The sequence below is a fragment of the Mycolicibacterium hodleri genome, assembly GCF_025822245.1.
GTDB classification, from domain to species: domain Bacteria; phylum Actinomycetota; class Actinomycetes; order Mycobacteriales; family Mycobacteriaceae; genus Mycobacterium; species Mycobacterium hodleri.
Map to the genome: position 1 here is coordinate 1 of NZ_JACKTL010000028.1, position 54,678 is coordinate 54,678.

Annotated in this window: 63 protein-coding genes and 1 pseudogene (1 of these 64 only partly in view); 35 read left to right on the forward strand and 29 right to left on the reverse strand. The window is 67.6% G+C overall.

Annotated features, from left to right (window positions below; all coding sequences use genetic code 11):
- Nucleotides 1-110 precede the first annotated feature (110 nt).
- Nucleotides 111-329 (forward strand): annotated as a pseudogene (locus tag H7J06_RS32615) (serine protease); the annotation flags it as partial.
- A gap of 91 nt (nt 330-420) precedes the next feature.
- The gene (locus tag H7J06_RS11335; RefSeq protein WP_264038943.1) at nt 421-759 is read left to right on the forward strand and encodes a hypothetical protein; all 339 of its coding nucleotides are present in this window, start codon (nt 421-423) and stop codon (nt 757-759) included.
- On the opposite strand, the gene sthA is transcribed toward H7J06_RS11335, so the two are convergent.
- Entirely contained in the window at nt 760-2,166 is a 1,407-nt protein-coding gene (gene sthA, locus H7J06_RS11340; RefSeq protein WP_264039012.1) for a Si-specific NAD(P)(+) transhydrogenase, read from the reverse strand.
- 170 nt (nt 2,167-2,336) lie between these two features.
- On the opposite strand from sthA, the gene H7J06_RS11345 reads away from it, so the two are divergent.
- Nucleotides 2,337-3,383 carry a DUF4192 domain-containing protein gene (locus H7J06_RS11345; protein WP_264038944.1) on the forward strand — a complete coding sequence of 349 codons (1,047 nt, stop codon included), beginning with the start codon at nt 2,337-2,339 and terminating at the stop codon, nt 3,381-3,383.
- Here the strand turns inward: H7J06_RS11345 and H7J06_RS11350 are convergent.
- The 3 genes from H7J06_RS11350 to H7J06_RS11360 form a co-directional block, all read right to left on the reverse strand.
- Nucleotides 3,380-4,069, reverse strand: a complete 690-nt coding sequence (locus tag H7J06_RS11350) for an iron-dependent transcriptional repressor DtxR (protein WP_264038945.1) — start codon at nt 4,067-4,069, stop codon at nt 3,380-3,382. The genes H7J06_RS11345 and H7J06_RS11350 overlap by 4 nt on opposite strands.
- A 139-nt stretch (nt 4,070-4,208) precedes the next feature.
- Nucleotides 4,209-5,198, reverse strand: a complete 990-nt coding sequence (locus H7J06_RS11355) for a sigma-70 family RNA polymerase sigma factor (RefSeq protein WP_264038946.1) — start codon at nt 5,196-5,198, stop codon at nt 4,209-4,211.
- 109 nt (nt 5,199-5,307) lie between these two features.
- Nucleotides 5,308-5,706 (reverse strand): DUF3099 domain-containing protein, encoded by a 399-nt coding sequence (locus tag H7J06_RS11360; protein WP_264038947.1) that lies wholly within the window; start codon nt 5,704-5,706, stop codon nt 5,308-5,310.
- 77 nt (nt 5,707-5,783) lie between these two features.
- On the opposite strand from H7J06_RS11360, the gene H7J06_RS11365 reads away from it, so the two are divergent.
- Nucleotides 5,784-6,020, forward strand: a complete 237-nt coding sequence (locus tag H7J06_RS11365; protein WP_056548608.1) for a DUF3039 domain-containing protein — start codon at nt 5,784-5,786, stop codon at nt 6,018-6,020.
- Here the strand turns inward: H7J06_RS11365 and H7J06_RS11370 are convergent.
- Both H7J06_RS11370 and H7J06_RS11375 read right to left on the reverse strand, forming a co-directional pair.
- On the reverse strand, nt 6,010-6,960 hold the full coding sequence (locus H7J06_RS11370) for a YihY/virulence factor BrkB family protein (RefSeq protein ID WP_264038948.1): 951 nt from the start codon (nt 6,958-6,960) through the stop codon (nt 6,010-6,012). The genes H7J06_RS11365 and H7J06_RS11370 overlap by 11 nt on opposite strands.
- Nucleotides 6,961-7,020: 60 nt before the next feature.
- Entirely contained in the window at nt 7,021-7,212 is a 192-nt protein-coding gene (locus H7J06_RS11375; protein ID WP_056548606.1) for a DUF7455 domain-containing protein, read from the reverse strand.
- A gap of 133 nt (nt 7,213-7,345) precedes the next feature.
- Between H7J06_RS11375 and H7J06_RS11380 the strand changes: the two genes are divergently transcribed.
- Nucleotides 7,346-7,714 carry a DUF952 domain-containing protein gene (locus H7J06_RS11380; RefSeq protein WP_264038950.1) on the forward strand — a complete coding sequence of 123 codons (369 nt, stop codon included), beginning with the start codon at nt 7,346-7,348 and terminating at the stop codon, nt 7,712-7,714.
- Here the strand turns inward: H7J06_RS11380 and H7J06_RS11385 are convergent.
- Together H7J06_RS11385 and H7J06_RS11390 are read right to left on the reverse strand one after the other, a co-directional pair.
- A complete protein-coding gene (locus H7J06_RS11385; RefSeq protein ID WP_264038951.1) occupies nt 7,699-8,070 on the reverse strand; it encodes a RidA family protein in 372 nt (123 codons plus the stop codon). The genes H7J06_RS11380 and H7J06_RS11385 overlap by 16 nt on opposite strands.
- 22 nt (nt 8,071-8,092) lie before the next feature.
- Complete coding sequence (locus tag H7J06_RS11390; protein ID WP_264038952.1) at nt 8,093-9,490, reverse strand: RNA polymerase sigma factor; 1,398 nt, start codon at nt 9,488-9,490, stop codon at nt 8,093-8,095.
- A 416-nt stretch (nt 9,491-9,906) separates the two neighbouring features.
- Here H7J06_RS11390 and H7J06_RS11395 point away from each other — a divergent pair, with 416 nt between their 5' ends.
- Nucleotides 9,907-12,654: an AAA family ATPase gene (locus tag H7J06_RS11395; RefSeq protein ID WP_264038953.1), complete on the forward strand. Its 2,748-nt coding sequence runs from the start codon at nt 9,907-9,909 to the stop codon at nt 12,652-12,654.
- A gap of 3 nt (nt 12,655-12,657) precedes the next feature.
- Here the strand turns inward: H7J06_RS11395 and ppgK are convergent, their stop codons facing one another.
- Nucleotides 12,658-13,446, reverse strand: coding sequence for a polyphosphate--glucose phosphotransferase (gene ppgK / locus H7J06_RS11400; protein WP_264038954.1), 789 nt, complete (start codon nt 13,444-13,446; stop codon nt 12,658-12,660).
- Between the two features lie 66 nt (nt 13,447-13,512).
- On the opposite strand from ppgK, the gene H7J06_RS11405 reads away from it, so the two are divergent.
- Nucleotides 13,513-14,379 carry an inositol monophosphatase family protein gene (locus H7J06_RS11405; protein ID WP_264038955.1) on the forward strand — a complete coding sequence of 289 codons (867 nt, stop codon included), beginning with the start codon at nt 13,513-13,515 and terminating at the stop codon, nt 14,377-14,379.
- A gap of 1 nt (nt 14,380) precedes the next feature.
- Here the strand turns inward: H7J06_RS11405 and cei are convergent, their stop codons facing one another.
- Complete coding sequence (gene cei / locus H7J06_RS11410) at nt 14,381-15,031, reverse strand: envelope integrity protein Cei (RefSeq protein WP_264038956.1); 651 nt, start codon at nt 15,029-15,031, stop codon at nt 14,381-14,383.
- Between the two features lie 170 nt (nt 15,032-15,201).
- Here cei and H7J06_RS11415 point away from each other — a divergent pair, with 170 nt between their 5' ends.
- Nucleotides 15,202-15,504, forward strand: coding sequence for a DUF4193 domain-containing protein (locus H7J06_RS11415; RefSeq protein ID WP_056548588.1), 303 nt, complete (start codon nt 15,202-15,204; stop codon nt 15,502-15,504).
- A 4-nt stretch (nt 15,505-15,508) separates the two neighbouring features.
- On the opposite strand, the gene H7J06_RS11420 is transcribed toward H7J06_RS11415, so the two are convergent.
- On the reverse strand, nt 15,509-15,997 hold the full coding sequence (locus tag H7J06_RS11420; RefSeq protein ID WP_264038957.1) for a DUF3093 domain-containing protein: 489 nt from the start codon (nt 15,995-15,997) through the stop codon (nt 15,509-15,511).
- Between the two features lie 25 nt (nt 15,998-16,022).
- On the opposite strand from H7J06_RS11420, the gene dut reads away from it, so the two are divergent.
- Together dut and H7J06_RS11430 are read left to right on the forward strand one after the other, a co-directional pair.
- Nucleotides 16,023-16,487: a dUTP diphosphatase gene (gene dut, locus H7J06_RS11425; protein WP_149478918.1), complete on the forward strand. Its 465-nt coding sequence runs from the start codon at nt 16,023-16,025 to the stop codon at nt 16,485-16,487.
- Nucleotides 16,487-17,257 (forward strand): DUF3710 domain-containing protein, encoded by a 771-nt coding sequence (locus H7J06_RS11430; RefSeq protein ID WP_264038958.1) that lies wholly within the window; start codon nt 16,487-16,489, stop codon nt 17,255-17,257. Before dut ends, H7J06_RS11430 begins: the two co-directional genes overlap by 1 nt.
- Nucleotides 17,258-17,260: 3 nt before the next feature.
- On the opposite strand, the gene H7J06_RS11435 is transcribed toward H7J06_RS11430, so the two are convergent.
- Nucleotides 17,261-17,959, reverse strand: coding sequence for an alpha/beta fold hydrolase (locus H7J06_RS11435; protein WP_264038959.1), 699 nt, complete (start codon nt 17,957-17,959; stop codon nt 17,261-17,263).
- 175 nt (nt 17,960-18,134) lie between these two features.
- Between H7J06_RS11435 and H7J06_RS11440 the strand changes: the two genes are divergently transcribed.
- From H7J06_RS11440 to H7J06_RS11450, 3 genes are read left to right on the forward strand one after another with little or no spacing between them, the layout of a single operon-like run.
- Nucleotides 18,135-18,506: an OB-fold nucleic acid binding domain-containing protein gene (locus H7J06_RS11440; protein ID WP_264038960.1), complete on the forward strand. Its 372-nt coding sequence runs from the start codon at nt 18,135-18,137 to the stop codon at nt 18,504-18,506.
- A gap of 29 nt (nt 18,507-18,535) precedes the next feature.
- Nucleotides 18,536-19,210, forward strand: a complete 675-nt coding sequence (locus tag H7J06_RS11445) for a DUF3159 domain-containing protein (RefSeq protein WP_264039013.1) — start codon at nt 18,536-18,538, stop codon at nt 19,208-19,210.
- Between the two features lie 35 nt (nt 19,211-19,245).
- Nucleotides 19,246-20,682: an MFS transporter gene (locus H7J06_RS11450; protein ID WP_264038961.1), complete on the forward strand. Its 1,437-nt coding sequence runs from the start codon at nt 19,246-19,248 to the stop codon at nt 20,680-20,682.
- A 2-nt stretch (nt 20,683-20,684) separates the two neighbouring features.
- Here H7J06_RS11450 and H7J06_RS11455 read toward each other — a convergent pair whose 3' ends face one another.
- The gene (locus H7J06_RS11455; protein ID WP_264038962.1) at nt 20,685-21,344 is read right to left on the reverse strand and encodes a potassium channel family protein; all 660 of its coding nucleotides are present in this window, start codon (nt 21,342-21,344) and stop codon (nt 20,685-20,687) included.
- Nucleotides 21,345-21,362: 18 nt separating this feature from the next.
- Nucleotides 21,363-22,037: a potassium channel family protein gene (locus tag H7J06_RS11460; RefSeq protein ID WP_264038963.1), complete on the reverse strand. Its 675-nt coding sequence runs from the start codon at nt 22,035-22,037 to the stop codon at nt 21,363-21,365.
- Nucleotides 22,038-22,135: 98 nt separating this feature from the next.
- Here H7J06_RS11460 and H7J06_RS11465 point away from each other — a divergent pair, with 98 nt between their 5' ends.
- From H7J06_RS11465 to H7J06_RS11490, 6 genes are read left to right on the forward strand one after another with little or no spacing between them, the layout of a single operon-like run.
- Nucleotides 22,136-24,127 carry an APC family permease gene (locus H7J06_RS11465; protein ID WP_264038964.1) on the forward strand — a complete coding sequence of 664 codons (1,992 nt, stop codon included), beginning with the start codon at nt 22,136-22,138 and terminating at the stop codon, nt 24,125-24,127.
- Nucleotides 24,124-25,323: a class I SAM-dependent RNA methyltransferase gene (locus H7J06_RS11470; RefSeq protein ID WP_264038965.1), complete on the forward strand. Its 1,200-nt coding sequence runs from the start codon at nt 24,124-24,126 to the stop codon at nt 25,321-25,323. Before H7J06_RS11465 ends, H7J06_RS11470 begins: the two co-directional genes overlap by 4 nt.
- The gene (locus tag H7J06_RS11475; RefSeq protein WP_264038966.1) at nt 25,320-25,784 is read left to right on the forward strand and encodes an ATP-binding protein; all 465 of its coding nucleotides are present in this window, start codon (nt 25,320-25,322) and stop codon (nt 25,782-25,784) included. Before H7J06_RS11470 ends, H7J06_RS11475 begins: the two co-directional genes overlap by 4 nt.
- Entirely contained in the window at nt 25,781-27,055 is a 1,275-nt protein-coding gene (gene nhaA, locus H7J06_RS11480) for a Na+/H+ antiporter NhaA (RefSeq protein ID WP_264038967.1), read from the forward strand. The genes H7J06_RS11475 and nhaA overlap by 4 nt, the downstream gene beginning before the upstream one ends.
- 36 nt (nt 27,056-27,091) lie before the next feature.
- Nucleotides 27,092-29,005 (forward strand): 1-deoxy-D-xylulose-5-phosphate synthase, encoded by a 1,914-nt coding sequence (gene dxs, locus H7J06_RS11485; RefSeq protein ID WP_264038968.1) that lies wholly within the window; start codon nt 27,092-27,094, stop codon nt 29,003-29,005.
- A gap of 30 nt (nt 29,006-29,035) precedes the next feature.
- Nucleotides 29,036-29,938: an alpha/beta fold hydrolase gene (locus H7J06_RS11490; protein WP_264038970.1), complete on the forward strand. Its 903-nt coding sequence runs from the start codon at nt 29,036-29,038 to the stop codon at nt 29,936-29,938.
- Here H7J06_RS11490 and H7J06_RS11495 read toward each other — a convergent pair.
- The gene (locus tag H7J06_RS11495; protein WP_264038971.1) at nt 29,935-31,239 is read right to left on the reverse strand and encodes an HRDC domain-containing protein; all 1,305 of its coding nucleotides are present in this window, start codon (nt 31,237-31,239) and stop codon (nt 29,935-29,937) included. The two genes, H7J06_RS11490 and H7J06_RS11495, sit on opposite strands and share 4 nt — an antisense overlap.
- 1 nt (nt 31,240) lies before the next feature.
- On the reverse strand, nt 31,241-31,822 hold the full coding sequence (locus H7J06_RS11500; protein WP_264038972.1) for a DUF3000 domain-containing protein: 582 nt from the start codon (nt 31,820-31,822) through the stop codon (nt 31,241-31,243).
- A gap of 78 nt (nt 31,823-31,900) precedes the next feature.
- Here H7J06_RS11500 and hemE point away from each other — a divergent pair, with 78 nt between their 5' ends.
- From hemE to H7J06_RS11520, 4 genes are all read left to right on the forward strand, one after another.
- Nucleotides 31,901-32,962 carry a uroporphyrinogen decarboxylase gene (gene hemE / locus H7J06_RS11505; protein ID WP_264038973.1) on the forward strand — a complete coding sequence of 354 codons (1,062 nt, stop codon included), beginning with the start codon at nt 31,901-31,903 and terminating at the stop codon, nt 32,960-32,962.
- Complete coding sequence (locus H7J06_RS11510; RefSeq protein ID WP_264038974.1) at nt 32,959-34,314, forward strand: protoporphyrinogen oxidase; 1,356 nt, start codon at nt 32,959-32,961, stop codon at nt 34,312-34,314. The genes hemE and H7J06_RS11510 overlap by 4 nt, the downstream gene beginning before the upstream one ends.
- A 5-nt stretch (nt 34,315-34,319) precedes the next feature.
- Nucleotides 34,320-35,012: a hydrogen peroxide-dependent heme synthase gene (gene hemQ / locus H7J06_RS11515; protein WP_149478950.1), complete on the forward strand. Its 693-nt coding sequence runs from the start codon at nt 34,320-34,322 to the stop codon at nt 35,010-35,012.
- Nucleotides 35,013-35,130: 118 nt separating this feature from the next.
- Nucleotides 35,131-37,449, forward strand: a complete 2,319-nt coding sequence (locus H7J06_RS11520) for a putative bifunctional diguanylate cyclase/phosphodiesterase (protein WP_264038975.1) — start codon at nt 35,131-35,133, stop codon at nt 37,447-37,449.
- On the opposite strand, the gene msrB is transcribed toward H7J06_RS11520, so the two are convergent.
- The 4 genes from msrB to H7J06_RS11540 are packed head-to-tail and all read right to left on the reverse strand — an operon-like array spanning nt 37,412 to nt 41,520.
- Nucleotides 37,412-37,819: a peptide-methionine (R)-S-oxide reductase MsrB gene (gene msrB / locus H7J06_RS11525; RefSeq protein WP_264038976.1), complete on the reverse strand. Its 408-nt coding sequence runs from the start codon at nt 37,817-37,819 to the stop codon at nt 37,412-37,414. The genes H7J06_RS11520 and msrB overlap by 38 nt on opposite strands.
- The gene (gene aftC, locus H7J06_RS11530; protein WP_264038978.1) at nt 37,816-39,102 is read right to left on the reverse strand and encodes an arabinofuranan 3-O-arabinosyltransferase; all 1,287 of its coding nucleotides are present in this window, start codon (nt 39,100-39,102) and stop codon (nt 37,816-37,818) included. The genes msrB and aftC overlap by 4 nt, the downstream gene beginning before the upstream one ends.
- A 20-nt stretch (nt 39,103-39,122) precedes the next feature.
- Nucleotides 39,123-40,691: an alpha/beta hydrolase gene (locus tag H7J06_RS11535; protein ID WP_264038979.1), complete on the reverse strand. Its 1,569-nt coding sequence runs from the start codon at nt 40,689-40,691 to the stop codon at nt 39,123-39,125.
- A 25-nt stretch (nt 40,692-40,716) separates the two neighbouring features.
- Nucleotides 40,717-41,520 carry a pyrimidine reductase family protein gene (locus H7J06_RS11540; RefSeq protein ID WP_264038980.1) on the reverse strand — a complete coding sequence of 268 codons (804 nt, stop codon included), beginning with the start codon at nt 41,518-41,520 and terminating at the stop codon, nt 40,717-40,719.
- Nucleotides 41,521-41,545: 25 nt separating this feature from the next.
- Between H7J06_RS11540 and zapE the strand changes: the two genes are divergently transcribed.
- A complete protein-coding gene (gene zapE / locus H7J06_RS11545; protein ID WP_264038981.1) occupies nt 41,546-42,580 on the forward strand; it encodes a cell division protein ZapE in 1,035 nt (344 codons plus the stop codon).
- On the opposite strand, the gene H7J06_RS11550 is transcribed toward zapE, so the two are convergent.
- From H7J06_RS11550 to H7J06_RS11570, 5 genes are all read right to left on the reverse strand, one after another.
- Nucleotides 42,577-43,113: a GNAT family N-acetyltransferase gene (locus tag H7J06_RS11550; RefSeq protein WP_264038982.1), complete on the reverse strand. Its 537-nt coding sequence runs from the start codon at nt 43,111-43,113 to the stop codon at nt 42,577-42,579. The genes zapE and H7J06_RS11550 overlap by 4 nt on opposite strands.
- A 7-nt stretch (nt 43,114-43,120) precedes the next feature.
- Nucleotides 43,121-43,621, reverse strand: coding sequence for a hypothetical protein (locus H7J06_RS11555; RefSeq protein WP_264038983.1), 501 nt, complete (start codon nt 43,619-43,621; stop codon nt 43,121-43,123).
- 48 nt (nt 43,622-43,669) lie between these two features.
- Nucleotides 43,670-44,092 (reverse strand): PPOX class F420-dependent oxidoreductase, encoded by a 423-nt coding sequence (locus H7J06_RS11560; RefSeq protein ID WP_264038984.1) that lies wholly within the window; start codon nt 44,090-44,092, stop codon nt 43,670-43,672.
- Between the two features lie 91 nt (nt 44,093-44,183).
- The gene (locus tag H7J06_RS11565) at nt 44,184-44,660 is read right to left on the reverse strand and encodes an SRPBCC family protein (RefSeq protein ID WP_264038985.1); all 477 of its coding nucleotides are present in this window, start codon (nt 44,658-44,660) and stop codon (nt 44,184-44,186) included.
- A gap of 30 nt (nt 44,661-44,690) precedes the next feature.
- The gene (locus tag H7J06_RS11570) at nt 44,691-45,218 is read right to left on the reverse strand and encodes an Rv1352/Rv1906c domain-containing protein (protein ID WP_308205763.1); all 528 of its coding nucleotides are present in this window, start codon (nt 45,216-45,218) and stop codon (nt 44,691-44,693) included.
- 47 nt (nt 45,219-45,265) lie between these two features.
- Between H7J06_RS11570 and H7J06_RS11575 the strand changes: the two genes are divergently transcribed.
- Complete coding sequence (locus tag H7J06_RS11575) at nt 45,266-45,466, forward strand: hypothetical protein (RefSeq protein ID WP_264038986.1); 201 nt, start codon at nt 45,266-45,268, stop codon at nt 45,464-45,466.
- 161 nt (nt 45,467-45,627) lie between these two features.
- Here the strand turns inward: H7J06_RS11575 and H7J06_RS11580 are convergent, their stop codons facing one another.
- The 3 genes from H7J06_RS11580 to H7J06_RS11590 all read right to left on the reverse strand — a co-directional run bounded on the left by H7J06_RS11580 (nt 45,628) and on the right by H7J06_RS11590 (nt 47,204).
- A complete protein-coding gene (locus tag H7J06_RS11580) occupies nt 45,628-45,798 on the reverse strand; it encodes a CsbD family protein (protein WP_264038987.1) in 171 nt (56 codons plus the stop codon).
- A gap of 876 nt (nt 45,799-46,674) precedes the next feature.
- Complete coding sequence (locus H7J06_RS11585; protein WP_264038988.1) at nt 46,675-46,872, reverse strand: hypothetical protein; 198 nt, start codon at nt 46,870-46,872, stop codon at nt 46,675-46,677.
- On the reverse strand, nt 46,869-47,204 hold the full coding sequence (locus tag H7J06_RS11590) for a hypothetical protein (RefSeq protein WP_264038989.1): 336 nt from the start codon (nt 47,202-47,204) through the stop codon (nt 46,869-46,871). Before H7J06_RS11590 ends, H7J06_RS11585 begins: the two co-directional genes overlap by 4 nt.
- Before the next feature lie 612 nt (nt 47,205-47,816).
- Here H7J06_RS11590 and H7J06_RS11595 point away from each other — a divergent pair.
- The 6 genes from H7J06_RS11595 to H7J06_RS11620 all read left to right on the forward strand — a co-directional run bounded on the left by H7J06_RS11595 (nt 47,817) and on the right by H7J06_RS11620 (nt 51,700).
- Nucleotides 47,817-48,932, forward strand: coding sequence for a tyrosine-type recombinase/integrase (locus tag H7J06_RS11595; RefSeq protein WP_264039016.1), 1,116 nt, complete (start codon nt 47,817-47,819; stop codon nt 48,930-48,932).
- A gap of 199 nt (nt 48,933-49,131) precedes the next feature.
- Nucleotides 49,132-49,329, forward strand: coding sequence for a helix-turn-helix domain-containing protein (locus H7J06_RS11600; protein ID WP_264038990.1), 198 nt, complete (start codon nt 49,132-49,134; stop codon nt 49,327-49,329).
- A 59-nt stretch (nt 49,330-49,388) separates the two neighbouring features.
- Complete coding sequence (locus H7J06_RS11605) at nt 49,389-49,556, forward strand: hypothetical protein (protein WP_264038991.1); 168 nt, start codon at nt 49,389-49,391, stop codon at nt 49,554-49,556.
- Between the two features lie 118 nt (nt 49,557-49,674).
- Entirely contained in the window at nt 49,675-50,502 is an 828-nt protein-coding gene (locus H7J06_RS11610) for a DUF2786 domain-containing protein (RefSeq protein ID WP_264038993.1), read from the forward strand.
- A gap of 165 nt (nt 50,503-50,667) precedes the next feature.
- Nucleotides 50,668-50,973 (forward strand): hypothetical protein, encoded by a 306-nt coding sequence (locus H7J06_RS11615; RefSeq protein WP_264038994.1) that lies wholly within the window; start codon nt 50,668-50,670, stop codon nt 50,971-50,973.
- A gap of 145 nt (nt 50,974-51,118) precedes the next feature.
- The gene (locus tag H7J06_RS11620) at nt 51,119-51,700 is read left to right on the forward strand and encodes a hypothetical protein (protein ID WP_264038995.1); all 582 of its coding nucleotides are present in this window, start codon (nt 51,119-51,121) and stop codon (nt 51,698-51,700) included.
- Between the two features lie 113 nt (nt 51,701-51,813).
- On the opposite strand, the gene H7J06_RS11625 is transcribed toward H7J06_RS11620, so the two are convergent.
- The gene (locus H7J06_RS11625) at nt 51,814-52,032 is read right to left on the reverse strand and encodes a hypothetical protein (RefSeq protein ID WP_264038996.1); all 219 of its coding nucleotides are present in this window, start codon (nt 52,030-52,032) and stop codon (nt 51,814-51,816) included.
- Between the two features lie 283 nt (nt 52,033-52,315).
- Here H7J06_RS11625 and H7J06_RS11630 point away from each other — a divergent pair, with 283 nt between their 5' ends.
- From H7J06_RS11630 to H7J06_RS11645, 4 genes are all read left to right on the forward strand, one after another.
- Entirely contained in the window at nt 52,316-52,771 is a 456-nt protein-coding gene (locus H7J06_RS11630; protein WP_264038997.1) for a hypothetical protein, read from the forward strand.
- 219 nt (nt 52,772-52,990) lie between these two features.
- The gene (locus H7J06_RS11635) at nt 52,991-53,305 is read left to right on the forward strand and encodes a type VII secretion target (protein WP_264038998.1); all 315 of its coding nucleotides are present in this window, start codon (nt 52,991-52,993) and stop codon (nt 53,303-53,305) included.
- A 4-nt stretch (nt 53,306-53,309) separates the two neighbouring features.
- Nucleotides 53,310-54,392, forward strand: a complete 1,083-nt coding sequence (locus tag H7J06_RS32360; RefSeq protein ID WP_264038999.1) for a glycoside hydrolase family 19 protein — start codon at nt 53,310-53,312, stop codon at nt 54,390-54,392.
- A gap of 2 nt (nt 54,393-54,394) precedes the next feature.
- Nucleotides 54,395-54,678: the 5' portion of a hypothetical protein gene (locus tag H7J06_RS11645; RefSeq protein ID WP_264039000.1), read on the forward strand. Its footprint extends 244 nt past the window's final position; 284 of the gene's 528 nt are visible here — the first part of the coding sequence; it begins with the start codon at nt 54,395-54,397; the stop codon falls past the right edge of the window.

Here is a 54,678-nt window from a genome sequence, read left to right on the forward strand (position 1 = left end):
CTGGACCCTCGTTGGGTGGCGACGCAGGATCCGCTCGCCGACTTCGCCGTGGCACGGGTGAGTCGTCAGGGCGACGGGTCGGTGGAGAGCGTCGTCGGCCAGGTCGACGCATGCCCTCGGTGCCCAACCCGCGTGTCGGCGCGATCTTCCTGGGTGGGCAGTCGCTGCACACGTGCTCGGCGTCGGTGGTGCATTCCACGACGGCCGACCTCATCTTGACCGCGGCGCATTGCCTGGCCGCCGGCGTCGAGGGATGGTTCGTCCCTGCGTTCGCCGAAAGTGCCACACCGCAAGAGTTTTGGCACGTCGACGAGGTGTATCTGGACCCTCGTTGGGTGGCGACGCAGGATCCGCTCGCCGACTTCGCCGTGGCACGGGTGAGTCGTCAGGGCGACGGGTCGGTGGAGAGCGTCGTCGGGTTTGACGATCGGGTCCGGGCCCCAGCCGGGAACCGACGTCGCGGTGACGGGCTACGGGTTGGGCGTCGGGGGAGCACCGGTCGGGTGCACGGCCCGCGTCACCATGGACCGCGGCTACCCCGAGATTCGTTGTGCCGGGCTGGTCGACGGCACCAGCGGATCGCCGTGGCTGGCGGGCACCACGGTGGTCGGCGTCACCGGGGGTCTCGACGGAGGCGGATGCGACGAGACCGTCTCCTACACGCCCCCCTTCGGCGCCGCGGTCGTCGAGCTGCTCGCGAGGGCCGAGGCCGGTGGACCGGCCGACGACGCCCCGTCAGCCTTCGAAGACGACTGCTGATCAGGCCCTGAACTGGCTCAGCGCGCGCAGCTTGTTCATCACGTCGAGTGCCGCCACCTTGTAGGCCTCGGAGAACGTCGGGTAGTTGAACACCGCGTCGACCAGGTATTCGACCGTGCCGCCGCAGCCCATCACCGCTTGGCCGATGTGCACCATCTCGGTGGCGTTGGTGCCGAAGATGTGGACGCCGAGAAGCTTCAAGTCCTCGGTGGACACGAGCAGTTTGAGCATGCCGTAGGAGTCACCGGCGATTTGGCCGCGGGCCAGCTCACGGTAGCGGGACACGCCGACCTCGTAGGGGATCGAGTCCTTGGTCAGGTCGACCTCGCTGGCGCCGACGTAGGACACTTCCGGGATGGAGTAGATGCCGATCGGCTGAAGCTCCGTCATGCCCTTGCAGGGCTCGCCGAACGCGTGGTACGCCGCCAGCCTGCCCTGGTCCATCGACGTCGCGGCCAGCGCGGGGAACCCGATGACGTCACCGACGGCGTAGATGTGGTCGACCTTGGTCTGGTAGTCGTCGTCGACGAAGATCCGGCCGCGGGCGTCGGCCTCCAGCCCGGCGGCCTGCAGGTCGAGGTTCTCGGTCTGGCCCTGCCGGCCGGCGGAGTACATGACGGTCTCCGCCGGGATCTGCTTGCCGCTGGCGAGGGTGGTGACGGTGCCCGTCGAGCCGACGTCCACCCCGGTGACCTCCTCGCCGAAGCGGAAGGTGACGGCGAGGTCGCGCAGGTGAAAGCGTAGGGCCTCGACGATTTCGGGGTCGCAGAAGTCCAGCATGGTGGGCCGTTTCTCCACGACGGTGACCTTGGTGCCGAGCGCTGCGAACATCGACGCGTACTCGATGCCGATCACCCCGGCGCCGACGACCACCATCGACGTCGGGATGGTCTTGAGATCCAGGATTCCGTCGGAGTCCAGCACGCGGGAGTCGTCGAACTCGACCCCCGACGGCCGCAGCGGCTTGGTACCGGTGGCGATCACGATGTTGTGGCCCGACACGGAGATGCTCTCGGCCCGGCCGGGATCTTCGACCTGGACGGTGTGGGCGTCGACGAAGCGGGCGTGCCCGACGTAGAGCTCCACCCGGTTGCGCATCAACTGCGAGCGGACGACGTCGATCTCCCGGCCGATGACGTGCTGGGTGCGGGCCAGCAGGTCGGCGGGGGTGATCTTCTCCTTGACCCGGTAGCTCGCCCCGTAGAGCTCGCGCTGGCTCATGCCGGTGAGATACACGACCGCCTCACGGAGTGTCTTGGACGGGATGGTGCCGGTGTTGACGCACACGCCGCCGAGCATCAGACCGCGTTCGATCACGGCGACGCTCTTGCCCAGCTTGGCCGCGGCGATGGCCGCCTTCTGCCCGCCGGGGCCAGAGCCGATGACGACGAGGTCGTATTCCTGCATGGAACCCATGGGCAACAGGTGTACGCCGCCCGGCGTCATCTTTCATGGCGAGGACGTCAACAGCGGGTGAACACTGCCGGTCATCCCCAGATGGCAGTTCATCCACAACGCGCCCGCACCACCACGTCGCGGCGGCCGGCGGCGTGGGTGGGTGCTGCGACGTTGTGCCCATGACGACTTTCAGAGCTTCCGACTTCCATCCGACCCGACCCGGCGCGTTGCTTGCCGCGATCCCGGCCCTTCTCGGCTTCGTGCCGGAACTGTCCCTGGTGCTGGTGACCTTCGAGGACGACGAGTTGGGTTGCGTGATGCGCGTCGACCTGTCGGCCGAGTTCGACGACGTGGTCGCGCACGTGGCCGACGTCGCCGCCACCAACGGACCCGGTGCTGCCGTGGCCGTGATCGTCGACGACGACGGTGCCGCCTGCCGGATGTGTCTCGACGAACATCGTCTGCTGTCCGACGTGCTCGACGAGGAGCTGGGGGATCGGGGAGTCGAACTGCTCGCCACCTACGTCGTGGATCGGCTGGAGGCAGACGGGCGGTGGCACCGCGCCGACGGCGCGCCCGGTTCCGGACTGGTCGACGACCCGATGTGCTCGCCGACGGCTGCGGCCGCGGTGCTGGACGGGCGTCGCCTCTACACCCGGCGCACCGAGTTGCAGGCGGTCGTGGCGGTCGACCCCGTGCGCGCCGAGGGTCTGCGGATGGCGATGCTGCGCGCGGAGCACGACGGTGAGTTGCGGCCCGACGTCGACGCCCGCCGCGACGTCGAACATGCGCTGGCCGTGGCGCGCGGGCTCTCCGAGGGGCTGGTCCCCGAGGACGACGACCTCGCGGCGGTGGGGTGTGCCATCGCCGACACCCGCGTCCGCGACACGCTGTACGCGCTTGCCGTGGGACGGGAGGCCGATCGGGCCGAGGCGTTGTGGGCGATGTTGGCACGGATGCTGCCCGACCCGTGGCGGGTGGAAGCGCTCGTGCTGCTTGCCTTTTCGGCATACGCGCGGGGTGACGGCCCGCTGGCGGGCGTCTCGCTGGAAGCGGCCCTGCGCTGCGACGGCGGCCACCGCATGGCGGTCATGCTGGATCAGGCGTTGCAGTCCGGCATGCGACCCGAACAGATCCGGGAACTCGCGCAGACGGGCTACCGCTTGGCCAAACGGCTGGGGGTGCGCTTGCCCCCGCGCCAAGGCGTGGGCAAGCGGGCGGGTTAGACCTTCTCCACCCGGACCGCGTGAGCCATGTGGTGGGGCAATTCGACCTGCTCGTGGCCGGGAATCACGATCAGGACGCTGCCCTGATCGCTGACCTGCACGGTGACCCTGGCGTCGGGCACCACGCCGGCGTCCTTGAGCCGGGCGATCAACTCGACGTCACCCTGGACGTGTTCGGTGAGCTGCCGGACGCGGACCGCGACGGGGAACCCCGTCGGCAGTTCGGTGAGCCGCACCAGGCTGACGTCGTCGGCATCGGTCATCGTGACCCCGAGCTCGGAGAGTCCTGGAATCGGATTGCCGAACGGAGACGTGGTGGGGTTGTCCAACACCTGGACGAGGCGGCGTTCGACGTCCTCGCTCATGACGTGCTCCCAGCGGCACGCCTCGGCGTGCACTTCTTCCCACGGCAGGCCGATCACGTCGACCAGCAAGCGCTCCGCCAGGCGATGCTTGCGCATCACCGAAACGGCCAGCGCGCGGCCCTTGTCGGTGAGTTCCAGGTGCCGGTCGCCCGCCACGTGGAGCAGGCCGTCGCGCTCCATGCGCGAGACCGTCTGGCTCACGGTGGGACCGCTCTGCTCAAGGCGTTCGGCGATGCGGGCACGCAGCGGCACCACGCCCTCTTCCTCGAGGTCGTAGATGGTCCGCAGGTACATCTCGGTGGTATCGATCAGATCGTTCATTCGCAGCCCTCCGTTGCAAGACGAGTCTACCGGTGATGGCGCCTGAACTGGGATGCAGCATGGCCGGGAACCCGAGTGAAACGACACGATGCCCGCCGCGGGTGCGGCGGGCATCGCGTCGAGGTCGACGAGACGGGGTCTAGCTGGCGTAGGAGCGCAAGCGCTCGGCGCGCTCGCCGTGGCGCAGCTTGGCCATGACCTCACGCTCGATCTGGCGGACCCGCTCGCGGGAGAGCCCGAACAACTTGCCGATCTGGTCGAGGGTGCGCGGCTGCCCGTCGTCCAAGCCGAACCGCAGCCGAATCACTTGCTGCTCCCGCTCGTCGAGCGTGGCCAGCACGTGCCTGATGTCGGTGTGCAGCAGCTCGGAGATGACGGCGTTCTCCGCAGACATCGCCTCCGCGTCCTCGATGAAGTCACCCAGCGGTGCCTCCTCGTCGCTGCCGACCGGCATGTCCAGGCTCACCGGATCCCGGCTGTGCGACAGCAGATCGGCGATCTTCTCCGCCGGAATGCCCGACTCCTCGGCGAGTTCCTCGTCGCTGGCGTCGCGGCCGAGGTTCTGGTGCATCTCGCGCTTGATCCTGGCGAGCTTGTTGACCTGCTCGACGAGGTGCACGGGGAGCCGGATGGTCCGGCTCTGGTCAGCCATGCCACGCGTGATGGCCTGGCGGATCCACCACGTCGCGTAGGTCGAGAACTTGAATCCCTTGGCGTAGTCGAACTTCTCCATTGCGCGGATGAGTCCGAGGTTGCCCTCTTGGATGAGATCGAGCAACGGCATGCCACGGCCGGTGTAGCGCTTCGCGAGCGACACCACCAGTCGCAGGTTGGCCTCGAGGAGGTGGCGACGCGCCGCCTCGCCGTCACGCACCACTGCCGCAAGTTCGCGTTTGCGGTTCTCACCGAGGCGCTTCTTGGTCTCGAGCAGATGACGCGCGTAGAGACCAGCTTCGATGCGCTTGGCGAGTTCGACCTCGTCTGCCGCGTTGAGCAAGGCAGTTTTGCCGATGCCGTTCAAATACACCCGCACCAGGTCCGCGGCTGGGCTCTGGGAGTCCAGATCGGAATCGATGCGGCTTGCGGTGGCGTTTGCCATTACGGCCTCCTGCTCTGCTGGAACTGTCATGAGCTACAACGCTCGTATCGCTCCAAGAGTTCCCGAGAGGCTCCGGTTTCACACCTTCTGACCTGCAGTTATTGGCCGACGACCTGAGATTCTCCTGAGAAATCTCACATCAGGGAACGTCGTGCTGCCATTCCGCTGCGTCGGGTTGCGACGTGGGTCTGGTGCGAGCCTGCAGCGCCGGGCGCTCCGCGGTGGGGAACAGCGGAATGCGCCCCTTGTCCTGGTAGCGCCGGGGTTCTTCGGCCTTGCGGGGAGGCCGGTCGTTGGCGATCAGCACAGCGATCCACGGCAGCGGTATCGACGCCACCAGGATGGCCAGCGAGATCAAACCGTTGTGCCACATTCCGTATGCGAGCGCGGCGCCAAGGAGTGCCGGCACTCGCCACGACATGATCTTGAGGTACTTGCGTACCCTCTCGCGGTGCTGCTCTTCATAGGGCTGCGCCGCGCGCGTGATGAGAACCGGTCGACCATCGTCGTCGAAACTCAGCTCTGGGCCTTGTTTCATGTCTCCACTGTTCCACACTTCGGGCGTCATCAATCGGTCCGGTTTCTTACAGATCGCTTCGCGGGCACAATGTATGCATGGACACCCAGACCATCGAGCGCCCCGACACCGACGAACGCGTCGACGACGGCACGGATGACGACACTCCCAAGGTCTTTCACTACGTCAAGAAGGACAAGATCGTCCAGAGTGCCGTCGAGGGAACCCATGTCGTCGCCCTGTGCGGCGAGGTGTTTCCGGTGACCAAGTCGGCCAAGCCCGGTTCACCGGTCTGTGCGGACTGCAAGCGGATCTACGAGCAGCTCAAGAAGTAGTTCCCGAGCGCTCCCCGTTGCGCTCGTCGGCCTTCTCCTCCAGCCACCCCATGAGTCGCTGGGCGTGGGTGTCGGGGGCGGGCCACTCCTCCTGGATCGCCGCGTTGAGTTCGGCGCCCATCATGATGGCGAAGCCAAGGAAGAACGCGAACAGCAGGAAGGCGATCGGCGTCGCCAGGGCGCCGTAGGTGTAGCCCGTGGCAGTGATCCAGGTCAGGTAGATCCGCAATCCCAGTGTGGCCACCAGGAACACGATGGCCGCAAGCATCGCGCCGTAGACCAGTCGGTGTGAGGGCAGAGGTCGGGGCAGGGCCACCCGGTAGAGGATGGTGATCGCGATCACCAGGGCGACGAAGAGCACGGGGTAGTACCCGTAGCTCAGGAAGTACTGCCAGTTCTCCGGAATGTGCTCGGCGATCTTCATGGGCCCGATCGCCAGTAGCGGCGCCGTGGCGATGATGAACACCAACCCGATCACGTACAGGCCGAGGGCGTAGAAGCGCTGACGCACGGGGTGGCGCAGCTCGGTTTGATCGTGCGCCTCGACGACGGCGTCGACGAAGGCCGACACCGCCGAGGACCCGGCCCACAACGAGATCACGAAGCCGAGCGACACCACCTCGCCGCGTGCCCCCGCCACGATGTCGGACACCGTCGGCGCGATGATCTCGTTGACCACGTTGCTGGAGAACAGGTTTCCCGCGGTGCTGACGAGCCGGTCTTCGATGGTCTGCAGAGTGCTCGGACCGAACAGCGGCGCGATGTACGCCAAGCTGCCCAGCATCCCGAGGAGCAGTGGGGGCAGCGACAGCGCGCTCCAGAACGCCGCCGCTGCCGACTCCGAGAAGATCGAGTCGTCCCAACTCTTGCCGAGGGTGCGCTTCAATACGGGCCAGGCATGGCGTCGGGACGGCTTGGCCGGCGTGTGCTCGTCGTTCATGACCACACCAGCATTCACGACTGCGACGCTTCGTGCGCGCAGTGGCGGCTTAATGAATGATTACGAATCGACCTTGCTGGTCTCCAGCACGGCGGCGAGCTCGACCAATTTGGCCTCGTGCTCGTTGGCGTGATGCTGGCAAAACAACAGGACGGCACCCGACGGCAGTTTCGCGACGACTCGGGCGGCGGCGCCGCATCGGTCGCAGCGATCAGCCCGAGTCAGCTCAGGGCTGGTCAGAGTTGCGTTCATGGCGCCTCCTCCATATCTGCTACGTGCTTTCTTCCACTCTGTCAGACGTTTTCACTTCCGGCCTTGTTCCCCGGTCGTTAACCGGTGTGTCGTGTCTCACGCGTCGAACGTTTCCGACGGGCACACTGGCTGCATGATCCCGTCGCCGCGCGAACTGCTCCACTTGTGTACCGCCGAGGAGTGGGATGCCGCGACGGCAAAAGGCGAGCGACGGCCCCCGTCACTGGACGACCAAGGCTTCGTGCATCTTTCGGCGCCCGAACAGGTGCATCTCCCTGCCAACCGGCTGTATGCAGGCCGGCGCGACATGGTCGTGCTGCGCGTCGACCCACGGCTCCTTGGCGACCCGGTGCGGTGGGAACCCGGCGTGGCAACCGATCCCGACTCGATGACCTTTCCGCATTTGTACGGGCCGCTGCCGACCGCAGCTGTGACGAGTGTCACTGCGTACGTGCCGGATGCCGACGGCCGATTCGCCGAGTGGGCTCACTCCGACACGTAGGCGTCGACCTCGATCTCGACGAGCAGATCGGCGGCGATGAGCGCCGACACCTCGACCATCGTCGCCACGGGCGCCACGTTGCCGAAGACCTCCGCGTGAACCGCGCCGACGTCGCGCCACGCCGCGATGTCGGTGACGAACATGCGGGTACGGATCACGTCGCCCAGGGACGCGCCAACCTTGCCGAGGGCAATCTCGATGCGCCGAAGGATCTCTCGGGCCTGAGAGGAGGCGTCAGGCCCCGGCGCGGTGGTTCCCGCGACGACGACGAGTGGACCAACCCTGACGGCGCGCGAGTACCCCACTTCGGTCTCGAAGGCAGAACCCGACGACACGTTGACGCGGTCGGGCGTCACGACGGCACCGGCCCGGCTGCGACTAGTCGAGGTAGTCGCGCAGCACCTGAGAACGGCTCGGGTGGCGCAGCTTCGACATGGTCTTGCTCTCGATCTGGCGGATCCGCTCGCGCGTGACGCCGTAGACCTGGCCGATCTCGTCGAGCGTGCGGGGCTGACCGTCGGTGAGGCCGAACCGCAGCCGGACCACGCCCGCCTCGCGCTCGGAGAGCGTCTCCAGCACCGACTGCAGCTGATCCTGCAGGAGGGTGAAGGACACCGCGTCCACGGCCACCACGGCCTCGGAGTCCTCGATGAAGTCGCCGAGCTGGCTGTCGCCCTCGTCGCCGATGGTCTGGTCCAGGGAGATCGGCTCACGCGCGTACTGCTGGATCTCCAGCACCTTCTCCGGCGTGATGTCCATTTCCTTGGCGAGCTCTTCGGGCGTGGGCTCGCGGCCCAGGTCCTGCAGCAGCTCGCGCTGGATGCGGCCGAGCTTGTTGATGACCTCGACCATGTGCACCGGGATGCGAATGGTGCGGGCCTGGTCGGCCATGGCGCGGGTGATGGCCTGCCGAATCCACCACGTTGCGTAGGTGGAGAACTTGTAGCCCTTGGTGTAGTCGAACTTCTCGACGGCGCGGATCAGGCCCAGGTTGCCCTCCTGGATCAGGTCCAGGAACGCCATGCCGCGGCCGGTGTAGCGCTTGGCCAACGAGACGACGAGGCGCAGGTTGGCCTCCAGCAGGTGGTTCTTCGCCTTGTCGCCGTCGCGGCAGATCCAGAGATAGTCGCGTCGCTGCGCGGTGGTGAGCTTCTCGCCAGCCTCCGCGAACTCGGTCATCTTCTGGGTGCAGTACAGACCGGCCTCGATGCGCTTGGCCAGCTCGACTTCTTCCTCGGCGTTGAGCAGCGCGACCTTGCCGATCTGCTTCAGGTACGCTCGGACCGAGTCCGCGGACGCGGTGAGTTCCGCGTCCTTGCGGGCTTGCCGCAGCGCCTCGGACTCCTCTTCGTCCCACACGAAATCGCCGGAGGCCTTGTCCTTTTCGGACGGCTCGGAGATGTCGTCGTCACCGGCGGCGTCGTCCGCGCCGTCCTTGACGGCCTTCGGGTCGACGACGGCCGCACCCTCCACGACGACGTCGTCGACCTCGACGACTTCGAGATCCTCGAGTTCTACGTCGGCCTCGAGGTCCTCGTCCGGTTCGGCTTCGAGATCGTCGCCTGCGTCGAGGACGTCGCTCGACGAGACCTCGTCACCGTCGGCGGCCTTCTTCGCTCGCGGGCCCGCCGCCTTCTTGGCCGGCGCCTTCGCGGCCCGCTTGGCGGGCGCGGTGCCGCTGGCAGCCTTCGCCGCCGCGGCCTTCTTGGCGGGAGCCTTGGTGACGGTGCGCTTCACCGGCTCCTCGATCGCCGGGCTTACCTTCGTCGCTGCCACGTGCACCCCTTCGGTCTTGCGATACTCGGTAGCGTGGGCGTGCGCCACCGTAAAACGTCGACTGTCTGTTGATGGCGTTTGTTATCTGCTCGGATACCTGCCGCCATCCGTGATGAGGCCGCCGTTCACCATTGTAACGACAGAGTGGGGAAGTGCCGCTACGAGCGGCGAATTGGACGTTCGGCGAGCCGCGCCGACGTCGGGCGGGGCGCGCGGCGTCGAGCGGTGTGAGGCGGCTGGCCTAGCGGGACAGTCGATTGCCAGAATCGTCGATGCCGGCGCGTCTTTTCGCAGATGAACAGCGTGTTAACGGTTGTGACGAGACGGAAGCTCGACCAGTTGACGCACGTCGATTCGCGCTAGTCCGCGCAATTGCCTTTGCTAGCTGCAATGATGGGGTAGTGCCTGTGGCAACGGTGAGTCGCTCGGGAGAGCGCCAAGCGGTCGACGACCTGCTTGGCTCCGCCGGCATGGCGCCGTCCGCCCTGGTGATCGCGGGGGAGCCGGGCATCGGGAAGACCACTCTGTGGCTCGACGGTGTGGAGCGGGCCCGCGAACACGGGTTCCGGGTGTTGTCGACTCGGGCGGACGAGGCGGAGTCGGTGCTGGCCTACGCCGCGGTGGCCGACCTGTTGCAGGACGTCGAGCCGGAGGTGCTCGCCGGTCTGCCGGAACTTCAGCGCGTGGCCGTCGACAGGGTTCTGCTCCGGACGGGCGCCGAAGGGCCGCCCACCGACCAGCGCGTGACGGGGTCGGCGGTGGCGGCGGTCGTCACGGCCATGGCCACCCGTCAACCGATCTTGCTGGCGATCGACGACGTCCAGTGGCTGGACGTGTCGAGTCAGGCGGTCCTGGCCTTCGCCGTACGCCGGCTGACCGGCCGCGTCGGCCTGCTGCTGACCGGCCGGGCGCACGACAGCGAACCCGACCCGGCGGAATGGCTTCACTTGCAGACCCCGGGAGCGGTTCGTCGGGTCCGCGTCGGCCCGCTGAGCCTGCAGGCCCTGCACACCATGATCCTGGACCGCTTCGGCAAGGCATTTCCACGGCCCACGATGGTGCGCATCGCCGAGGTGTCCGGCGGCAACCCCTTCTACGCGCTGGAATTGGCCCGCGGCGTGGACGGTCGTCCGTCGACCGGGGAGGCCGTGCTGCCGAGCACGCTCACCGAGCTGGTGCGGCTGCGCACCCAACACTTCGACGGCCTCGTGGGGGACATGCTGCTGGCCGCGTGCTCGGTCGGCGACGCGACGGTCGACCTCATCGCCGAGGCCACCGCGTTGCCCGTCGAACGCGTCGTCGACCTGCTGGAGGCACCCGAGCGCGAGGGCATCATCAGAATCGACGGCAACAGCGTGGTGTTCGCACACCCGCTCCTGGCCCGCGGCATCTACACCCATGCCGGTCCGGCCCGCCGCCGTCGGATGCACCGGGCCCTGGCGGCGGTGGAGGAACGCCCCGAACTCAAGGCCCGCCACATGGCGCTGGGTGCCGCGAGCGCCGAACCCGCGACCCTGACCGCCCTCGACGCCGCCGCCGCCGCTGCCGTCGGCCGGGGGGCTGCCACTGCCGCGGCCGATCTCTACGAACTGGCCATCGGACTCGGCGGCGACACCCCCACCCGTCGGCTCAGGGCGGCCGGACAACACCTCCGGGCGGGCGAGACACGTCGGGCCCGACGGATGATCGAGCCGGTGGTCGACGGCTTCGCGGCGGGAGCGGAGCGTGCGGCTGCGCTCAATCTGCTCGGCGCGGCCAGGATGGCCGAACACGACTACCCGGGCGCGCTTCCGTTGCTCGCCGGGGCCGTCACCCACGCGGCCGACGATCCCGCGCTGCTCGTCGAGGCGACGTTGCTCCTCTCCAGGGCGCACTCGATGAGCGGTCACCAGCAGGACGCGCTGCTCGCGGCGAGAGCCGCCGTCGCCCACGCCGAAGAGCTCGGCGACGGGAAGCTGATCAGTCAGGCGCTGTCGCTGACGGTGATGCTCGACTGCGCCCGAGGCCTGCGGCGAAACGGCCCGGCGCTGGTCCGGGCACTGGACCTCGAAGTGCCCGATCCCGACGTCGCGGCGTCCTGCCGGGCCAGCGTCGTCGACGCGGTGACGATGTCCTGGACGGGCGCCCTGGAAGCGGGGCTCGCCGGCCTGGTCGCCGCTCGCCGGCGCTGCGTCGAGATGGGGTCGGACGCCGATCTGGTGTTCGTCTCGGATCACCTGGCGATGGTCTACACCTGGATGGGTCGCTACTCGGTGGCATCCGACGTAGCCCAGGACGTCATGCGCCGGGGGGAGCAGCTCGGAGGCGGCTACCCGGTGGTCGTCGGCAGAACGCAACGCGCGGTGGCGTCGGCGTACATGGGCCTTGAACGCGTCGTCCGCGACGACGCCCGAGTGGCGATTGCCGGAGCGCATCAGTGCGGGGCGCCGTTCCTGACGATTCGGCCCCTGATCGCACTCGGCTTCCTCGAGGTGTCCCTGGGCAACTACGAGAAGGCTCTGAACGTGTTGCAGCCGTTGCTGACTGGCCGTCAGGACGGCGGCACGCGAGACATCTTCCCCGCGTCCTTCATGCCGGACGCCGTCGAGGCGTTGGTTGCCCTCGGCAGGCTTGACGAGGCGGCGCCGCTGGTCGAGGCACTGGAACTGCACGGTGGCGAATTGGATCGACCGTGGCTGTTGGTCTCGGGTGCTCGCGGCCGAAGCATGCTGCAGGCGGCGTCGGGGGAGCTGGCCGACGCCGAGGAGACGCTGCACGGAGCGCTGGTGCAGCACGATCGTCTGCCGATGCCGTTCGAGCGGGCCCGCACACAGCTGTTCCTCGGGCAGGTGTTGCGCCGTCAGCGCAAGAAGAATCTCGCAGCCACCATGTTGCGCGAATCGTTCGACACGTTCCACGATCTGGGTATTCCATTGTGGGCCAAGCGAGTTGGCGTCGAACTGGAACGGACCGACGCCCCGCGCGCCACGCGCTCCGAGCTCACCCCGTCGGAGTTGCGGGTGGCCAGACTGGCGGCGACGGGCAAGACCAACAAGGACATCGCGACTGCGTTGTTCATAAGCCCCAAGACCGTCGAGCACAACCTCAGCAGCGTGTACCGCAAACTCGCCGTTCGTACCCGTTCGGAACTGGCGAGCCGGGCCGGCGACCTCGTCGACGGCTAGCGGCTAGCTCCCCGCGACGTCGGCCGCCATCGCGGCACCGACGATGCCGGCTTCGTTCTGCAGGGCAGCGCCGACGACCGGAGTCCTGTTCTCCAGCATGGGAATCCACTTGTCGGCCTTGCGGCTGATGCCGCCGCCGGCAATGAACAGGTCCGGCCAGATGGCGTTCTCGATGGCGACGAGCACCTTGGTGACCTCCTTGGTCCAGCGCTCGTAACTCCACTCCTTGGCTTCCTTGACGGACGAGGCGGCGCGATGCTCGGCCTCCTTGCCGCCGACTTCGAGGTGCCCGAACTCGGTGTTGGGCAAGAGCACTCCGTTGTGGATCACCGCAGAACCGATGCCGGTGCCGAACGTCAGCAGGACGATCACGCCGGTGTTGTCCTTGCCGGCGCCGAACTTCTCCTCGGCCAGTCCAGCCGCGTCGGCGTCGTTGAGAACGGTGACGTGCCTGCCTCCCAGTTCGGCGCCGATCACCTCCTGGGCGTTGGTGCCGATCCAGCCCTTGTCGACGTTGGCTGCCGTGCGCACGATGCCGCCGGTGACGACGCCGGGGTAGGTCACGCCGAGCGGGCCGTCCCAGCCGAACTCCTTGACCACCTGGGCGATGGTCTTGGCCACGGCGTCCGGCGTCGACGGCTGAGGCGTCGGGAGCTTGAAGCGTTCGCCGATCAGCGTACCGGTGTCCAGGTCGACGATGCCGCCCTTGACCCCGCTGCCGCCCACGTCGACGCCGAACCCACGGCGCGGGGAACCGTCGTCAGACGGGGTGGGGGTGGAACTTTCGGTCATGAGCGCTCCTCCGGGAGAGGCTGACAGGTGCGACGCCAACCACACACTAGTGCCTCGCCACGAGCGATGTGTTCGGATGGAAGGGTGACCGACGACCATGATCCGGACCGCCTTCGGGCCGTCGCCGAACAGCTCGCCGAGGAGGCAGCCGCCTTCGTTCGGCGTCGCCGCACCGAGGTGTTCGGCGCGGACTCGCCCCGTGACGCCGCCGCGTCGACGCGGACCAAGAGCACTCCGACGGACCCTGTCACCATCGTCGACACGGAGACCGAACGGCTGCTGCGCGAACGGCTTGCCGAGCTGCGACCCGGCGACCCGATCGTCGGGGAGGAGGAGGGCGGCTCGGCCGTCGGCCATCATGGGCAGCCGACGTGGGTGCTCGACCCCATCGACGGAACGGTCAACTTCCTCTACGGCATCGAGGCCTACGCGGTGTCGGTGGGCGTGCAGATCGACGGTCGGTCGGTGGCGGGCGCCGTCGCGAACGTCCCCACCGGGGAGATCTTCTCCGCCGCCCGAGGTGCCGGGTCTCACCTGCGGCGCGACGGCGCGTCGACGCGGTTGCGGTGCAATCAGGTCGACGACCTCTCGATGGCGTTGGTGGGCACCGGGTTCGGGTACGCCCCGGAGCGGCGTGTGCAGCAGGCCGAGGTGTTGACCCGGTTGATCCCCGGCGTCCGCGACGTGCGGCGCGTCGGGTCGTGCGCGCTGGATCTGTGCATGGTGGCTGCCGGACGGCTCGACGCCTATTACGAGCTTGGCGTGAACGTGTGGGACTGGGCGGCGGGTGCGCTGATCGCCGAGGAGGCGGGCGCGAAGATGATTCTGCCGCCGGTCGTCGACGAGGCCGGGGAGGGCGGTCTGATCGTCGCCGCCGCACCGGGTGTGGCGCAGCAGTTCGAGGAGGCCCTGCGCGGGGCCGGCGCGTTCTGACTCAGCAGGCGGCTGTGTGAATCTTCTTGATGAGCGCGGAGTCGGCCGGCTGGGTGGCGTCGGGGCGCAGGCTCGCGAGGACGGCGTCGATGTCGTCGTTGTGGCTGACGTCGGAGAACTCCGTGCCGATGGCCAGGTCGACGGTGTCGTCGGGGCGTTGATCCTGGAAGAGTTCGGTGCAGGGTGCGACGAGCCACAGCGCCGCGGCGGCCGCGCGCCCGGCCGGGCCGAAGCGGATTTGGCCCTGGCACTCCAGGCGGGTGTTCTCGTAGACGGTGTCGTTGCCCGCGGTGGGCGGGGCGAATCCGAGGTCGCGTAGGGCGCCGGCCACCTCGCCGGCCTGCCCGCCCTGACCGCTGGCGTTCAGCACGCGGATCTTCGTGTCGGCGAGCTTGGCCGGCGTGACGTCCATCATGGTCGCGGGGGTGACCGGCTCGCCGAGCGCGGTCTGGGTGGCGTCGGCCATCGGTGGTGGCGGATTGCAGGCGACCAGTTGCCGCACGTCGGGGGTCTGGTTGAACGCGACGACCCACACGATCAGGGTGACGACGGCGAGCGCCACCAGGACGACGATGCCCGGAATGTAGTTCCTGCGGCGGAACGGCCGACCGTGCTTGTCGAAGGCCGTGCCCGAGGTGATCTGCGCTACCACCCCTGCACTGTAAGGGCAGGGCCCGTCAGCGGTCGCCACCAGGTCTTTTCCCTCGTGATATAAATCACAATCAATCTGGCGCCTCGTCGGGCACGAATCATTTGGCGGATGCGTTCTGCGCTGGTACAAAGCTCTGTCGCACCACGACGGAACGACAAGGAGGGGATGAGATGGCTACCGACTACGACGCTCCACGGCGCACCGAGACCGATGACGTTTCCGAAGATTCGCTCGAGGAACTGAAGGCGCGGCGCAACGAGGCTCAATCGGCGGTCGTCGACGTCGACGAGTCCGAGTCCGCCGAGTCCTTCGAACTGCCCGGCGCGGACCTGTCCGGCGAGGAACTGTCGGTGCGGGTGGTACCGAAGCAGGCCGACGAGTTCACCTGCTCCAGCTGCTTCCTCGTGCACCACCGCAGCCGGCTGGCCAGCGAAAAGGGCGGCATGATGGTGTGCACGGACTGCGCCGCCTGACCGATCAGCTACGCAGCGCCGCCAGGACCCGGTCCGGCCGGCGGCAGCTCACCAACCAGTACGGCGTGGGGTCGTCCGGATCGTCGAGTACGACGAGGATCATCGGTTTGATCCACGCCCGGTGCACGACGTACGCCGCGGGGTCGAGCTGTCGCCCGAGCGCCGCCGACTTCGCGGACTTCGGCACCTCCGCGGACCTCGAGATCACGGAGACGGGCAGATGTGCCGACCCGACCCAGAGTTCGGTGGCCGCCCCGTCACCGTCCGACGTGCTGACCACACGCACGTCGACTCGCCCCAACCACACCAGTACTGCCACGGCGACGGGCAGCAGCACGGCATACGGGACCCAGTCGGGCAGCGATCGCACGCCCAGGTTCACCTCGTAGGCGATGATGACGGCCAGCAGGAACGCGGGCAAGCACCACCACAGCGGAACCCTCAGTCGCTCTTGATAGCGCACCGTTTCGGTGGCTGCGCGCGTGTCTGACACCCGGCCAAGAGTAATCTCCGTGGTCGTGTCCACCTCTCTTGCGGTCGTGCGGCTGGACCGTGACCTGCCCCTGCCCACGCGGGCGCACGCCGGTGACGCCGGCGTCGACCTCTACAGCGCAGTCGACATCGTGCTGGCCCCGGGCCGGCGTGCTCTGGTTCCCACCGGTCTCGCGGTGGCCATTCCCTACGGCATGGTGGGCCTGATCCACCCGAGATCGGGACTCGCCACGCGCGTTGGGCTTTCGATCGTGAACACCCCCGGTACCGTCGACGCGGGTTACCGAGGGGAGATCAAGGTGACACTCATCAATCTCGACCCCGAGGAGCCGATCATCGTGCGACGCGGCGATCGCATCGCGCAGCTCCTGGTGCAGAGGGTCGAATTACCCGAGTTGGTCGAGGTCGCGTCGTTCGACGAGGCCGGGCTGGCTGACACCACCCGTGGCGCAGGCGGCCACGGTTCCTCCGGCGGACACGAGAGTTTGTGATGGCATTCGGCAAGCGCAAGAGCGACAACCAGGGTGAGGAGACCACCACCGGCGACCAGGCCGTGGAGGTGCCGCCCACCGACGACGGCGACCTCGACGGGCCGTTCGACATCGAGGACTTCGACGACGCCGAGACGGCGCTGGTCGGTCGTCACGACCTCGGCGCCGTGCTCATCCCAGAGAACGAGGCTGCCGAACTGGCCGTCGAGGTCAACCAGCAGGGCGTCCCGACGATGGCGTGGATGGTGACGTCCAGCGGCCGGTACAACGTGACGGCATATGCGGCGCCGAAAGCCGGCGGCCTGTGGCGCGAGGTGGTCACCGAGGTGGCCGACTCGCTCCGCAAGGAGGGCGCCCAGGTCAACATCCAGGACGGGCCGTGGGGACGCGAGGTCGTCGGGCACATGACGAACGGGCCCGAACCCGTGGTGATGCGCTTCGTCGGCGTCGACGGCTACCGCTGGATGGTGCGTGGGGCTGCGGTCGGTTCGCCGGAGAACGCCGAGGCCATCGCGCGGGAATTGCGAACTGCGCTGTCCGACACGGTGGTCCGCCGTGGTGACACCCCACAGCCGGTACGCAACATGCTTCCCCTTCAGCTCTCGGAGTCTCTCGTCGCCCGGTTGCGGGCCAGGGCCGAGCAGATGATGGCGGAGCAGGCGCGGCTGGCCGGTCAGCAGCTCGCGCCGCCCCCGCCGGCCGAGCCGGCGGCGCGCCGCAGTGAGCAGGGCACCGCGATGCAGCAGCTCCGCACCATCACCGGCGGTTAGAGCTCACAGCTCCGACAGCGCAGTCACGCACGCCGCCCCCAGCACGCCGGGATCGTCGCCCAGCTCGTCGAGGGTGAACGTCCGCAGGGCGGCCACGGGAGCCGCGGCCGCCCACTCCACGGCCACCTCCAGCGGATGGATCGGGTCGTCGGTGGCGGCCGCGATGCCCAACGGCACCGTCAGCCGCTCGAGCTCCCGGCCCGTCGGCGCGACGTAGGCGGCGGCGGTCTCCATGGCGTCGGGGAGCCCGGGCCACTGACTGACCCACGACCGGGTGAGTTCGGCGCTCAACCAGGGCGGGCTGGAGTCCTGCATCTGGCCGATCGCCGAGGCCAACCCGTCGCGCCGCAGCACGCTCGCCGAGTAGCGGGCGGTCAGAGCGGCCGCCGCGTTCTCCGGTGAGCCCGTCCAGGCGGGCAACCCCGCCAGGACGGCCACCGCCCGGGTGGGGTTCGCAAGCGCCCACGACGTCGCCACCGCGGCGCCGATCGAGATTCCGCCCAGGGCGATCGGGGCGTATCTGGCGGCGTCGTCGAGGGCGTGCAGATAGCCCTCGACCAGACGGGTCGGTTCCGGTGCGGGCGTCACGACCACAGCGCCGACGGCGTGCAGGGCGCGGGAGAACGCGCGGTAGACGTAGTCGTCGTCGGATCCGGTGCCAGGCAACAGCACCACCGAGACGCCGCGCAGGCAGACGGGCATCGCTCGATCGTGCCGTGTGGGTCACGTCACGTCCACGCCAGGGGGACTAGAACGGCGCGTGGCAGGGTAGACGGTGCACCTGTGCGCCGCGTGGCAAATCGGAACCAAGAGGTCTACCGTGGCGTTGGTTAAGAGGTGGGTCAACGGTTGATTCACCACTTGGGTAGGAGAGACCATGGCTACGGCCGAAGGTTATCTACGTCGGCTCACGCGGCGACTCACAGAGGACCCCGAGCAGCAGGACGTCGAGGAACTCAGTGACGAGGCCGCCAACACCGGCGCGCAACGGGCGATTGACTGTCGCCGCGGCCAGGAAGTGACGATGGTCGGCACGCTGAGGTGTGTCGAGACCAACGCCAAGGGCTGTGCTGGTGGCGTCCGAGCGGAACTGTTCGACGGCACGGACGCGGTGATGCTCGTCTGGCTGGGGCAGCGGCGCATCGCAGGCATCGAGTCTGGGCGGACGTTGCGGGTGCACGGCCGACTCGGCAATCTCGAGAACGGGACGAAGGCGATCTACAACCCGCACTACGAGATCCAGAAGTGACCCACCCCGACAAGGGGACGGCGGACGAGATCGAGGCCGTAGAGCCCGGTGAACCCGAGAACACACTGAATGCCCAAGCCATCCTGGCGCAGATGGGTGGTGTCAGCGGCCTGATCTACTCGTCGCTGCCCGTCCTGGTGTTCGTCCCCGTGTCGTCGCTGTTCGGTCTCACGTGGGCCATTGGCGCGGCGCTCGGCGTGGCCCTGCTCATCCTGGTGTGGCGGCTGATCCGGCGCGAGACGCTGCAACCGGCGGTGTCGGGCTTCTTCGCCGTGGGCGTCAGCGCCGGCATCGCGTACTTCGTCGGCGAGTCCAAGGGGTACTTCCTCCTGGGCATCTGGTCGTCGCTGGTCTACGCCGGTGTCTTCGCCCTGTCGGTCGTCGTCCGGCGGCCCGTCGTCGGCTACGCCTGGGGCTGGGTCAACGGGCGCGATCGCGACTGGCGCGGTGTTCGTCGCGCCCGGACGGCGTTCGACGTCGCCACCTGCGTCTGGGCCCTGGTGTTCGGGGCCCGGTTCCTGGTGCAGAACCGCCTGTACGACGAGGACCAGACCGGGTTGCTCGGCGTCGCGCGCATCGCCATGGGCTGGCCCCTGACCGCCGTCGCCGCGCTGGTCACCTACTTGGCGATCCGCGCCGCGCAGCGTGCGCTCCACGCCGCGGAGAACGCGGAGCCCACGGCCGAAGAGGCTCGGGCCGACTGATTTCCGCCGCGCGCCGCGACGCGGCCGATCGAACGTTGATCGCGGTTGCGGTGCTCGCGTCGTTCATCGCATTTCTCGACGGGTCGGTGGTGAACCTCGCGTTGCCGGCGATCGCGGCGGACTTCGGCGGCGGGCTCGCGCTTCAGCAATGGGTCGTCGACGGGTATCTGTTGGCTCTCGGTGCGCTGATCCTCGTTGCCGGTGCGGTGTCCGACCAGTTCGGCAGGCTTGCGGTGCTGCGGGCGGGACTGGGCGTGTTCGCCGTCGCGTCGCTGCTCTGCGCGCTGGCCCCCAGCGGCTGGATCCTGGTCGCGGCGCGCTGCTTGCAGGGCGTCGGTGCGGCGTTCCTGGTGCCGAGTTCGCTGGCGATGATCAACTCGCGGTTCACCGGGGCCAAGCAGGCCGCTGCGATCGGCACCTGGACGGCGTGGACGGGCACGGCCTTCGTGGTGGGACCGCCGTTGGGCGGCGTGCTGGTGGACACGCTGGATTGGCGGTGGGTGTTCGGCATCAACGTGCTGCCGGTCGCGGCCACGCTCTACCTGACGACGCGGCTCCGAGACGAGGAGTCGAGTGCCCACCGGCCCGGACGCGTCGACGTCGTGGGCGCGGTGCTGTGCGCCACGGGGTTGACCGGCGCGGTGTACGCCCTCATCGAGGAGCAGCGGCTCGGTCCGACGCACCCCGCGGTGGTCACCGGATTCGTGCTGGGCGTGACGTGTCTCGTTGCCTTCCCGTTCTGGGAACACCGGGTGAGGAACCCGATCATGCCGCTGCAGCTGTTCACCTCCCGCAACTTCGCCGTCGGCAATCTCGCGACGGTGTTCCTCTACGCCGCGGTGTCGCTCGGCACGTTGATCGTCGCGCTGTTCCTTCAGGAGACGGTCGGCATGTCGGCCGCCCTCGCGGGTCTGGCAACGCTGCCGCTGCCGGTGCTGTCGTTCTTCCTGGCCCGGCGGTTCGGCACGTTGGCGGGCACGCATGGGCCGCGGATCTTCATGGGAGTGGGCCCGCTGATCGCCGCGGCCGGCTTTCTTCTGATGACGACGGCGCGAGCGCCGTTCGACTTCTGGACCCAGATGTTGCCGGGCCTGATCGTGTTCGGGGTGGGCCTGTCGGTCACGGTGTCACCGTTGACCGCAGCGGTCCTGGCGGCGGTAGACCCGGCGCAGAGTGGGATCGGATCCGCGGTGAACAACGCGGTGTCGCGCGTGGCCGGACTGATCGCCGTGGCATTCATGGGCGTGATCGTCGGGGCGGCGGCGTCGGGTGAAACGGGCTCCGCGGCAATGACATTCGCCGGTTTCCGGTACGGCGCGGTGACGGTGGCGGCGTTGTTCGTCCTCGCCGGATTGGTGTCCGCCGTCGGCATCAGCAACCGACAGTGCGACATGGCTCGCGTTTCGCCGGAGGCCGCGGCTCGGTCGCACGACCGGGCGACGCCGCCGCCCGCGCTGGCCTCGTCGGACTGAGGTCAGCGGGGGCGAAGCAGCAGCTCTCTGAGCTCTCCCTCGACCTCGTCGGTGGTGACGAACAGCAGTTCGTCGCCGCCTTCGAGGGGCTCGTCGTTCTCGGGCACGATCACGCGCGCGCCCCGCAGGATCGTCACCAAGGCCGCGTCGCGGGGGAGTTCCAGCCGCTTGACCGCCTTGCCGCCCCACGGCGTGTCGTCGGGCAGGGTGATCTCGACGAGGTTGGCCTGCCCCTTGCGGAAGCTCATCAGGCGGACCAGGTCACCGACGGAGACCGCTTCCTCGACCAGTGACGCCAGCATCCTGGGGGTCGACACCGCGACGTCGACTCCCCACGCCTCGTCGAACAGCCATTCGTTGCGGGGGTCGTTGACGCGTGCCACCACCCGCGGCACGGCGAACTCGGTCTTGGCGAGCAGGCTGAGCACCACGTTGGCCTTGTCGTCGCCGGTGGCGGCGATCACCACGTCGAAGTCCTCGAGCCCGACGGCTTCGAGCAGGGTCAGCTCGCAGGCGTCGCCGAGCCGCCAGTGCGCGGCCGGGATCGCGTCGGTGTCGACGTGATCGGGGTTGCGCTCCAACAGCGTGACGTCGTGGGCCTCGACGAGTTCCCTTGCGATGGACCGGCCGACGGCGCCGGCCCCTGCGATGGCGACCTTCACGAGATCCTTCCTAGCCGGTCACTGGTCATCGGCGTCTTCACCGGGCGGGAGCGCGGCAAGGGCCATGGCTTCGGCGACGTGACCGGAGATCGCCGCCATGTAGACCTGGTCACTGGCCTGGATGACCGTCTTCTTGTCCGGAAGCAACCCGGTGCCGAAGCGGATCATGAAGGCCACGCGACCGCCGGTGACCGACTCCAACGCCGTCACCCGGCGACCCACCCAGCCCTCGTGCAGCGGGAGTTCGGCCACGGCGACGTTGCCCGACGGGTCACGCCACTTGGTGGTCTCGCTCTCGCGCGTCAGGACGTTGAGCAGTCTGTCCGTCGTCCAGGGCACGGTCGCGACCGTGGGGATGCCCAGCCGCTCGTACACGGCGGCACGCTTGGCGTCGTAGATGCGGGCGACGACGCGTTCGACGCCGAAGGTCTCGCGCGCGACGCGCGCGGAGATGATGTTGGAATTGTCACCCGAGGAGACGGCGGCGAAGGCACCCGCGCCCTCGATGCCGGCCCGTAGCAGCACGTCACGGTCGAATCCCATCCCGAGGACGCGGTCACCTGGGAATTCGGGGGACAGGCGGTGAAAGGCGGTGCCATCACGGTCGATAACCGCGACTTCGTGGCCGATCCGAGCCAAGCCATCGGCCAGCGACGCGCCTACCCGGCCGCATCCCATTACGACTACACGCACGCGTCGATCCTCCCAGGGGCTCGGCAGACACGGATTGTGGCGAACCTGCGCACTCGGAACGCTACAGCCATTCGCCCGTGCGCTTACTCTTGGCTCTTGTGTCCAAGCTTTCGACCGCTGCTCGCCGGTTGGTACTGGGTAGACCGTTCCGCAGCGACGCGATGGGGCACACGTTGCTGCCCAAGCGAATCGCCCTGCCCGTGTTCGCCTCCGACGCGCTGTCGTCGGTGGCGTACGCGCCCGAGGAGATCTTCCTCGTGCTCTCGGTGGCGGGCCTCAGCGCCTACACGATGGCGCCGTGGATCGGACTCGCGGTGGCGGCGGTGATGCTCGTCGTCATCGCGAGCTACCGCCAGAACGTGCACGCGTATCCGTCCGGCGGCGGCGACTACGAGGTGGTGACCACCAACCTGGGGCCCACCGCCGGTCTGACGGTGGCCAGCGCGCTGCTCGTCGACTACGTGCTGACGGTCGCAGTGTCGATGGCGTCGGCGATGTCCAACATCGGCTCGGCGGTGCCGTTCATCGCCCAGCACAAGGTGCTCTTCGCCGTCGCCGCGATCCTGCTGCTCGCGTCGTTGAACCTGCGCGGCATCCGCGAGTCCGGAACGGCGTTTGCGATCCCGACCTACGCCTTCATGATCGGCATGTACGTGATGGTCGGCTGGGGGCTGTTCCAGATATTCGTGCTCGGCGACCACCTGCAGGCCGAGACCGCGCGGTTCACCGTGAAGTCCGAACACGGTGACGTCCTCGGCTTCGCGATGGTGTTCCTGGTGGCGCGGGCGTTCTCGTCGGGCTGCGCGGCGCTGACCGGGGTCGAGGCCATCAGCAACGGAGTGCCCGCCTTCAAGAAGCCGAAGTCGCGCAACGCGGCGACGACGCTCCTGCTGCTGGGCGGCATCGCGGTGTCGTTGTTCATGGGGATCATCGTGTTGGCCAAGGAAACCGGGGCCAAGGTCGTCGACAGCGTGGACCAGCTCGTCGGCGCGCCCGACGGTTATCACCCCAAGACGCTGATCGCCCAGTTGGCCGACGCGGTGTTCCACGACTTCCCGGTCGGCCTGTACCTGATTGCCGGTGTGACCGCGCTGATCCTCGTGCTGGCCGCCAACACGGCCTTCAACGGATTCCCGGTCCTCGGTTCGATCCTCGCTCAGGACCGGTACCTGCCTCGCCAGCTGCACACCCGCGGTGACCGGCTGGCGTTCTCCAACGGCATCCTCTTCCTCGCGTTCGCGGCGATCGCCTTCGTGGTGGCGTTCCGCGCCGAGGTGACCGCGCTGATCCAGCTGTACATCGTGGGCGTGTTCGTCAGCTTCACGCTGAGCCAGATCGGGATGGTCCGACACTGGACCCGGCTGTTGCGCGTCGAGACCGACGCCATGCAGCGGCGTCGGATGCAACGGTCCCGCGTCATCAACGCGATCGGTCTGCTGTGCACCGGTGCCGTGCTGGTGGTGGTCGTGGTCACCAAGTTCCGGGCGGGCGCCTGGATCGCCATCCTCGCCATGGGCGCGCTGTTCGGCCTCATGAAGCTGATCCACAAGCACTACGCCACCGTCTCGACGGAGTTGGAGGCGCGCGCCGCCGAGCAGGGCGACGTGGTGCTGCCCAGCCGGAACCACGCCATCGTGTTGGTGTCCAACCTGCACCTGCCGACCAAGCGTGCGCTGGCCTACGCGAGGGCCACCCGGCCCGACGTGTTGGAGGCCATCACGGTCAACGTGGACGACGAAGAGGCGCACGAGTTGGTGCACAAGTGGGAACAGAGCGACGTCTCGGTGCCGCTGAAGGTCATCGCGTCGCCGTACCGCGAAATCACCAGGCCCGTCCTGAGTTACGTCCAGCGCATCATCAAGGACTCGCCGCGCACCGTGGTCACGGTGTTCATCCCGGAATACGTCGTCGGGCACTGGTGGGAGCAGGTGCTTCACAACCAAAGCGCGCTGCGGCTCAAGGGGCGCCTGCTCTTCGAACCCAACGTCATGGTGACCTCCGTGCCGTGGCAGCTGAGCTCCTCGGAGCGGCTCAAGGTCATCGACGAGCAACCGGCACCCGGTGATGCGCGACGCGGGTTCCTCAATTGACCACCACCCTGACGCTGACCGTCGGGCCGCCCGCGAACGGCGGCAGTTGCGTGGCCCGCCACGACGGCCGCGTCGTGTTCGTGCGGTACGCACTGCCCGGCGAGGTGGTCTGCGCCCGCGTGACCTCCGAACGTGGAAGTCATTGGCACGCAGAGGCAGTGGAGATACTCGAGGCGTCACCCGACCGCGTCGAGTCGGCGTGTCCCATCGCGGGCGTCGACGGATCGGGATGCTGCGACCTGGCCTTCGCGACCCCCGCCGCCGCCCGCCGGCTCAAGGGTGACGTGGTGGCCAATCAGCTCGAGCGGCTCGGCGGTCACCAGTGGGAGGGCGCCGCCGAGGAGGTCGGGTCGACGGGTGCGACGGGATGGCGCACCCGGGTGCGGTTGGACGTCGCCGCCAGCGGCCCGCAAGCCGGGCAGGCGGGCTTTCACCGTTACCACAGTGGTGAATTGGTGACCGACCTGTCCTGTGCGCAGGTACCCGACGGCATGCTGGCCGGTCTGGACGGGGCGAAGTGGCCACCCGGCGCACAACTGCACGTCGTGCTCGACGACTCGGGTGCCCGGCACGTCGTGCAGACGGGTCCGCGCTCCCATCGCAAGGCCTCGACTCAGGTGGTCGAGGGCTCCTACGAGGCCACCCAACGCGTCGGCGACCGGACGTGGAGCGTACCGGTCACCGCGTTCTGGCAGGCGCACCGCGACGCCGCCCCCACCTACAGCGCGTTGGTCGAGGAGTGGGCGCGACTGGGTCCGGGCATGACGGCGTGGGACTTGTACGGGGGCGCAGGGGTGTTCGCCGCGACCCTGGCCGACGCGGTGGGTCCGACGGGACACGTGCTGAGCGTCGACACGTCCCGAGGTTCGGCCAAGGCGGCGCGGACCGCCCTTGCCGACCTTGGCTGGGTGGAGGTGCTCACCGACTCCGTGCGTCGTGCGCTCACCACGCAGCGGCGACGCGCCGACGTCGCCGTGCTCGACCCGCCGCGCACCGGTGCCGGACGTGAGGTGATCGACCTGCTGGCCGCTGCGGAGGTGCCGCGCATCGTCCACATCGGTTGTGAGGCAGCGTCCTTCGCCCGCGACGTCGGCATCTATCGCGGGCACGGCTACGCGGTGGAGCAGATCCGGGTGTTCGACTCCTTCCCGCTGACGCATCACGTGGAATGCGTCGCGGTGCTCTCACGCGCGTGAAGCGCGTGCTGGTGACCGGCATGTCCGGCACGGGGAAGTCCACGCTGCTGGCCGAACTCGCCGATCGTGGGTACTGGACGGTCGACACCGACTACGGCGGCTACGTCGAGTCGGTCGCCGGCGAGTCGCTCTGGGTCGACGCGCGCGTCGACGAACTGCTGTCCGTCGACGACCCGCGCGGGGTTCTCTTCGTGCAGGGCACCGTACGCAACCAGGTGACGTTCTACCCGCGGTTCGACCACGTCGTACTCCTCAGTGCGCCTGAGGAATTGATCGTCGAGAGACTCCGGAGCCGGACGACCAACTCCTTCGGCCGGAGCGCCCACGAACTCGCCGCCGTGCTCGACGACCTGGCCCAGGTCGAGCCGTTGCTGCGGGCCGCGGCGTCGGTGGAGGTGGTCACGACCATGCCGGTCGCCCAGGTCGCCGACGCCGTGCTCGCTCACGTGGGGCTGACGTGACGGGCGCCGGCGAACCGCGCCTGTTCGGTCGCGGGTCATGGCCCGAGGCACGTCGGATTTCCGAGGTCCTGCGGCGCGAGACCGTCGGCGGCATGTTGCTGCTCGCCGCCGCGGGTGCGGCGTTGGTGTGGGCCAACTCCCCGTGGGCCCCGGCCTACCGCGCGCTGTCGGAGTTGACCGTCGGGCCGGAGGGACTGCATCTGCGGTTGAGCCTCGCGGCGTGGGCCGCCGACGGTTTGCTGGCGATCTTCTTCTTCGTCGTCGGCGTCGAACTCAAGAGGGAGTTCGTCGCCGGGGATCTGCGCGACCCGGCGCGTGCCGCCCTTCCGATTGCGGCGGCGATCGGCGGGATGGTGGTGCCGGCGGCGATCTTCCTCGGGGTCAACCTCGTCGCCGGTCATCCGGAGAATCTCGGCGGGTGGGCGGTGCCCATTGCCACCGACATCGCCTTCGCACTGGCCGTCTTGGCGGTGGTGTCGACGCATCTTCCGACGGCACTGCGGACGTTCCTGCTGACGCTCGCGGTGGTGGACGACCTGCTCGCGATCACGGTCATCGCGGCGTTCTACACAGATCACCTCGCTCTCGGACCGCTCGCGCTGGCGCTGGTGCCGGGCGGGCTGTTCGCGGTGGCCGTGCAGCGCGGAGTGACCCGGTGGTGGGTTCTGCTGCCGCTGGCCGTGGCGACGTGGGCGCTGGTCCACGCCAGCGGCATCCATGCGACCGTGGCCGGTGTCGTCCTCGGTTTCACGGTGCCCGTGCTGGGGCGCCGTGCGCTTGCCGAACGCTTCGAGCACCTGCTCCGCCCGGTCTCGGCGGGCGTGGCCGTCCCGGTGTTCGCGTTCTTCGCCGCGGGGGTGACGGTCGGAGGCGTCGCCGGTCTGGCCGACGGCCTGCGTCATCCCGTGACGGTCGGCGTCGTCGCCGGCCTGGTCGTGGGCAAACCGCTGGGTGTGTTCATCACCACATTCCTGTTGGCGAAGTTCTCCCGAGCGTCGCTCGACGACGACCTGGCCTGGCGTGACGTGCTCGGCGTCGCGATGCTGGCGGGCGTCGGTTTCACCGTCTCGTTGCTCATCGGCGAGCTGGCCTTTGGTTACGGCACCGTGACGGGGGCCGACGCCAAGATCGGAGTGCTCGTCGGGTCGCTGGTGGCCGGCGTCCTGGCGGCCGTCCTCCTGGTCAGCCGCAATGCCGCGTACCGCCGGATTCACGAACGGGAAACCGCCGATGCGGACGACGACGGGGTGCCCGACGTGTACGAGCCTTGACGGGCTGGACCACGTCCCCGTGCGTAAACTGAGCTGATGCTTTCAGAGATCCGCGGTCCCGCTGATCTACAGCACCTGTCGCAGTCACAGATGAAGGATCTGGCACTCGAGATCCGTGAATTCTTGATTCACAAGGTTGCTGCCACCGGCGGACATCTCGGCCCCAACCTGGGCGTCGTCGAGCTGACGCTCGCCCTGCACCGGGTGTTCGATTCGCCGCACGATCCGATCATCTTCGACACCGGTCACCAGGCCTACGTCCACAAGATGTTGACGGGGCGCTGCGCCGACTTCGACAACCTCCGCAAGAAGGGCGGGCTGTCGGGCTACCCGTCCCGCAGCGAAAGCGAACACGACTGGGTCGAGTCCAGCCACGCCAGCACCGCGCTGTCCTACGCCGACGGCCTGGCCAAGGCCTTCGAGCTCAGCGGTCACCGCAATCGTCACGTGGTCGCCGTCGTCGGGGACGGCGCGCTCACCGGCGGCATGTGCTGGGAGGCGCTCAACAACATCGCAACCTCGCGCCGGCCGGTCATCATCGTCGTCAACGACAACGGCCGAAGCTACGCGCCGACCATCGGTGGGTTCGCCGACCACCTGGCGGGCCTGCGGTTGCAACCCGGGTACGAGCGTTTGCTGGAGGAGGGCCGCAAGGCGGTTCGCGGCCTGCCGCTCATCGGCGAGGTGTGTTACCAGTGCATGCACAGCGTCAAGGCCGGCATCAAGGACGCGCTGTCGCCACAGGTGATGTTCACCGACCTCGGACTCAAGTACGTCGGTCCCATCGACGGCCACGACGAGCATGCGGTCGAGGCGGCGCTGCGACACGCGCGCGGCTTCAACGCCCCGGTGATCGTGCACGTCGCCACCCGCAAGGGCATGGGCTACGGACCGGCCGAGTCCGACGAGGCCGAGCAGATGCACTCGACGGGGATCATCGACCCACAGACCGGTCTCGCCACGTCGGTCGCCGCTCCCGGGTGGACGTCCGTCTTCTCCGACGAACTGATCAAGCGGGCGGCCAAGCGTCGCGACGTGGTGGCGATCACGGCCGCGATGCCGGGCCCGACCGGCCTCAGCGCGTTCCGCAAGCGCTTCCCGGACCGCTTCTTCGACGTGGGCATCGCCGAACAGCACGCCATGACGTCGGCTGCCGGGCTCGCGATGGGCGGCATGCACCCGGTGGTCGCGATCTACTCGACGTTCCTCAACCGGGCCTTCGACCAGATGATGATGGACGTTGCCCTGCACCGTCTTCCGGTCACGACGGTGCTCGACCGGGCTGGTGTGACGGGGCCCGACGGCGCCAGTCACAACGGGGTCTGGGACATGTCGATCCTCGGCGTCGTGCCCGGCATGCGGGTGGCGGCCCCCCGTGACGCGGCCCGCTTGCGCGAGGAGCTCGGTGAAGCCCTCGACGTCAAGGACGGGCCCACCGCGATCCGCTTTCCGAAGGGCGACGTCGGGGAGGACATCCCCGCCGTCGAGCGCCGCGACGGCGTCGACGTGTTGGCCGTGCCCGCCGACGGGTTGACGCAGGACGTGCTGTTGGTGGCGGTCGGGTCCTTTGCCTCGATGGCGCTCTCGGTCGCCGAGCGGCTGCACAACCAGGGCATCGGCGTCACCGTCGTCGACCCCCGCTGGGTTCTTCCGGTTCCCGAGATGCTGGGTCCGCTCGCGGTGGCGCACAAGTTGGTCGTCACCCTGGAGGACCACGGTCTGCACGGCGGCATCGGATCCTCGGTGTCGGCGGCGTTGCGGCGCAACGAGATCGACGTGCCGTGCCGCGACGTCGGGGTTCCGCAGGAGTTCCAGGACCATGCCTCACGCAACGAGGTGCTCGCCGAGTTGGGCCTGACCGATCAGAACGTCGCCCGCCAGATCACCGGCTGGGTGGCCGCGCTGGGCAGTTCGATCGGCGAGTCCGAGGTCAGCGACCGGGTCGACTAGGTTCCGGGCCCGCCAGCATAGGCTTCGCCCATGGATGCCGAACTGGAGCGCTGGAAGACCGCCGGTCAGTACTTCGACTACCTGGGCTTCGACGTGTTCTTCCGCGTCGAGGGCACCGGTCCGGCGCTGCTCCTCATCCACGGGTATCCGTTCAGTTCCTGGGACTGGTCGCTCGTGTGGCCGGCATTGGTCAAGCGGTTCACCGTCATCGCGCCGGACATGCTCGGCATGGGATTCTCGGACAAGCCGGTCGCCTACGAGTACTCCGTGCCCGATCATGCCGACATGCACGAGGCGCTTCTGCATCATCTGGGCGTCGACTCGTGTCACGTGTTGGCGCACGACCTCGGTGACTCCGTCGGGCAGGAGTTGCTCGCGCGCTACGAGGCCGGCGACAACGCCTACGGCGCACCGGTCGTGGAGTCGATCACCTGGCTCAACGGCGGGCTGTTCAACGAGTCGTACACGCCGCGGCTGCTGCAGAAGCTGATGTCACGAACCCCGTTGGGCGACATGGCAAGCCGCTTTCAGGGCACTGCGTTGGCGCGACGCGTCGTCGACCGCACCCTCGACGAGCTGTTCGGCCGAAACACCAAGCCGACGCCCCGCCAACTCGAACAGTTCCACCAGATCATGGCCTTCAACGACGGCACCAGGGTGAGCCACCGGGTGGGCAGGTTCGTCACCGACCGGTACCGGTACCGGAACCGGTGGGTCAGGGCGATGCGGGAGACCGCGGTGCCGATGCGTCTGATCGACGGTCCGAGCGACCCCAACTCGGGGCGGCACATGGCGCAGCGGTATCTCGAGGTGATCCCCAATCCCGACGTCGTGATGCTCGCCGACGACATCGCGCACTGGCCGCAGCTCGAGGCTCCCGACGACGTCCTGCGGCACTTCTTCGCCCACGTGGACCGGGTCGCCGCACCCTAGGACGTCGGGGCGTCCTCGGTCGAGGGTGCGTCGACGGCCGTCAACGCCTCGGTGAGCACCGGCACCGTCAACTCCCGCTGCCACGGCCGCGCGCCCGCCTCGGCGAGGAACGCGTCGATCGCCTTGTCTGCGTGGGACACCGGCTGCCAGTCCCACACCAACCGGCGCACCAGGTCGGGCGTCAACAGGTTCTCGGCGGGTACCGACACGCGTTGCGACAGTTCGGCGAGTCCGGCGCGGACGCGATCCAGCCGTTCGGCCGCCTCGGGCTTGCGCCGGCTCCATCGCACCGCCGGGGGTGGTCCGGTCACGGGTTCGGACGCCGACGGAACGTCCTCGGTGACGCGTGCCCGCGCCAGCGCCTCCAGCCACACACCCGCACTGCGGCGCTGGCGTGAGCCGCCGAAGACCGGCAGGGCCACCAACTTCTCGACGGTGTCGGGGTCGGCCGTGGCCGCGCTGATGATGGCCGCGTCGGGCAGGATGCGTCCGGGTGCGATGTCGCGGCGCTGCGCGATGTGGTCGCGCGTCGTCCAGAGTTCCCGGACGGCGGCAAGCGTCCGCGGGTTCTTCACCTTGTGGATGCCCGAAGTCCGGCGCCACCGGTCCCGCCGGGTCGGCGCGGCGACGTAGGTGCGCAGGTGCTCGAATTCCTCTGCCGCCCAACGTGTCTTGCCCTGGGCTTCGAGCTCGGCGGCGACGGCTTCGCGCAGCTCGAGCAACACCTCCACGTCCAGCGCCGCGTAGTTCAGCCAGTCGTCGGGCAGGGGGCGCTTGGACCAGTCGGCCGCTCCGTGGCCCTTCATCAACTGCAGCCCGAGAAGCCGCTGAACCATGGCGGCCAGGTTCACCCGGTCGAAACCGGCCAGCCGGCCCGCGAGCTCGGTGTCGTAGAGCTGCGGCGGCACCATGCCCAGTTCCGCCAGGCACGGCAGGTCCTGGTCGGCGGCGTGCAGGATCCACTCGTCGGTGTCGAGGACGTCGGCGAGCGGCGCCATCACCATCATCGGGTCTTCGCCGTGGTTGACGGGGTCGATCAGCACCGAACCCGCACCGGCGCGCCGGATTTGGATCAGGTAGGCGCGGTTGGAGTAGCGGAAGCCCGACGCCCGCTCGGCGTCGATTGCGAAGGGGCCGTGGCCCGAGACCAGCAGTTCGGCGGCGGCCAGGATCTGGTCGGCCGTGACGGCCAATTCCGGCACGCCGTCGGCCGGTGTCAGCAGCGGCGTCGCCTCGGGGCCTTCCGGCTCGCCCGTCGTCTCGTCGGGGCCGGCGTCCCCGGCATCCTCGGCTTCGGTCATGTCACGCGCGCGTGCGGGCGCCCAGGTCGGTGACCCCGGCCGGCGGAAGTCCCGCGGCGTGCTCGAGCACCTCGCAAAATGCCTGTACGTGAGGTCCCAGTTCCAGGTTCAACGCGGTCCACGAGGCCCGCAGTTCCAGCTGGTGGGCCCGCGGCGGACCCGAGATGTCGCCGTATCGCACCGACGTCGTCGCCGTCACGGTGCCGCCGAGGGCGGTGACGTGGTCGTCGTGTTCGGCGAGCGCATCGACGAGCCAGCTCCACGCCACTTCCGGAAGCAGTGGGTCGACGGCTTCGGTGGAATCCAGGTCGGCCTGGATGTAGGCCACCAGGCGCATGGTGCCGTCCCAGGCTTCGGCGCCGTCGGGGTCGTGCAGGAGGATCAGCCGGCCGAACGCGTCACCGTCGGACCGCTCTGGCACCACGGCGGTCTCGGGGTGGCGCACTTCCGCGCCCAACGCATAGCTGTACGGCGCCAGTCGCTGGGGCGGCCGGATCGGGCCGAGCTCGATCTCGGGCCGGACGGTGGTGGCGTTCATCGCCTCCACCGCTGCCCGGAACTGAGCCGGCTCGACGGTGGTCATGGGGTTTGACGCTAGCTGATTCGGACAAGGGGCAGCGAAGGCGCGCCGAAGTGTGGCTGCATGGCAGCATGGGAGGCGATGAGTACCCGTCGTGACCTGCCCGAGTCGCCCTATCTGACCGCGGCCGCAGGCCGTAAACCCAGCCGTGTGCCCGTGTGGTTCATGAGGCAGGCCGGCCGGTCCCTGCCCGAGTACCGGGCGCTGCGAGCAAAGAACACCATGATGCAGGCGTGCTTCGACGCCGAGCTGATCACCGAGATCACGCTGCAGCCGGTGCGTCGACACGGCGTCGACGCCGCGATCCTGTTCTCCGACATCGTGGTTCCGCTGCGCGCGGCAGGCGTCGACGTCGACATCGTGCCCGACGTCGGGCCGGTGATCGGCGCGCCCATCCGGACCGCGGCCGACGTGGGTACGCTGACCCCGCTGGATCGTGACGCGGTCGCGCCGGTCGCGCAGGCGGTGTCGCAGTTGACCGCCGCGTTGGGTGACGTGCCGCTGATCGGGTTCGCCGGCGCCCCCTTCACTCTGGCGTCCTACCTGGTGGAGGGCGGGCCCAGCCGCAACCACGAACGCACCAAGGCGATGATGCTGGGGGAGTCCGACGTCTGGCACGCCTTGATGACCGCTCTGACCGACGTGACCATCGGGTTCCTCAAGACCCAGTTGGACGCCGGCGTCGACGCCATTCAGCTGTTCGACTCGTGGGCGGGCACGCTGTCGTTGGCCGACTACCGCACCTACGTGTTGCCGCACAGCGCGCGGGTCTTCGAGACCCTGGCCGTCGAGGGCGTTCCCATGACGCACTTCGGGGTCGGCACGGCGGAGTTGCTCGGCGCCATGTCGGAGGCGGTGTCGGTGGCGGACCAACCCGTGGTCGGCGTCGACTGGCGGACGTCGCTGACCGACGCCGCCGGGCGGGTGCGGCCGGGCTGCGCGTTGCAGGGCAATCTCGATCCGGTGGTGCTGCTGGCCGGCTGGCCGGTCGTCGAGAGAGCGGTCCGCAACGTGGTCGAGGACGGCAGACGGGCCGTCGACGCGGGCGCGGCGGGGCACGTCTTCAATCTGGGTCACGGTGTTCTTCCGCCCACCGACCCTGGCGTCATCACCGAGGCGGTAGCGCTGGTGCACGCGTTGTGAGTTCGACGTATTGCGTTGTCGGAGGTGGCATTTCAGGATTGGTCGCCGCCTTCCGGCTTCGCGTCGCGGCGGGCCCCGACGCGTCGATCACCCTCTTCGACCCGGCTGACCGCCTCGGTGGGGTGCTGCGCACCGAGCGCATCGGCGGTCAATCGGTGGACGTCGGCGCCGAGGCCTTCGTGGCGCGGCGGCCCGAGGTGTCGGCGCTGCTGGCCGAGCTGAGTCTGGCCGACCGACAGATCGGCACCACCGGGGTTCGCCCGCTGATCTTCAGCGAGGGCAGGCTGCACGCGATGCCGCAGGGCACGCTGCAGGGCATCCCGGCCCAGGCGGCCTCGATGGCGGGGCTCGTCGACGACGCGACCGTGGCGCAGATCTCCCGCGAGCGTTCGAGGCCGTTCTCGTGGCGTCCCGGCGCAGATCCCACCGTGGCGGAGCTGATCGGGGACCGCTTCGGCGCGCAGGTGGTGACGCGTTCGGTCGACCCGCTGCTGGCGGGGGTCTACGCCGGTTCGTCGGCGACCATCGGGCTGCGGGCCGCCGCCCCGACCCTGGCCGCGGCACTCGACCGGGGCGCCGGCAGTCTCACCGACGCGGTCCGCGAGGCGCTTCCCCCGCCGATGCCGGGATCGGTGTTCGGGGCGGTGGACGGCGGCTACGCGGTGCTGATCGACGCGTTGGTGCGACGTGCGGCCGTCGACTGGGTGCACGTCGGCGTCACCAAGGTGAACCGGGACGGCCGGGGGTGGGATCTGGTCGACGACGAGGGCGGTCACTGGCACGCCGACGGGGTGGTGCTCGCCGTGCCGGCACCGAGGCTGTCCGCGTTGATCGGGGAGGTCGCACCGAGATCCGCCGCAGCGGCCCGACGCATCCAGACGGCCTCGTCGGCGCTTGTCGTGCTGGCCCTGCCGGGGGGGACGCCGTTGCCCGAGCAGTCGGGTGTGCTGGTCGCCGGCGGCGAACGGCTCAACTCGAAGGCGATGACGCTGACCTCGCGCAAGTGGGGACGGCGAGGCAGCGTGGAGCTGGTGCGCTTGTCGTTCGGCCGCGTCGGCGACGCCATCGCCCGCGACGTGGGTGACGACGACCTGCTCGCCTGGGCCGCAGAAGACTTGTCGACGGTCTTCGGCGTGACGTCGGACCCGGTGGACTGCCGGGTGCAGCGGTGGATGGACGCCTTGCCGCAGTACGGCCCCGGGCATGCCGGGCTGGTCGCCGACCTGCGCGCGGGCCTGCCGCCGACGCTGGTGGTCGCCGGGGCGTACCTCGACGGCATCGGCGTCCCCGCCTGTGTGGGGTCCGCCACCAGGGCGGCGGCGGCGCTGACCACCTCGGGCGTGGCACGATAGCTGGTATGGCGAAGCTCGACTACGACACCCTCAACTCGATGACGAGATACATGATGATCTCGGTGTTCGCGGTGCGGCCGGAGGAGCTGGGCGAGGATCGCGCGGCCGTCGTCGACGAGACCGCGACGTTCCTCAAGCAGCAGGAGGAGCACGGCGTCGTGGTCCGCGGGGTGTACGACGTGGCGGGCTTCCGGGCCGACGCCGACTACATGATCTGGACGCACGCCGAGCGGGTCGAGGACCTGCAGAAGACGTACTCGTCGTTCCGGCGCACGCCCCTGGGCGTGGTCAGCGAGCCGGTGTGGAGCGTGGTGGCGTTGCACCGGCCGGCGGAGTTCAACAAGAGCCACGTTCCGGCGTTCATCGCGGGCGAGGATCCCGGCGACTACGTGTGCGTGTACCCGTTCGTGCGCTCTCTGGAGTGGTATCTCCTGCCCGACGACGAGCGCCGCAAGATGCTCGTCGAGCACGGGATGGCGGGCCGCGAATATCCCGACGTCCGCGCCAACACGGTGCCCGCCTTCGCGCTCGGCGACTACGAGTGGATCCTGGCCTTCGAGGGGCCGGACCTGGGCCGCATCGTCGAGCTGATGTGGAAGCTGCGCTACACCGACGCCCGCCGGCACGTGCGGGAGGAGACTCCGTTCTTCACGGGTCCGCGCGTCGGCGTCGAGGAACTGGTGGCCCGGCTGCCCTGACGTCGTCGGTGATTTGCTGACGACGCACCCGCAGGCAGCGCGGGTGAAAATGAACGACTGGGTCAATTCGTGGCCTGAGCCGGTTTCGTACCCTTTCCCTGGTTGCTAGCATCGGCCGATGGGGAGGACCACGCGGGTGGTGGTGGCTGCGGGCGTCGGCGCAGTGCTGCTCTCGGCGTGGACGGTGGTCAGCTGGGTCGACGACACGACCGTGACCGTCGGGTCCAACGCCTCCAGTGTGGTGTTCGCCGTATTCGCCACGGTGTGCGCGGCTCGCGCAGCCGTCCACGCCACCGGTCGCAAGCGGGTCGCGTGGCTGAGCATCGGCATCGGTGTCGGGGGATGGGTCGCCGGTTCGCTCGTGTGGGCCTATCTCGAAATGGCGACCGACGTTGCGCCGTTCCCGTCGCTCGCCGACGTCGGCTACCTGATGTTCCCAGTCGGAGCCTGCCTCGGGCTGGCCGTCTATCCCGTCGGGCACGTCGGGCACTCGCGCACCCGGTTGGTGCTCGACGGGCTGATTGCGGCCGCGGCGCTGTTCCAGGTCTCGTGGGTGGTGGTCCTGCGCGCCGCGTACGAGGCGGACGACGCCAACCGTTTCGCGTTCGGACTGTCGCTGGCCTACCCCGTGTGCGACCTCATCGTCATCACGGTGGCGGTCCTCGTCCACACCCGGGCGCGGGCCGGGCAGCGGCGGACGATGACGCTGTTGACCCTCGGTGTCGTCGTGATGGCGCTGTCGGACAGTGCCTTCGTCTACCTCACCGCGGCCGGCGATTACGAATATCGGACCGGTCGACTGGTCGACGTCGGCTATCTGGTGGGACTGCTCGTCATCGGAGTGGCGGCGCTCGTCGCCATGGACGAGCCCTCGACGGAGTCGTCGACGTTGCGGGTGCCCTCGCGATGGGCGTTGTGCCTGCCGTACGTGCCGATCGCGATTGCCGCCGCGGTGTGCGCACCGACGAACCTGCACCAGCCGGGAATGGCCGCGCTGTTCTTCCCGACGGTGGTGCTCGTCGTCGCGGTACTGCTGCGGCAGTTCTTCGTGGTCCGCGAGAACCGGGGACTGTTGCACCTTGTCGCCGAGCAAGCGTTGCGCGACCCGTTGACGGGGTTGGCCAATCGGGCGTTGTTCAACGACCGGCTGTCACACGCCATGCAGCTGCACGAGCGCGATCGTCAACCGGTGGCGGTGTTGTCGTTGGACTTGGACGACTTCAAGCTCGTCAACGACAACCTGGGCCACCCCGCGGGCGACCAATTGCTGGTGCTCGCGGCCCAACGCATCCTCGGCTGTGTCCGCGCCGGCGACACGGTGGCCCGGGTGGGGGGTGACGAGTTCGCGGTGCTGTTGGAGGGAAAGACCGAACACTCCCGACAGGTGGCACGGCGGCTCATGGCCTCGTTCGACGAGCAGTTCGTCATCGACGGCCACGACCTGTTGCTGCGACCAAGCATCGGGCTCGCCGTGGCGGCCGGCGACGACACGCACGTCTCGGCGGACGCTCTCCTGAAGCACGCCGACATGGCGATGTACTCGGCCAAGCGGTCGCGCACGGGCGGGGTGCACACCTTCGACCCGGAGACGACTCGCAATCGACCCGCGGGAACCGGCAAGGTGGGCAATGCCGGAACGAGCACGGTGCGATTGCTGGGGCAGCTGCGCAACACGATCGACCATGCGGGCCTCAGCCTGGTCTACCAACCCAAGTTCGGGCTGTGCGACGGAGAATTCGTCGGCGTCGAGGCGTTGGTCCGCTGGCCCCATCCCGAGCGCGGATTGCTGGGCCCGTACCAGTTCCTTCCCTTGGTCCGCGAGTACGGGTTGATGAGATCGCTGACCGATCTGGTGATCGAGCGGGCGCTCGACGACGTGGCTCGGTGGGCGGCCGACGGTTTCCGGGTGCCCATGGCCGTCAACATGTTCGCGCCGTCGCTCTGCGATCCGGACCTGCCGGACCGCATCAAGCGCTCGCTCGACGAGTGTGATCTCGGCCCGGATTTGCTGACGATCGAGATCACCGAGGACCTGTTGCTCGACGACGTGGACGGGACCCGCCAGGTGCTCGACGCGCTGCGGGAACGCGGAACACGGGTCGCCATCGACGACTTCGGCAGCGGCTACTCGGCACTCGGGTACCTGTGCGAGTTGCCGATCGACGAGGTCAAACTCGACCGGCAGTTCATCGCGCCGATCCTGGAGGACACGCGCGCGGCGACCGTCGTCCGTGCCGTGGTGGGCTTGGCGCACGAGCTCGGGATGACGGTCGTCGCCGAGGGCGTGGAGAACGAGGCGACCGCGACGATGCTTCGGGACTACGGCTGCGACGTGGCGCAGGGGTTCCACTTCAGTCCACCGCTGACGGCCGTCGAACTGTGCGACCTGCTTCGCGGGCTCAGGTCGACGGAACCAGCTTCATCGAGATCGAGTTGATGCAGTACCGCTGGTCGGTCGGGGTGGGATACCCCTCGCCTTCGAAGACGTGACCGAGGTGGCTGTGGCAGTTCGCGCACAGGACTTCGACGCGGTGCATGCCACCCGAGTCGTCGGTCTTCAAGATGACGGCGTCCGAATCGGCGGGATCGAAGAAAGACGGCCAGCCGCAATGAGATTCGAACTTCTCAGTGCTGCGGAAGATCTCCGCACCGCACGCTCGACACTGGTAGACGCCCTCGGTCTTGGTGTCGGTGTACTCCCCGACGAACGGACGCTCGGTGCCGGCCTGACGCAGCACGGCGAACTCCTGGGGCGAGAGCTTCTTGCGCCATTCGTCGTCGGTCAGCTGAACTTTCGGAGCGGTCATCTCTCCACGCTAGCGCGGTCGCGATCCGTCGTCATCCACGGCGGGTCGATGCCGTCGTCGAGCCTGCCGTCGGCCTTGGCGTCCAGATAGCGGAAGTACAGCACGCAGAACACGACGACGAGCATCAGCGACCACCCGTAGGTGATCTTCATGTACTCCAGGAAGCGTCCCGTCGTCAGCCAGTGGATCAAGAGCCAGCGGTCCATCGTCATGAAGCCGTAGATCGCCAGCCACGCCACCCAGTTCCGGATCACCGAGTTGGGCAGCACCACCGACATGAGGAACGGGAACAGCATCATCGAGTAGTAGCCCTGGCCCAGTGAGGTGACCAGGAACGTCGCGATCAACAGCACGCCGGACGAGGTGACCATCCAGAACAGCTGGTCGCGCTCCCGGTAGTACCGGTAGAGCAGCCACAGACTGCCGACCGCAAGGGCCAGGAAGATCACCCGCAGCAGCAGGATCAGCCACGACGGCAGGCCGTAGTAGATCCCGTTGCCCTGGATCGAGCTGTTGAAGTAGTCGCGCACCGAGAGGATGTACGGCACGGTGTTGCGCACGAATCCCATCGGGTCGCTGACCAGTGGCCACGCGGCGACGTTGAACAGCAGCGGCACCCCGAATGCCGGCACCAGCGCCCTCCACTGGCGGTTGAGGACCGGAAGCAGCAGCAGGGGCGCCAGGGACGGTTTGACCACCAGGGTCAGCCCGATGGCGGCGCCGGCGAGCCATTCGTGGCCGACCTTGCCGCTCAGCAGCCACCGCAGGAACAGCACTTCGCCGAGCAGGATGCACCCGTTGATGTTGGTGAACACCAGCGTGCTGGTGACGCTCTCGGTGCAGAACATCGCCAGCAGCAGGGCGGGCGCGGCCACCGATGCCAGGGAGAACTTGAACAGCCGCAGCAGGAAGTACGCGGCCAGCAGGATGGCGACGGTGTTGAAGGTGATGAACCAGTACCGCGACGCGTCGACGGGCAGGTAGCCGAACGGGGCGAGCAGCAGCGTTCCGCCCGGTGGGTACAGGTAATGCGGGTCCACCTGGTCGAAGTGCTCGTTGTAGATGTCGAGCCCAAGCTTGAAGTTGATGACCGCCCGGTACACGGGCCCGAAGTCGTCGGTGATGTAGCCGTTGGTGGCCAGCACGTAGCTGCGATGGACGATCGACAGGATGGCAACCGGCCACAGCACCGAGCGCAGAACGTGCGTGACATTCGGCGGTGAGGTGCGGGGTCGGAATGCGTTCGTCAACGTGTCAGGTACCGCCACCAGCGCACCGTACACCGGACGCCGCGGGCGTCGAGCTAGGCGGGGCAGTACGTGTCGGTCTCGGGAACCTTGCCGGTGCGGAGGTAGGACAGCACGGGTGGGACGGCGCACGTCGAGTAGATGCTGGCTCCGTGGCCGACGCCCTGCCACATCACGCGGCGGTTCGCCGCGCCGGAGTTGATGATCGTCGCCGCGACGGCGGCCACGCCCTCGTTGCCGACGATCGGGTCGTTCTGCACGCCGAGCAGCAGCACGGGGATCTTCAGGTTCTGCGGGTCCGGCGGTGTCGAACCACTGGGCCAGGCAAGGCAATTGACCATGTCGAGGGCGCCGACGGTGCCGAATTCGGGGTAGAGCTTGCCCCATTCGACGACGAGCTCGCGCACTCGGTCGGGTGTCGGTCGGTTGAGTGCGTCGCTGCAGCCGTTGACGAATTGACCGTCGGTCTCGCGCTCGGTCTGAGCGTCGTTGATCAACGCGTTGAGTCCGGTGACGTCGCCGTTGCGGGCCGCGGCGAGGGTGGTGGCCAGTGCGGTGGTCGACGCCACGAAGTCGCCGCGTGGGAACGCCAGAGCGGTGGCGATTGCGTCGGTGAGCGCGGCCACCGAGGCACCGGCGGGGCCGGTGCCTTGGCGGGCGTCGGCGAGCATGGCGTCGACGGCGCCCTTCGGGTCGGGGCCCAGTGGGCAGGACGAGGCGGCGCACTGCGCGGCGAACGCGGTGAGCGCCGCCTGCTGACCCTTGACCTTCTGCTCCGCCCTGGCTTCGGCGGCGATGCCCAGCGGCAGCGGGGAGTCGAGGACCAGCCGGGACACCTTGTTCGGGTGTGAACCGGCGTAGGCGAGGGCGACCTGCGCGCCGTTGCCGACGCCGAGCAGGGCGAGGGTGGGGACGTCCCAGGTGCTGCGCAACCGCTCGAGATCCTCGGCGGCGTGGGCGTTGTCGTAGGAGGAGTCGCCGGGGGCGAGTGCGTCGGTGCAGCTCTGGGTGGCCGTCTGGACGATGGCGGTGAGGTTGGCGACGGGATCGTTTCCGGAGGCGAACTGCGCCTGGTCGAGCATCTCCTGGCGGCTGTAGAGGTCACGGCAGTCCAGTGCGCCCGACAGGCCGAGGCCGCGACGGTCGACGGCGACGATCGGGTTGGTCTTCAGGACGTCGGCGCCGCCGCGGGACAGCCACACCGGCAGCTGCGTGGAGGACGGCAGGTCGCTGCCGGTCGTCATGACCAGTGGCCCGGCGTCGGCGGGCGTGGCGGCCGACTTGGCGCGGACCACGCCGATGGTGAGCGTGCCGGTGGCGCCGTTGATGGGGTCGACGTCGGCGTCGTAGGTGGCGCAGTCCAGGCTCACGCCGGGAACGGGGGCGACGGCGGCCTGGGAGAACGTGCGGGCCGTGCAGTCCTGCCACGTCAGATCGTTCTTGGGCGCCTCGACGGCGGGAGGTCCCGCCGCGGCGGGCGTGGTCTCGGGTGCGCCTTGTGGGCCGGCGCCCGTGTCGGTGGCGAAGCGGGGGTTGGCGGCGAGTCCCGGCGAGCAGCCGGCCAGGACGACAGCCGCGACGGCGGGCAGACAGAGGGCCCTGAGCAGCTGAGGATGCCGACGCATGGGGACCACATTAGCGATCGGCGAGCTACTCCCCGCCCAGCCCGTCCTTGACGTAGCGCGTGTACAGATAGCCCTCGTCGTCGGTCAAGAGGTGGCTGCGGCGCATCCGGGTGTGCGCTTCCCCCGACCCGGAGGAGATGCGGCGGGCCCCGCCACCCACCAGGATCGGCGCGATCGTGATGCACAGCTCGTCGACGAGGTCGTGCTCGGTGAGCAGGCTGATCAGCGACGGTCCGCCTTCGGACAGCACCCGCAACAGCCTGCGTCCCGCGAAGGTCGAGAGCACGACCGCGGGGTCGACGCGGTCGGGGTGAGCGCCGGATGCGTCGATCACCTCGGCGGTCGAGCCGAAGCGGGCTTGGGCGTCCGGCACGGTGTCGTGGCAGGTCACGATCAGTGGTGGTACCTCGGTGCGCGTGAAGATCCTCGCGTCGTGCTCGAAGTCGGCGGTATGGGTGACGACGGCGATCGGCGGCACCTCGGTCTGACCTCGACCCTGCCGTTCGCGGCGCTCGGCCAGCGACATCTGGGCGCCGGAATAGTTCTCGATGCGCACGGTGGAGGCGCCCACGAGGATGACGTCCGCTTCTTGCCTCATGCGGGAGAACAGGGCGCGGTCACCGGGTCCGGCCAGACCGCCGGCCTTGCCGTCGTCGGTGGCGCCGCCGTCGAGGCTGGCGATCATGTTGGCCCGCACCCAGCAGCGGTCGAGATTCTCCGGGTAGGAGTAGAACGCGGCGAGCCGGCCGTCGTCGGTGCCGAACCCGCTGCCCAGGGGGCCTAGCTCTGTGAGCTCAGTCGCAGCATCGGGATCGGACACGTTGACCATTGCAGCACGTCGATACAGTTTCCTCATGTCTGGGGCCAGCGACGTCGACCATCTCACCGATCGGCACCCGAAGGTGACCCCCGAGCGACTGGTCGCGGGGCTAGTGCCCCCGCCCACGTTCGCCGACGTCGCCTTCGACACCTACCGACCGGATCCGGGCGAGCCGTCGCAGTCGGCCGCGGTGCAGAAGTGTCGCGACTTCTGCGAGCAGGCGGTGCAGCGTCGTGCCGGCAAGAAGAAGATGTTCGGCAAGCGAGAGGTGTTGCCCGGTGTCGGGGTGTACCTCGACGGCGGCTTCGGCGTCGGCAAGACGCACCTGTTGGCGTCGACGTACTACGCGTTGCGGGCCGCCGACGCCGGCCCGGCGGCGTTCGCGACGTTCGGCGAGCTGACGCAGCTGGCCGGGGTGTTCGGGTTCGTCGAGTGCATCGAGTTGCTCTCCGGGTACGTGGTGGTGTGCATCGACGAATTCGAACTCGACGACCCTGGCAACACGACCCTGATCTCGCGCCTGCTCTCGGCGCTGGTGGAGCGCGGGGTGTCGGTCGCGGCGACGTCGAACACCCTGCCCGAGCAGCTGGGCGAGGGCAGGTTCGCCGCGCAGGACTTCCTGCGCGAGATCAACACTCTGGCAGGCATCTTCACCACGGTGCGGATCGAGGGCCCGGACTACCGGCACCGCGACCTGCCGCCCGCGCCGGTGCCGCCGTCCGACGACGAGGTGCGCAGCGAGGCCACCGGCGTGGCGGGTGCGACGCTCGACGACTTCGACGCGCTGTGCGCCCATCTGGCGACCATGCACCCGTCGAGGTATCAGGCGCTGATCGAGGGTGTCTCGGAAGTATTCATCACCGGGGTCCATCCGCTCGACGACCAGAGTGTCGCGCTGCGGCTGGTGTCGCTGACCGACCGGCTGTACGACGCGGGAATCCCGGTGGTGGCCTCGGGGACCAAGCTCGACACGGTCTTCAGCGAGGAGATGTTGGCGGGGGGCTTCCGGAAGAAGTACCTGCGCGCGACGTCGCGGCTGCTGGCCCTGACCGCCGCCGGAGGGCGCTAGCCCGACAGCGGGTGCACCATCACGTAGTCGTCTTCGATGCGGCCGCCGAGCCGGAACGTCTTGGTCCCGTTGATCTGGAAGCCGTGCTTGGCGTAGAAGCGTTGGGCGCGTTGGTTTTCCTGGTTGACCCCTAGCCAGACGCAGGCCGCGCCGAGTGCGCGCGACGCGTCGAGCGCCGCGGTCATGATCGCCGCCGAGACGCCGGCGCCGTGGGCGTCGGGCAGTACGTACATCTTGGAGAGCTCGACGGCGGGCCGCTGGGGGACCGCCTTCTGAACGTCGGCGTCAGCCACCACGCCGCGAATCAGCATGCCGTAGCCAGAGATTCGCGCGTCCTCACGGGCAATGAGCACCACCCGGTCGGGGTCGGCGAGGTAGTCGCGAAAGCGCGCCGCGGAGAGGTTCTCGGCGACGAATGCGGCGATGTCGTCCGCTCCCGCCGACGGCGGACACGCCAACGGGAACGTACGAGCGGCGACGTCGGCGAGCTCGGTCAGATCGGCCTCGGCGGCCGGTGTCACCTCGGGGGACATGCGAGGGTCAGTAGAGATTCCACTGCGCGAGGTGGGTGCCCGTCGACTTGTCGAGAAGCACGACGTTGGTGACGAGGTCTCGGTAGACGTCCCAATAGACCCCTCCGCTGACCGTGGCGCCCGGCGGCGCGTTCTGCAACAGCGCGCGAAGGTCGTCGGGCACGTCGGTGTTGCGCGGCTTGTACGCGTCGGCGATCGGCGTGACGCCCTCGAAGTCGAAGAAGAGCGAGGTGATGTAGGGGTTGGGTGCCTTGATGACGTGGACGGTGACGTTGGCGCGGTACACCTGGTAGCGCGGTCCGCGTGGGGGATACCCGAATCCCGGTGGCACGTCGACCAGATCCACGCTGGTAACGGCGACGTCGGCCACCACGCTCATGTAGTCCACGTGCAGGACCTCGCCGAGTCTGCCGATGGGGGCGACCGCCGCGGCGTCGGGCGCCGGTGACGCGAGAACTCCAGCGGTGACCGCCAATCCGGCGACCATCATCGTGAACCAGCGACGCATGCCTCGCATGATTGCACACCGCCCCGTCACCGAGGGGGCGATCGGAGCTCAGGAGGCCCAGGGACCGACGCCGCCGACCTTCTCGATGCGGATCCGCGTCAGCAACCCGGCCGGGGAGTTCGGCGGCGGGAAGTGCTCGCTGGAGCCGAGCATGGCCTCGGCCAACTCCGTCAGCAACTCCGGGGCACCGCCCTCGACGATGCGTGCCGTCCCGGAGATCGACAGGTACGGGGCCTGCTGGCCGGGAGGCGTCGGACCGATGATGGTGACCGCGACCCGTCCGTCGCGTCGGATGTTGCGGGTCTTCTTGTACTCGTTGAGGTGCGCACTGACCAGCTCGTCACCGTCGGGCGTCGACTGCAGCGCCACCCATACGACCGACACCTGCGGGCTGCCGTCGGGGTTGATGGTGACCAGCGTGGCGTCGGCGCCGGGGCCAATCAGGGCGCGGGCGGAATCGTCGAGGTTCATGACTTCTTGTACCGCATCGGCGCGACTTTCATTCCCGTTGGTGCCCGCTAGGGAGTCGAGCGCCGCGACGATCTCGGATTCGACGGAGGGCTCAGGACCGTGGGTAGCCGCGGCGCACCGTCCGGTCGAGGATGCCGAGCGTGCCGCGCAGCGCCGTCTCGGAGATGACCGGGAAGATGCCGGAGTCACGCCACTTCTGGTGGATGTCGGACCAGTCGTAATACGACGTGACCAGGGTGGCGTCGCCGTCGGCCTCGAGCCGGTATCCGTAGACGTGGCCGATCGGCGGGTCGATCTGGCCGAGGATGGTCCAGGCGATCAACCGGTCCTTCTCGTAGTCGGTGATCGAGACGGTGACGTCGTACTTGCCCATCGGAAAGTCGTTGAGCGCTTCGCGATCCATGTGGACGACGAAGCTGTCACCGCTGGCGGTGACGTGGTCGCCGTCGGCGTCCTGCAGCATTCCCGTCGCGTCGATCGCGACGTGACCCTGGGGGTCGCAGAGGACGGAGAACACCTCTGCCGGCGGTGCGGCGATGGTGCGTTGGACTTCGATGCGGTCGGCCATGACGTCGATCGTGTCAGACGCCGGCGCGTATTAGGGCGTCGGCGCCTGTCCCGATGCCGCGGCCCGGGCGTTGAGCTGCGCCATGTACGCCTGCAGCTGCAGGCCCGCGAGCGCAGGTGCCAGGCCGGAGGCCTGGGGCGGGGGAGGTGCGTCGGTGAGCTGCCAGGCCTGGCAGCCGTTGGTCTTGAACGACTGGTCGGTGGGGTCGATCACGACGGTCTGCGGCTTCTTGGTCAAGGCGTTGTCGAGGGTCGCGCCGTCCGGGCCGAGGCGCTTCCAGAAGCACGTGCCGTCGCCGACGGGGCCCGCGGAGCTGTACACCCCGGGGGCGATGTCGGTGCCAACCGCATAGGTGCCGTCGGCGTCGATGGAGGTCTTGGGCCCGGCAGCGGGAGCGGGGACTGGTCCGGCTGCCGGAGTGGACGCCGGTCCGGCGGCCGGCGCCGCGGGCGGGGTGGGGACGGGCGTGTCGGACGGATCGGCCGACGCGATGCCGGGAAGCGCGCCTGCGACCGCCACGACGAGCGCTGCCGCGGTCACTGCCTTCGTCACCCACATGCCCGACAGCTTAGACCGTCTTCACAAATGAGGGATCCACACGGGACGTGACGTCCGTCGTATTCGCCGACTCCGAGCTGGTCGTCCGCAAGATCGTGGCGAAGAAGGCAATGGCCATCATCTGGGCCACGGCCACCGCGAGCACCGGCCACACGGCGCCGGCGAGAATGCTCAGCCATCGCGGACGTCGCCCGCGGGAGGCGGTCAACACCGCCACCGTCGACGTCAGCATCCAGCCACCTAGGTAGCAATACAGCAATACACCGGTCACATGTCCCCTGAAGTTCGCTGACAGCGAATTTACTCTAGGGTAAGTTAGTTCGCGGTCGACGACGCCGTCAAGTACCGGAGAACGCGAGTCGGCCCGCCGCCACGGGGGCAACGGGCCGACTCGAACGTGCGAAGAGACCTACTTGAAGGCGTCCTTGACCTTTTCGCCGGCGTCCTTGAGGTTCGCCTTGACCTGGTCGACCTTGCCCTCGTTCTCGGTGCTCTTGTCCCCGGTGACCTTGCCGGAAGTTTCCTTGGCCTGGCCGCCCAAGTCCTCGACCTTGTTCTTCGCCTTGTCCAGAGCACTCATCGAAATCAACTCCTCATCGGTGTGAATCATGTTCGGCCCGATGTCCGAACGTGGGAGGGGGATGCCACCGATGGCCGGTTTCGAAACATGACGAGGTCGGCTTCACATCGCCGCGGCGCCGGGCGGTGCTGGCCGAGCATCGACGGCGCCGAGCCCCGCGATCGTCACGCCTCGATGTCGCCGCGGTTCGAATGTGTTCATCCGGCGGTGCGTGGATCCCCGGTTCGCGGGTGGTCGACGCCGACGTCGGCGGGTTCGGTCGGGTGGAGGGCAATCGCCGTGGTTGGCCGAAGGTGCGCATACTCGTTGAACGAGTTGTGCCGCACGATCATTCGCCGGGCGGGGGACGAGTCAGCGGCTTGGGGACGCCTTTGGCGGTTCGGGGGGGAGGTGAACCGCCAAAGGCTTGGAAATCCGCAGTGGGGGGACTGCGGATGTCCCGGCATCCACCGTACGCGAAATTTTGTGAAACGATTCAAAAGGTACGCAATTCGTCGCTGGAGGGTCTCAGGGGCGCACGCCGCAGGCTTGCCAGCGGCAAAGCACTGGACCGGCGCGGCCAAGGCTTCGCCGCGACACGGATGGACCACGTGCCCTACCAATGGGCACGACGTTGCCTGCGACGACGCCACTCCGGATTGGCTGACTTGGTAGTCAAGCCCCGGCCGCGGCGGCTGAGAACAGCAAACACGACGACGCGCGCCCGCGTCGCGTTTTGCGCCGAACAAGATCAACTTTTTTGCGCGATACGGTGTCGTGCGGCCCAACCGTCCGGCCATGGGGGAGGCCAGACCGATCCGAACTGTGCCCTGGCCGCCTGTCCGACATCGGGTCATCGCCCAGCGCTACCGCCCGCGTCGGCGGTGTGCGCTCACCTCAGGACCGCCGCGTGAGGGCCCGCCACAGCCGCGCGCACAACACGATCGTGGTGAACACGGCGCCGGACACTGCTCCCACCGCGAATGTCCCGATGAACGCCACGAACTCGTCGCGATTCGAGATGACGTACAACACCACGAAGGCCCCGACGGAGTAGGAAACCACCGCCGCCGATGCCTTCGCGCCTGGCGTCATTCCGGAGGCGGCTTCCAGGTCGTCGTGTCTTGGTCGATGTCGCCGGCGAGTTCCTCGGTGAGCGCAAGGAACTGTTTGGCCATGTTTCCCAGCACCTTTGCGCTGGCATGTGCCATGTTGGATCGCTCTTCGTCCGTCGGCTCATAGTCAATCGGCTTTCGCCAGTCGACCTGCTCGCCCTTCTCGATCTGCCTCATGACCTCAAGACTGGCGTCGCTTTGCTCCTTCATCTCTCTGGAGATCCGGTCGCTGTACGCCTGGTTGGCGATGCCAAGCTCGGTCAGAAGGGTGCGTAATTCACGGGCGTTCGCCCGGAGCCGTGCCTTGTCCACTGGAATGCCCTCACCCCGTATTGGTGGACCGATGATAGTTCCGACCTCGGCACGGCGGAGTCCGATCGATCTCGAACGGGCCAAGACCTTCGTCGTCGGGTGTCAGGATCGATCGCAAGGAGTCCGAGCAGTTCGCTCTGGCAGGGGAACGGTTGGTTCGACCGCCAACCTCCGGCGCGCGGCCGTCGCTCGTGAACTGCGTCGAGGTCGACATCGTCCGAACCGATGCGCTGTCTTCGCGCACGGAGGTACTCACCTTGGTGAGTTCAAGCTCGCCTAGGAGGTCGGCCCGTGTGGTGGGCCTCGTGGCCAGGGGAGGGCGGGCTTTGGGCGGCGTACGGACCTAGCTGCGTCTGTCGGGTTGCCAGCTGCTGCCTGTCACCGATTCATGTGCAATTCATCCGGGTCTTGAGAACTGGACGTGCTGCTGGTGGAACCTGGTGCGCGATACTGGGATTGAAGTAGGTTTCACGATTTCTTAAAGCGGGTGTCGTGAGCTGCAATAATGGTGTTGATCTGGTCATATGTGAGATAGTATCGCTCTCCAAGAGCCTCCACCAGACTCCACCAGCCACCAAGTCATTGGTTGCGTATTGGTTGCAAGGGAGACCGATGACGACACCCTCGAAGAAGCGCGGTTTCGCGTCCATCACGCAGATGAGATCGAAACGCTTCCAAGTGCGCTACACCGCCCCCAACGGCAAGCGGTTAACCGCCGGTAAGACGTTCTACGCGATAGAGGACGCCCAAGCGTGGATCACCGATAAACGCCGCGAGATCGACCGCAGCCAATGGGCCGACCCCGACGACCTGCCCGAGAAGATCGCGTTCCGGGCCTACGCGGACCGCTGGCTCATCAACCGCCAAGTGGCGGGCCGACCCATCAAGGAACGCACCCGGCAGCACTACCAAGCCATCCTCGACGACCACCTCCTCGATACGTTCGAAGACAAGCTCGTGACCGCGATCAAGCCTCGCGACGTCCGGGACTGGTATGCCAAGACGTTGACCGACAAACCCACCATGCGATCGCACGCGTACTCGCTGCTGCGCACGATCATGGCGTCAGCGGTCAACGATGAGTTGATCGACGCGAACCCGTGCCGCATCGTTGGCGCGGGTCGGTCGAAGCGCGTGCACAAGATCAGGCCAGCCTCGGTCAAGGAACTCGGTGTGCTCACTGCGGAGATGCCCGAGCGACTGCAACTGATGGTCACCCTCGCATCGTGGTGTGCACTGCGCTTCGGGGAGACTGTCGAGCTGCGGCGCGGTGACGTCGACCTCAGCGCCGAGGTGATCCGTATCCGCCGTGCGGCGACTCGCACCAAAGAGGGTTACGCAATCACCACGCCGAAGAGTGATGCCGGTATCCGCGACGTGGACATACCCCCGCACGTGATCCCGCTGATCGAAACCCACCTCGGCAAGTTCGTCGACCCGGCCCGCGACGCGTTGTTGTTCCCGGCTGATCATGGTGGACACCTGCAGCCAAGCACGCTCTACCGCCACTGGTACAAGGCGCGGACCAAGGCCAACCGTGAGGATCTGCGCTGGCACGACCTAAGGCACAGCGGAGCGGTGTTGGCCGCAGCAACAGGAGCCAGCATCGCCGAGCTGATGGAAAGGCTTGGCCACTCCTCAGCCAGTGCCGCGATGCGCTACCAGCACGCCGCGAAAGGGCGTGGCAGGGAGATCGCGGCACTACTTTCCAAACTCGCCGACGAATAGCAGCAAACTAAATTCTGGCTGGTTTGGCGTATCGATGCAGGTTGGTCAACTCCAGCGCGCTGTAGTTCGCTAACAAAAATGCCTGATCAAAGCGTTTTTACCACCGCGATGAGTCTTGCAACCAAGAAAATCAGCTGACATCCTTGGCTAATCCAAGGGCCTACATGGGCCATCAGGAACCTCCACAAGGATGCAAACAATGGCTAGACCCAAGGGCGACCCGTCACCGCCTGACATGACGATGCAAGACACCGCGGACTACATGAAGGTGTCAATCAACACCGTCCGTGCACGGATCGCCGACGGCACCTTGCCTGCGGTCCGTATCGGGCGTAGCCGCCTCGTTCGGCTGCGGCGCAGCGATATCGACGAAGCGCTCATGCACATGAGTGACTAGCAGACCCGCGCCCGATGGCTTAATTCCCCGACGAGCAGCAAGAGAGGAGGTGAAACCCAATGGACAACGCAAATATCGAAGCCGTCATTCATGCCGAAGGCGAATTCCACGAGACGTGGAGCCGGTTGCCCAGCATCGATGACCTAAACGAGTACGCCGATGCCATGCAGACCGTCATCCGGCTGGAAGTGGAGCTACAGGAAGCGCTTGATCGCCTCCGCTTCTAGTCGAAGCGGCCCTCACCGGGCTGGTACCCCGGTGAGGGCCAACGCAGATGAGACCCAAATCCCACAACGCGCCCACCGAGTCTATCGGGGACGCGCAAGCCCTGAAGGAAGATCCCTGATGACGACAACAGACGACCGGTCACTAGAGAGGTTAGCCGGCCTATTGGCCATGGCCGAAGGCTCGGACAACGAAGCTGAACGTGACGCGTTCATGGTGAGAGCGCAGGAACTGTCCACGCTGTACTCCATCAGTTTGGCCACCGCCCGCGCCCACGACACCAAGAAACGCAACGCCACGACCCCGCTCACACGTGTCGTGTCCATCGGTGAGCGCGGCAAGCACGGGCTGAAGAACTACGTCGAGCTGATCTGCGAGATAGCCCGAGCCAACAACACCAAACTCACCATCGCGCACAACTCCACCTTTGTGACGCTGTATGGCTTCGTCGAAGACATCGACCTCACCATCACCCTCTACGGATCGCTGCTGGGGCAGATGGTCGCGGCGTCGGAACGCTGGCTGGCGACCGGTGCCTACAAAACCGAGATGGACCTACGCGAGGTCACCCGACGAGACGCCTTCGGCCGCTCGTATAAAGACTTTGACTATGCGCCGGTGCCCAAACAGACCGCCCGCGCCATCTTCCAAGTAGCGTTCGCCGACCGCATCGGCACTCGGCTACAGACGGCCCAAAAGGACACCACCGCCCAAGCGATCACCGCAGACGAACAGTCGGGAACCGCTAGCACTGCTCTTGTGCTCGCCGAAAAGACCCGCCAGGTGGAGAAGTTCTACCAGGACAACAACGACGCCCGTGGCCATTACAAAGGTGTCAGCATGACGGGCTGGTCAGAGTCTGCGCACCAGGCCGGCCGCAAAGCCGCTGACTCTGCCCGTCTTCACCGGTCCACCGAGATCGGCACCCCGAAGGCGGCAATCCGATGACCGACGACGTAAACATCGGCCCCGCCGCCCGAAGCGGTGCTCAAGCGCATCATCGCCAACGGCAAGGGCGAACGGTGCGTGGTGGTCAGAGACCACCACGGCACGATCCTCGATGCCATCTCCGCCGCCGTCTAGACGACCAGCCAACGACGGAGGACGACGACGATGGACGCTAGCAAGTACGCATGGAAAATCCTCCATGCCCACTTACGTGACAACCTCGCCGCCGACGAGGGGCAAGCGATCACCATCCGTCCATTCATCGACACAATGGCGATCAACCTCGCTCACATCGAACTGGACAACGTCGATAAGGACGACGTCATCAATTTCGTGGCGTGCTGGGCAGTCCAATTCGCGATGACTGTCCGAAGCAACCCCGACGACGATGAACTGCACCTAGCGAAGCTCATCGAGGAGGCCGTCATGGCAGAACCCGACAACCACTGGATCGCCACATCCGACGACTAGCCCCGACCTCGGCCGGAAACCGGCCCATCCCCACACAGCAGCAGTTCGCTATCTGGCCTGCGCTCACCGAAACAGGGGTCGGATCTGTAATCCGACCCCGTTGGATGACGGTCCGCGAGAATTAAGCAGGCACTACGCTGCCGTCATGGCAAAGGGGGACTGGCCGAAGTCGTACATCATTCCGTCGGTCATCCTGTCGATGACCGCCGCAGGTTTCCTCCTTTGGCACGTCCTGGACCCCGCACGACAGATCGACGGCTGGGCTATCACCCTTCTCGTCGTCGGCTTCCTGCCGTGGCTGAGGACTGTCTTCGAGAGCATCGACCTCCCCGGCGGCGCATCAGTCAAGTACCTGCGAGCCGTCGAAGCGAAACAGGAGCAGCAAGCCCAAGACATTGATGCACTGCGGTTCATGCTCGCGAGGTTCATCACCGACGGTGAACGCGCACTCCTACACCAGCTGGACCGGGGTGAACCAGTGCCCTTCGAACGGGACCACACCGGCCAACGACTCATGGACCAGGCGAAGTCACTGCACCGCGTCGGCCTAATCGCCCCCAAACCAAGCGTGCTCGAAGCCAATCGGAACGGCACCGCCCTCGGTCGAATAGCGACCATCAACGAGCTGTACGACGTCACGCCAAGCGGCCAGCAGTATCTAGATCTAATCGCTGACCTACCCAGCGAGTTGATGGACATCCCAGCGGACCCGACCCGACCCGCCTAAGGTTCTGCGGCCGTATCTGACCTTCGCATACCGTTGGTTGACCTACGGTATCTGACCTGCGGGCTTTGTCCTTCAAAGAGAAATGAAAAACCCCGGGGCTTATCGATTTTCTGCTATGTGGCTTTCCCGCCCAGCAAGCCGATGAGCGTGCCGAAACCGATCTTTACCACCCAGTCAAGGCCATCAACGACAGCGGTCTGAGGCGGGGTCGGATTCGCAACACAAAGCCCAACCACAGCCCACCCGGCGAACGCGACAACGAACACCGCGAAAACCATCCACAGCACCGTTCTGAATAGTGGGCCGCCGGTGTCGAGCGTTGAATCGCTCACGCCGCCGTGGTGATTTCGCCGTCAAGTACCGTGCCGGTCCCCTCGATCGGCTCGCGGAGAATCAGCGACCGCGAACGCGGGTGCAGAAAGGTCGAAACGAGAATCCTTCGAGTGGGCCGGGGCACAAAGAGCAGCCCAAACATCACTCCTACGGCGATTACTTCCCACAGGTGCCCGTTCACCAGTGCCCTCCCTCACATCCCGATACTCGACTCCAGAGTAGCCATCCACGGGCTCCCGATTGACCAGTAACGTCCGGGTTGTTCGGCCTACCATCGGCAACATGCCGGAGATGCCCCGAGACTCACGCAGTCACTACGTACTGAAGGTACCAATCGACACCATTCAACCCGGAAATTCGCTGGTGGTCGACCGCGGTCAGGGCCGACAACTGTTCCAAGTGGAGGAAGTGACCCTGCATTCCAAGAAAGCTGCAGACGGCAAGCACGCCACCACCTACACGTTGACGTCTGGGCCTGTCGCCGGTGGCGGGAAGCCCTGGACCATGGAGCTACCCGCAGGGTCGACAGTCACCCGGCTACTAGGGGACGCCGAAGTCGAAGAGTACAAGCGCAACGCCAGAAACTCCCGGTACGCCGCCGGGTACCACTACGCGCAACTCCAACAGTCAGACATCACGGTGGTCGACCAGAAGCGCTTCGGCGACCTATGGGCTGACAGATACTCCGCCGAGGGCCTGACTCTCCCGCAAGCGTGGGAGACGTATAAATCTCACTGAACAGCCCGTCGGTACGCTCGGCGTCGTGGGCGGCCGATCCTCGGTTGAGGCGGTGGGGGGGGTCTGTCCCGGTTCCGCGCGACAAAACGACCATGGGTCGGCAGATCGGGTTCCTCGGAGTGTGCCGCTGATTCGGGCCGGATTTCAGTGCGTTGGTGTGGTGGTGCGGCGGCTTAGACTTTCTAGGTTGGGGAGCGTCGAGGCGGAAGGGGCGTGGTCATGGCTGAGCCGCTGAAGGTTGACACAGCGATCGTGCACGGCGGCGGCGGGCACGTCGCCAATGCAGCACACGATGCAGCTGTCGCGTTCGCCCGCCACGAGACCGACCTGGCCGACGCCGCATCCGGCTGGATCGGTCAATCCGCAGACGCATTGCGCGACTTCACCACGGCCGTAGCTGCACGTCACGCAGCCGACCACGCCGCGATCACCGAACTCAGCGAGAAGATGACCCAATCGGCGGCAGCGTATTCGACCACCGACACCGACACCTCGCAGTCGGTCGCCTCGGCCGCCGAGGAGATGGGCCTCTAACCGGGTGTCCGATCTCAGCCCTGGTGAGGTGCGACGCTGGGACGCCTCCGCGATCGATCAGGTCTTCCGCGTCGTCAAGAACCGTGACGGCACCTACAAAGACTTCGGCGACACCCTCGGCTCTGTGCAACAACAACTCTCAGACTGGGGTGGGGAGGCTGGCGACGCCTTCCACCAGGAAATGAACCACAAACGCCAAGGCATCGACGCCCAAGGCCGGATCTCCCCGGGCATCGTGGCAGCCGTCGAGCAAGCTGAAGCCGACGCCAACGCGTGCCGGTCGGAGTTGGCCGACATCGATCAGGAGGCCGCCAAACACCGGTGGTACGTCCCGGACAAGGCGTGGATGGTCGACTACGTGGCCAATCCGAACGACCCCGACGGCGTACTACCGAACCTCGAGCAACGCCTCGACGCGCTACACGCCAAGGCCACCGCCGCTGATCACGAACTGGCCACCGCGATGCGCGCCGCCGTCGGCGACGTCCAGCTCGACTCACACGGCCACGAGGTGCCCCCGACGCCGCTACCAGCCACACCCCCCGGCAGCGGCGACTACCACCCGATGACTGCCCAACAGTTGCAACAAATCGTCCCAGAACTCACGCCGCAGAAGGCCCAGGACATCGTCGGCCCTCTCAACGATGCGATGCGCGAAGGTGGAATGAACACGCCGCTGCGGCAGGCGGCGTTCATCTCCCAGGTTGCGGTCGAGTCAGATCGTTTCAACACTTATGAGGAGTACGCCGACGGAACCCAATACGACGGCAGGACCGATCTAGGCAACACCCAGCCCGGTGACGGACCGAAGTACAAGGGGCGCGGCGCAATTCAAGTGACCGGCCGCTACAACTACGAGAAGATGAGCAAAGATCTCGGTGTGGACTTCGTCGACCACCCCGAACTCGCCGCCGAACCGCAGTACGCGTTCAAGACGGCACTGTGGTACTGGGGTAACCACGACGGCAACGCCGTCGCCGACGGTGGAGACATCAAGGCGATCACTGAGATGGTCAATGGTGGCGACCACGCCTTGGATGTGCGAACCACCTACTACAACAATGCGTTGAAGGTCTTGGGAGGGTGAATATGAAGAAGTGGACCCCTCTGGGATGCCTCATCGGCGGGATCACCGTGATGGTCGTCGGATGCACGTCGGCACCCACCCCGGCCCCCAGCACCGCGAACGCTTCAACTAACGCGAACGCTTCAACACCATCGTCTTCATTGATCGCAGCCCCGACCACGGCCGTGGTCGCGGGCGACACCGCCTGCGCTGAAACGAAATTCACCTCCGACCAGTTCGTCGGCGACTGGAAAGAGCAAGACGGCACCCAAGTCATGACGTTAGGTCCCGACGGGACACTGACCTC

Bases quoted from the DNA above. Each gene is read 5' to 3' on its own strand.
- sthA (WP_264039012.1), bottom strand. From the start codon at position 2,166: ATGCAGGAATACGACCTCGTCGTCATCGGCTCTGGCCCCGGCGGGCAG.
- H7J06_RS11345 (WP_264038944.1), top strand. From the start codon at position 2,337: ATGACGACTTTCAGAGCTTCCGACTTCCATCCGACCCGACCCGGCGCG.
- H7J06_RS11350 (WP_264038945.1), bottom strand. From the start codon at position 4,069: ATGAACGATCTGATCGATACCACCGAGATGTACCTGCGGACCATCTAC.
- H7J06_RS11355 (WP_264038946.1), bottom strand. From the start codon at position 5,198: ATGACAGTTCCAGCAGAGCAGGAGGCCGTAATGGCAAACGCCACCGCA.
- H7J06_RS11360 (WP_264038947.1), bottom strand. From the start codon at position 5,706: ATGAAACAAGGCCCAGAGCTGAGTTTCGACGACGATGGTCGACCGGTT.
- H7J06_RS11365 (WP_056548608.1), top strand. From the start codon at position 5,784: ATGGACACCCAGACCATCGAGCGCCCCGACACCGACGAACGCGTCGAC.
- H7J06_RS11370 (WP_264038948.1), bottom strand. From the start codon at position 6,960: ATGAACGACGAGCACACGCCGGCCAAGCCGTCCCGACGCCATGCCTGG.
- H7J06_RS11375 (WP_056548606.1), bottom strand. From the start codon at position 7,212: ATGAACGCAACTCTGACCAGCCCTGAGCTGACTCGGGCTGATCGCTGC.
- H7J06_RS11380 (WP_264038950.1), top strand. From the start codon at position 7,346: ATGATCCCGTCGCCGCGCGAACTGCTCCACTTGTGTACCGCCGAGGAG.
- ppgK (WP_264038954.1), bottom strand. From the start codon at position 13,446: ATGACCGAAAGTTCCACCCCCACCCCGTCTGACGACGGTTCCCCGCGC.
- H7J06_RS11405 (WP_264038955.1), top strand. From the start codon at position 13,513: ATGTGTTCGGATGGAAGGGTGACCGACGACCATGATCCGGACCGCCTT.
- H7J06_RS11415 (WP_056548588.1), top strand. From the start codon at position 15,202: ATGGCTACCGACTACGACGCTCCACGGCGCACCGAGACCGATGACGTT.
- H7J06_RS11430 (WP_264038958.1), top strand. From the start codon at position 16,487: ATGGCATTCGGCAAGCGCAAGAGCGACAACCAGGGTGAGGAGACCACC.
- H7J06_RS11435 (WP_264038959.1), bottom strand. From the start codon at position 17,959: ATGCCCGTCTGCCTGCGCGGCGTCTCGGTGGTGCTGTTGCCTGGCACC.
- H7J06_RS11440 (WP_264038960.1), top strand. From the start codon at position 18,135: ATGGCTACGGCCGAAGGTTATCTACGTCGGCTCACGCGGCGACTCACA.
- dxs (WP_264038968.1), top strand. From the start codon at position 27,092: ATGCTTTCAGAGATCCGCGGTCCCGCTGATCTACAGCACCTGTCGCAG.
- H7J06_RS11490 (WP_264038970.1), top strand. From the start codon at position 29,036: ATGGATGCCGAACTGGAGCGCTGGAAGACCGCCGGTCAGTACTTCGAC.
- H7J06_RS11495 (WP_264038971.1), bottom strand. From the start codon at position 31,239: ATGACCGAAGCCGAGGATGCCGGGGACGCCGGCCCCGACGAGACGACG.
- H7J06_RS11500 (WP_264038972.1), bottom strand. From the start codon at position 31,822: ATGACCACCGTCGAGCCGGCTCAGTTCCGGGCAGCGGTGGAGGCGATG.
- hemE (WP_264038973.1), top strand. From the start codon at position 31,901: ATGAGTACCCGTCGTGACCTGCCCGAGTCGCCCTATCTGACCGCGGCC.
- hemQ (WP_149478950.1), top strand. From the start codon at position 34,320: ATGGCGAAGCTCGACTACGACACCCTCAACTCGATGACGAGATACATG.
- H7J06_RS11520 (WP_264038975.1), top strand. From the start codon at position 35,131: ATGGGGAGGACCACGCGGGTGGTGGTGGCTGCGGGCGTCGGCGCAGTG.
- msrB (WP_264038976.1), bottom strand. From the start codon at position 37,819: ATGACCGCTCCGAAAGTTCAGCTGACCGACGACGAATGGCGCAAGAAG.
- H7J06_RS11535 (WP_264038979.1), bottom strand. From the start codon at position 40,691: ATGCGTCGGCATCCTCAGCTGCTCAGGGCCCTCTGTCTGCCCGCCGTC.
- H7J06_RS11540 (WP_264038980.1), bottom strand. From the start codon at position 41,520: ATGGTCAACGTGTCCGATCCCGATGCTGCGACTGAGCTCACAGAGCTA.
- zapE (WP_264038981.1), top strand. From the start codon at position 41,546: ATGTCTGGGGCCAGCGACGTCGACCATCTCACCGATCGGCACCCGAAG.
- H7J06_RS11550 (WP_264038982.1), bottom strand. From the start codon at position 43,113: ATGTCCCCCGAGGTGACACCGGCCGCCGAGGCCGATCTGACCGAGCTC.
- H7J06_RS11555 (WP_264038983.1), bottom strand. From the start codon at position 43,621: ATGCGTCGCTGGTTCACGATGATGGTCGCCGGATTGGCGGTCACCGCT.
- H7J06_RS11560 (WP_264038984.1), bottom strand. From the start codon at position 44,092: ATGAACCTCGACGATTCCGCCCGCGCCCTGATTGGCCCCGGCGCCGAC.
- H7J06_RS11565 (WP_264038985.1), bottom strand. From the start codon at position 44,660: ATGGCCGACCGCATCGAAGTCCAACGCACCATCGCCGCACCGCCGGCA.
- H7J06_RS11570 (WP_308205763.1), bottom strand. From the start codon at position 45,218: ATGTGGGTGACGAAGGCAGTGACCGCGGCAGCGCTCGTCGTGGCGGTC.
- H7J06_RS11580 (WP_264038987.1), bottom strand. From the start codon at position 45,798: ATGAGTGCTCTGGACAAGGCGAAGAACAAGGTCGAGGACTTGGGCGGC.
- H7J06_RS11585 (WP_264038988.1), bottom strand. From the start codon at position 46,872: ATGACGCCAGGCGCGAAGGCATCGGCGGCGGTGGTTTCCTACTCCGTC.
- H7J06_RS11595 (WP_264039016.1), top strand. From the start codon at position 47,817: ATGACGACACCCTCGAAGAAGCGCGGTTTCGCGTCCATCACGCAGATG.
- H7J06_RS11600 (WP_264038990.1), top strand. From the start codon at position 49,132: ATGGCTAGACCCAAGGGCGACCCGTCACCGCCTGACATGACGATGCAA.
- H7J06_RS11605 (WP_264038991.1), top strand. From the start codon at position 49,389: ATGGACAACGCAAATATCGAAGCCGTCATTCATGCCGAAGGCGAATTC.
- H7J06_RS11610 (WP_264038993.1), top strand. From the start codon at position 49,675: ATGACGACAACAGACGACCGGTCACTAGAGAGGTTAGCCGGCCTATTG.
- H7J06_RS11615 (WP_264038994.1), top strand. From the start codon at position 50,668: ATGGACGCTAGCAAGTACGCATGGAAAATCCTCCATGCCCACTTACGT.
- H7J06_RS11620 (WP_264038995.1), top strand. From the start codon at position 51,119: ATGGCAAAGGGGGACTGGCCGAAGTCGTACATCATTCCGTCGGTCATC.
- H7J06_RS11630 (WP_264038997.1), top strand. From the start codon at position 52,316: ATGCCGGAGATGCCCCGAGACTCACGCAGTCACTACGTACTGAAGGTA.
- H7J06_RS11635 (WP_264038998.1), top strand. From the start codon at position 52,991: ATGGCTGAGCCGCTGAAGGTTGACACAGCGATCGTGCACGGCGGCGGC.